The organism is Ruania rhizosphaerae (assembly GCF_009805705.1).
Classification (GTDB): domain Bacteria; phylum Actinomycetota; class Actinomycetes; order Actinomycetales; family Beutenbergiaceae; genus Ruania; species Ruania rhizosphaerae.
Genome location: NZ_VSMB01000016.1, coordinates 1 through 57,454, shown reverse-complemented (window position 1 = coordinate 57,454; position 57,454 = coordinate 1). Strand labels below are relative to the sequence as shown.

The window sequence follows — 57,454 nt, the reverse complement described above, 5'->3', positions numbered from 1 at the left end:
CTGGTCCATCCAGTCGGTCGTCGACGCCCCGTCGTGGGTCTCACCGATCTTGTAGTTGACCCCGGTGTAGAACAGGATCCGCTCGGTGGTGGTGGTCTTGCCGGCATCGATGTGCGCCATGATGCCGATGTTGCGGACCTTCTTCAGGTCGGTCAGCACGTCCTGTGCCACAGTTGCTCTCTTCTCGTCGGTGCGAGCGTGGTCAGTAGGTCAGTCTCAGGCGGCGTACGACCCGTGCCGTACGCCGCGAGACTCACCAGCGGTAGTGCGCGAACGCCTTGTTGGACTCGGCCATCTTGTGCGTGTCCTCACGACGCTTCACAGCGGCGCCGAGACCGTTGGACGCGTCCAGGATCTCGTTCATGAGGCGCTCGGTCATCGTCTTCTCGCGGCGGCCGCGTGCGTAGTCGACGAGCCAGCGCAGCGCGAGAGTCGTCTGCCGGGAGGTACGCACCTCGACCGGAACCTGGTACGTGGCACCACCCACGCGGCGAGACCGCACCTCGAGGGTGGGACGAATGTTGTCCAGCGCGCGCTTGAGCACCACGGTGGGCTCGGTCTGCGTCTTCTCGCGCACGCCCTCGAGCGCACCGTAGACGATGCGCTCCGCAGTGGACTTCTTGCCGTCCAGGAGCACGCGGTTGACGAGCTGGGTCACGGTGGACGACCCGTAGACCGGGTCGACGACGAGCGGCCGCTTCGGGGCCGGGCCCTTACGAGGCATTACTTCTTCTCCTTCTTCGCGCCGTAACGGCTCCGGGCCTGCTGACGACCACGCACACCCTGGGTGTCGAGGGCGCCGCGGACGATCTTGTACCGGACGCCGGGCAGGTCCTTCACACGACCGCCGCGAACCAGCACGATGGAGTGCTCCTGCAGGTTGTGGCCCACGCCCGGGATGTAGGCGGTGACCTCGATCCCGCTGGAGAGCTTCACACGCGCCACCTTGCGCAGCGCCGAGTTCGGCTTCTTCGGGGTGGTGGTGTACACGCGGGTGCACACACCACGACGCTGCGGGCTTCCCTTGAGCGCCGGCGTGGCGTTCTTGCCAGCCTTTGCGCTGCGGCCCTTGCGGACCAGCTGCTGAATGGTGGGCACTACATCTCCGTCTCGAACGTTTGCTGACTGCTCTGGTGATCGCCGGTGCGATCCTGGCCGGCCGGGGCCGGATGAACCACCCCGGGAGGACCCCCGCGCTCGGGCGTGTCGCTCCCTTCCGGTTCACAGCACGACCCGGTGCATAACGCTGAGGATCGTGCTCGCGCCCACGGAAGGTGGTCCACCGCACTCCCGACGTCCGGCAGCACCCTCTCGGGTTCTGCGGGTCCGCCAGAGCGCGCACGCGAGGGCCCGCCAGAGCGGGCACTGCCGACCAGACTACTCCGAGCCCGGCAACAGCGTCAAAGCCTCAGGGGTGTGATGTGGTACGGAACACTACTGGTGGCTACCGAAATGCCATCGGCGACCGCTGACGGCACCCCGGGAGTCGTCCAAACGGCGGGCCCCGGGCTCCTCACTGTTCGATTGCGTGGGCGACACCCGAGGTCGCACCGGCACGCCTGACCTCCAGGCCTGGAGGGCCTCGGCACGGGTACAGGTGCGCGATCTGACGACCGGCGCCCCCGATACCGAGGACGTGGTGCTCCGGCTGCACACCCCGGGGGCTGAGGCGACCGCACACAGCACGCAGTGCCGGAGCAAGACCTCACCGGGGCACGACGGCGGCCCGGCACCCTATCGGGTACCGGGCCGCCGATCAGAACTGATCGCTCAGTGTGGCTGCCTTCAGCGGAAGTCCGCCTCGAAACCACGCCCGAGGTCGAGCTCCTCCAACGCGATCGCCTCGCCGCCGTCGGAGACGGGACCGTAGTCGATCTCGTCATAGCCGAAGCTCGGGTAGATCTCCGCCTTCGCTTCCTCGGTGGGCTCGACCCGGATGTTGCGGTAGCGGGGAAGGCCCGTACCGGCCGGGATGAGCTTACCGAGAATCACGTTCTCCTTCAGACCCAGCAGGGAGTCGGAGCGACCGCTCATCGCGGCCTCAGTGAGCACCTTGGTGGTCTCCTGGAACGACGCCGCGGACAGCCACGACTCGGTAGCCAGGGAGGCCTTGGTGATTCCCATGAGCTCCGGACGCCCCGAGGCCGGCTGACCGCCCTCGGAGACCACGCGACGGTTCTCGTCCTCGAATCGGCCACGCTCGGAGAGTTCGCCCGGAAGCAGGTGGGAGTCACCAGAGTCCAGCACGGTCACGCGGCGCAGCATCTGCCGCACGATGACCTCGATGTGCTTGTCGTGGATGTCCACACCCTGGCTCCGGTAGGTCTCCTGCACCTCGTCCACCAGGTGCTTCTGCACAGCCCGAGGACCGAGAATACGCAGCACCTTCTTCGGGTCCACCGCACCGGCGACCAGCTGCTGACCCACACTCACCCGGTCGCCGTCGTGCGCCAGGAGGCGGGCGCGCTTGGTGACCTGGTAGGTGAAGTCCTCGCTGCCGTCGTCGGGGGTGACGACGATCTTGCGCGAGCGCTCGGTGTCCTCGATGGCCACCCGGCCCGCGACCTCGGAGATCGGAGCCTCCCCCTTGGGGGTGCGGGCTTCGAACAGCTCGGCCACACGGGGAAGACCCTGGGTGATGTCCTCGGCGCTGGCCACACCACCGGTGTGGAAGGTCCGCATCGTCAGCTGGGTTCCCGGCTCACCGATGGACTGTGCCGCGATGATGCCGACAGCCTCACCGATGTCCACGAGCTTGCCCGTGGCCAGGGAGCGGCCGTAGCACTTGGCGCAGGTACCCACCCGGGACTCGCAGGTGAGCACCGAGCGCACCTTGAGCTGCTCGACACCCGCGTTCAGCAGGGTCTCGATCAGGACGTCGCCGACATCATCACCGCCTTGGCCGAGCACTGTGCCGTCCGGCCCCTCGACCGGGCCAGCCAAGGTACGTCCGTAGACGCTGGTCTCCACCGTGTCCGCCCGCTGCACGTTCCCAGCCGGGTTCTTCTCGGCGATCGGGAGCGTGAGACCACGTTCGGTGCCGCAGTCCTCCTCACGGATGATGACGTCCTGGGAGACGTCCACCAGACGCCGGGTGAGGTAGCCGGAGTCGGCGGTACGCAGGGCCGTGTCCGCCAGACCCTTACGGGCACCGTGGGAGGCGATGAAGTACTCCAGCACCGACAAGCCCTCACGGTAGTTGGACTTGATCGGACGCGGGATGATCTCACCCTTCGGGTTCGCCACCAGACCACGCATACCGGCGATCTGACGCACCTGCATCCAGTTACCGCGGGCTCCGGAGGTCACCATGCGGTTCACCGTGTTCGAGGCCGAGAAGTTCTCCCGCATCGCCGTGGCGACCTCATCGGTGGCCTGGTTCCAGATCTCGACGAGCTCCTGACGACGTTCGTCATCGGTGAGCAGACCACGGTCGAACTGCCCCTGGACCTTGGCAGCCTTCTCCTCGTGCCGGGCGAGGATCTCCGCCTTCACCTCGGGCGCTTCGACGTCAGAGATCGCGATCGTCAGCCCGGAGCGGGTGGCCCAGTAGTACCCGGCGTCCTTCAGAGCGTCGAGGCTCGCGGCCACGACAGACTTCGGATAGCGCTCGGCAAGGTCGTTCACGATCGCCGAGATCGACTTCTTGTCGGCCACCTCGTTGAAGAACGGGTAGTCGACCGGCAGTGCCTCGTTGAACAGCACCCGGCCGAGCGTGGTGCTCAGCAGTGCTGTCTGACCCTGCTCCCATCCCTCCGGCGCTTCCCAGCCGGGCGGCGGGACGACAGCCTCCAGACGGATGGTGATCTCCGCGTTCAGATCGAGGTCACCCGCGTCGAAGGCCATCATCGCCTCGGCCACCGTGGTGAACGCCCTGCCGGTACCGACCGGCTCCCCCTCTTTGTCGGAGGTCAGGTGGAACAGACCGATGATCATGTCCTGGGAGGGCATGGTCACCGGACGTCCATCAGAGGGCTTGAGGATGTTGTTCGAGGAGAGCATCAGGATGCGCGCCTCAGCCTGGGCCTCCGCCGACAGCGGCAGGTGCACGGCCATCTGGTCACCATCGAAGTCGGCGTTGAACGCGCCACACACGAGCGGGTGCAGGTGGACGGCCTTACCTTCGACCAGCTGGGGCTCGAAGGCCTGGATGCCCAGACGGTGCAGCGTCGGCGCGCGGTTGAGCAGCACCGGGTGCTCGGTGATGACCTCTTCGAGGACATCCCACACCACGGAACGGGCACGCTCGACCATGCGCTTGGCCGACTTGATGTTCTGCGCGTGGTTGAGATCCACGAGGCGCTTCATCACGAACGGCTTGAACAGCTCGAGAGCCATCTGCTTCGGCAGCCCGCACTGGTGCAACTTCAACTGCGGTCCGACAACGATGACGCTACGGCCGGAGTAGTCGACGCGCTTACCGAGCAGGTTCTGACGGAACCGGCCCTGCTTACCCTTGAGCATGTCGGAGATCGACTTCAGTGGCCGGTTTCCCGGACCGGTCACCGGACGGCCACGGCGACCGTTGTCGAACAGTGAGTCGACGGCCTCCTGCAGCATCCGCTTCTCGTTGCTGACGATGATCTCGGGTGCACCCAGGTCGAGCAGCCGCTTGAGGCGGTTGTTGCGGTTGATGACTCGTCGGTAGAGGTCGTTGAGGTCGCTGGTCGCGAACCGGCCACCGTCGAGCTGCACCATCGGACGCAGATCGGGCGGAATCACCGGGATGCAGTCGAGCACCATCCCCTGTGGGGAGTTCTTCGTCGTGAGGAAGGCGTTCACGACCTTCAACCGCTTGAGGGCACGAGTCTTGCGCTGGCCCTTACCGGAACGGATGGTCTCACGCAGCGACTCGGCCTCGGCCTGAAGATCGAAGTTCTCCAGACGCTTCTGGATCGCGCCGGCACCCATCGAACCCTCGAAGTAGTTGCCGTAGCGGTCCTGCAGCTGACGGTAGAGCATCTCGTCACCCTCGAGGTCGGAGACCTTGAGGTTCTTGAAGCGGTCCCAGACCCGCTCGAGGCGGTCCAGGTCGGCGTCGGCACGCTTGCGCAGCTGCGCCATCTCCCGCTCGGCAGAGTCCTTCACCTTGCGGCGGGCATCGGCCTTGGCCCCTTCGGCCTCGAGCTCTGCCAAGTCGGCCTCGAGGCGCTCGGCCCGCTGCGCGATGTCCAGATCGCGCTTCTTGGTGATCTCGTCCTTCTCGAGGTCGATCTCGTTCTGCAGACTCGGAAGGTCCTCGTGCCGGCCGTCCTGGTCCACCCACGTGATCATGTGCGCGGCGAAGTAGATGACCTTCTCGAGGTCCTTCGGCGCCAGGTCGAGCAGGTAGCCCAGCCGGGACGGCACACCCTTGAAGTACCAGATGTGCGTGACCGGGGCGGCCAGCTCGATGTGCCCCATCCGCTCACGACGGACCTTGGAACGGGTGACCTCCACACCGCACCGCTCGCAGATGATGCCCTTGAAGCGGACGCGCTTGTACTTCCCGCAGTAGCACTCCCAGTCCCGGGTGGGGCCGAAGATCTTCTCGCAGAAGAGGCCGTCCTTCTCGGGCTTGAGGGTGCGGTAGTTGATGGTCTCTGGCTTCTTCACCTCGCCGTGCGACCAGGCGCGGACCTCGTCCGCGGTCGCAAGACCGATTCGCAGCTCGTCGAAGACGTTGACGTCGAGCAATTTTCCTACTTCCTTCGGTGGATCACCGTGTGGAACCAATCAGGTCGAGGTCGCGTCCGGTGCGCCGGGCATGCCCTCACGCACCGGACGCGGCGCTCAGATCTCTTCGACGCTGCTCGCGTCGGGGCGACGGGAGAGGTCGATGCCGAGCTCTTCAGCAGCGCGGTAGACCTCCTCGTCGGTGTCACGCATCTCGATGGACGTACCGTCGGAGTTGAGCACCTCCACGTTCAGGCACAAGGACTGCATCTCCTTGATGAGCACCTTGAACGACTCGGGGATACCCGGCTCCGGGATGTTCTCACCCTTGACGATCGCTTCGTACACCTTGACGCGGCCGGGGACGTCGTCCGACTTGATGGTGAGCAACTCCTGGAGGGCGTACGCCGCTCCGTAGGCTTCGAGTGCCCACACCTCCATCTCGCCGAAACGCTGACCACCGAACTGCGCCTTACCACCGAGCGGCTGCTGGGTGATCATCGAGTACGGTCCGGTCGAGCGGGCGTGGATCTTGTCGTCGACCAGGTGGTGCAACTTCAGGATGTACATGTAGCCGACGGCGATCGGGGCCGGGAACGGCTCGCCGGAACGCCCGTCGAACAGGTGGGCCTTTCCGGTGGAGTCGATCAGGCGGTCCCCGTCGCGGGTCTCCCGGGTGCACTCCAGCAGGCCCTGGAGCTCGTCCTCGTGCAGACCGTCGAACACCGGGGAGGCGACCGGGGTGCCCGGCTCCCCCACGCGTGCGTCGTCCCGCAGGTGGCTCGCCCAGGCGGGCAACTGCCCGTTCTTCGCCTGCTCGATGCCGACGTCCCAGCCCTGCTTGGCGACCCACCCGAGGTGCGTCTCGAGCACCTGGCCGACATTCATGCGGCCCGGCACGCCGAGCGGGTTCAGGATGATGTCCACGGGCGTGCCGTCCTCGAGGAACGGCATGTCCTCGATGGGCAGGATCTTGGAGATGACGCCCTTGTTGCCGTGACGGCCGGCGAGCTTGTCGCCGTCGGTGATCTTGCGGCGCTGGGCGATGTAGACCCGCACCAGCTGGTTCACGCCCGGGGGCAGCTCGTCGCCGTCCTCACGGTTGAACTCCCGGACGGCGATGACCGTCCCGGACTCACCGTGGGGCACCTTGAGCGAGGTGTCGCGCACCTCACGCGCCTTCTCACCGAAGATCGCACGCAGGAGGCGCTCCTCCGGGGTCAGCTCGGTCTCACCCTTCGGAGTGACCTTGCCGACGAGCACGTCGCCGGCGCCGACCTCGGCACCGATCCGGATGATGCCGCGCTCATCCAGGTCGGCGAGCACGTCGTCGGAGACGTTCGGGATGTCTCGGGTGATCTCCTCAGGGCCCAGCTTGGTGTCGCGGGCGTCCACCTCGTGCTCCTCGATGTGGATGGAGGAGAGCACGTCGTCCTGGACGAGGCGCTGGGAGAGGATGATCGCGTCCTCGAAGTTGTGCCCTTCCCAGGACATGAACGCGACCAGCAGGTTACGGCCGAGCGCGAGCTCGCCCTCATCTGTGGCCGGGCCGTCCGCGAGCACCGAACCCTCGGAGATCTTCGCGCCTTCTTCCACCAGCACGCGCTGGTTGTAGCACGTGCCCTGGTTGGAGCGGCGGAACTTGGCGACGCGGTAGGTCATCGTCGTGCCGTCGTCGTTGGCCACGACCACGGCGTCGGCGGAGACCTCGGTCACGACACCGGGCTTGGAGGCCACAATCACGTCACCGGCGTCCACTGCGGCACGGCGCTCCATACCGGTTCCGACCAGCGGCGCCTCGGAGCGAACCAGCGGCACGGCCTGGCGCTGCATGTTCGCGCCCATGAGGGCGCGGTTGGCGTCGTCGTGCTCGAGGAAGGGGATCATGGCGGTCGCCACGGACACCATCTGACGCGCAGAGACGTCCATGTAGTCGATGTCGTCGACCGGCATGTCGATCGCCTCGCCGCCACGCAGCCGCACCAGGGCGGTCTCCTCGGCGAAGCGCCCGTCCTCGGCGATCGGCGCGTTGGCCTGCGCGATGACGTAGCGGTCCTCGTCGTCGGCGGTCAGGTAGTCGACCTGGTCGGTCACTTTGCCCTTGACGACCTTGCGGTACGGGGTCTCGACGAAGCCGAAGGGGTTGATGCGCGCGTAGGTGGCGAGCGATCCGATGAGACCGATGTTCGGCCCTTCCGGCGTCTCGATCGGGCACATCCGGCCGTAGTGGGACGGGTGGACGTCCCGGACCTCCATACCGGCGCGGTCACGGGAGAGACCACCCGGACCGAGTGCGGACAGACGCCGCTTGTGCGTCAGGCCGGCCAGTGGGTTGTTCTGGTCCATGAACTGCGAGAGCTGGCTGGTGCCGAAGAACTCCTTGATGGAGGCCACGACCGGACGGATGTTGATCAGGGTCTGCGGCGTGATCGCCTCGACGTCCTGCGTGGTCATCCGCTCACGCACCACGCGCTCCATCCGGGACAGCCCGGTGCGCACCTGGTTCTGGATCAGCTCACCGACCGCGCGAATGCGGCGGTTGCCGAAGTGGTCGATGTCGTCGGTCTCGACCCGGAGCTCGATCGGCTCGCCGTGGCGAACGCCGGGAAGCTCGGTCTGGCCCTTGTGCAGCGCCGCCAGGTACTTGATCGTGGCGGTGACGTCGGAGAGCGAGAGAACCGAGTTCTCCAGCGGGGCGTCCACGCCGAGCTTCTTGTCCAGCTTGTAGCGCCCCACCTTGGCGAGGTCGTATCGCTTGGAGTTGAAGTAGAAGTTGTCGAGCAGGGCGGTACCGGCCTCGACGGTCGGCGGCTCACCCGGACGGATCTTGCGGTAGATGTCCAGCAGCGCCTCGTCCTGGGTGTGCACCGAGTCCTTCTCGAGCGTCTCCAGCACGGTCGGGTAGTCGGCGAACTCCTCGCGGATCTCGGACTCGGTCATCCCCAGGGCCTTGAGGAAGACGGTGACCGACTGCTTGCGCTTGCGATCCACGCGCACGCCGACGGCGTCACGCTTGTCGATCTCGAACTCGAGCCACGCACCACGGGAGGGGATCACCTTCGCGGTGAAGATGTCCTTGTCGGAAGTCTTGTCCGGGGTCTGCTCGAAGTACACGCCCGGGGAACGCACCAGCTGGGACACGACGACCCGCTCGGTGCCGTTGATGATGAAGGTTCCGCGATCGGTCATGAGCGGGAACTCGCCCATGAACACGGTCTGCGACTTGATCTCACCGGTGGTGTAGTTCACGAACTCGGCCGTGACGAACAGCGGTGCGGAGTAGGTGAAGTCCTTCTCCTTGCACTCCTCGGCCGTGTACTTCGGCGGCTCGAACCGGTGGTCGCGGAACGAGAGCGACATCGTGGAACCGAAGTCCTCGATCGGGGAGATCTCGGTGAAGATCTCCTCAAGACCGGACGTCGTGGTGACGTCATTGTTCCCGGAGGTGACCGCAGCCTCGACCCGTGCCTGCCACTTCTCGTTCCCCAGCAGCCAGTCGAAACTGTCGGTCTGCAGACCGAGCAGGTCGGGCGCTTGGAGGGGCTCGTGGATCCTGGCGAAGGAGACACGACGAGAGGCAGTACGTTGGGCGATGGCGTCAGCGGTCGGAGCAGAAGGGGTGCGCGAGGCAGCCAAGAGGGGTCCTTCCCTACGAATTGTGTGCACACACGCTCACGCCCGCCCGCGCACACCGCTTTCAAACCCCTCGTTCGTTGCCTCGCCGGTAGTCCGGCACGGCAAAGCAGAGGTGCTGCAAGAGGTAGGCTGGGGCAGACGACAGCGCAAAGCGACAGCATACCCGCAGAACGGGTCGCTGTCCAGTATCGATCGATGGGGCTGAGCCCCGAGGCAGATCGCGCATGATGTGTGCGCGATCTGTTGGTGATCCGCGACCGACGAGCCTCGACTCGTTCGAGCCCAGACGACGAGGAGGCCCGCACCGACGAGCGGTGCGGGCCTCCTCGCCTGTGGCTGGTCAGCCGCGTTCTCCGGCGAGCGCTCCGGCTAGAGCCGGCCGCCCGCCCGGATCACTTGAGGGTGACGGTGGCGCCGGCGCCCTTGAGGGCCTCCTTGGCCTTGTCCGCGGCCTCCTTGTCGACACCCTCGAGCACCGGCTTCGGGGCGCCGTCGACGAGGTCCTTGGCCTCCTTCAGCCCAAGGCTGGTGAGACCACGCACCTCCTTGATGACCTGGATCTTCTTGTCGCCGACGCTCTCGAGGATGACGTCGAACTCGGTCTGCTCCTCCTCGGCGGCGGCCTCGCCACCGCCGGCGGGGGCGCCACCGGCAACGGCGACGGCGGCCGGAGCCGCAGCGGTGACCTCGAAGGTCTCCTCGAACTGCTTCACGAACTCGGAGAGCTCGATGAGGGTCAGTTCCTTGAAAGCGTCAATGAGCTCGTCGGTGCTGAGCTTCGCCATGATCGGCGTTCCTTCCTGTTGTGCCTGCTTGCGCGAGACGCGAGAAGCAGCTGGGGTGGGTGGTGAGACGAGGTGCTACCGGTCAGGCAGCGGCCTCGTTCGCCTGCTTCTCACGCAGGGCTTCGATGGTGCGAACCGCCTTGGAGGCAGGGGCGTTGAAGAGGTAGGCCGCCTGGTGCAGCTTGGCCTTCATCGCACCCGCGGCCTTGGCCAGGAGCACCTCGCGGGACTCGAGGTCCGCGAGCTTGGTGATGTCATCGGCGCTGAGTGCGCGCCCGTCGAGCACACCACCCTTGACGACGAGGTTCGGATTCGCCTTGGCGAAGCCACGCAACCCCTTCGCCGCCTCGACCGGATCACCCTCGACGAAGGCGATGGCCGTGGGTCCGGAGAACTGGCCGTCGAACGCGTCGACGCCGGCCTCCTTGGCGGCGATGTTGGTGAGCGTGTTCTTCACCACGGCATAGCTGGTGGTCGTGCCGAGCGTCGTCCGCAGCTCCTGGAGCTGAGCGACGGTGAGCCCGCGGTACTCGGTGAGCACTGCCGCCGAGGACTGGCGGAACTTCTCCGTCAGCTCGGCGACCGCTGCCGCCTTGTCAGGCCGTGCCATGAGCCCTCCCTTCCGTGATGGTCCGCTGTCGTCCGCCGCACATGACGAAGGCCCCGCGCAGGATGCACGGGGCCTGAACTCACACCGCGCCCGGGGACGCGGATCGGTCTGCAGAACACGTTCACCTGCGCTGGCTCCGCTTCTGCGGAATTACCCCCGTCTGGTGACGGGCGACCGGCGGTCTGAGGCAAAGGCCAGCATAGCCAGACTCGCGTCATCCGCCAAATCCGACGACCGTGACCTGCACCACGGCCGCGAACGCTGAGTTGTTCGGCTTCTGAGCACCGGACGCCGAGCAACTCAGCGTTCGCGGCACAAGGGAGTGCATGGTCGGTCGGGGCAACGCACGAACGGCCCGGCCTGCCGTGGCAGACCGGGCCGTTCGTGAGGCCGTCAGCGAGTACTGAGGGCCCACGAGCGCGGGACGCTCAGACCGAGGCCTCGGTGAGGTTGCGGGTCTTGGTGGCGTCGAGCGGGATGCCCGGGCCCATCGTGGTGCTCAGCACCGCCTTGGAGATGTAGCGCCCCTTCGAGGAGGACGGCTTGAGCCGCAGCACCTCGTCCAGCACCGCCGCGTAGTTCTCGACGAGGTGGGTGTCACTGAAGGAAGCCTTGCCCACGATGAACTGCAGGTTGGCGTGCTTGTCCACCCGGAAGTCGACCTTGCCGCCCTTGATGTCAGTGACAGCCTTGGTCACGTCCATCGTCACCGTTCCGGTCTTCGGGTTCGGCATCAGACCTCGCGGACCGAGCACGCGGCCGAGACGGCCGACCTTACCCATGAGGTCCGGAGTCGCGACCGCGGCGTCGAAGTCGGTGTAGCCACCGGCCACCTTCTCGATCAGTTCGTCGCCGCCGACCTCGTCTGCACCTGCAGCGATCGCCTGCTCGGCGCGGTCACCGGTGGCGAAGACGATCACGCGGGCGGTCTTACCGGTGCCGTGCGGCAGGTTGACTGTGCCGCGGACCATCTGGTCTGCCTTGCGCGGATCGACGCCGAGGCGGAAGACCACCTCGACCGTCTCGTCGAACTTCGAGTTCGCGGTCTTCTTGGCGAGCTGCACCGCCTCCAGGGGCGGGTACACCTCGGAGCGGTCGATCAGCTCCGAGGCCTTGCGGTAGTTCTTGCTGCGCGTTGCCATCTGCTTCTCCTTGTTCTCGAGCAGTCGTGGTGCGGGCCCGCGCGGACCCTTCCACTGTGTTCCGAGGACGGTCGTCCCCGGTCGTTGAGGGATGGGCGAGGGTCAGTCCGAGACCGTGATACCCATCGAGCGAGCGGTACCGGCGATGATCTTCGACGCGGCGTCGATATCGCGGGCGTTGAGGTCGGCCATCTTCGTCTCGGCGATCTCGCGGACCTGAGCCTGCGTCAGCGCACCCACCTTGGCGGTGTGCGGAGTCGAGGAGCCCTTGGCCACTCCGGCGGCCTTCTTGATCAGCTCGGCGGCCGGCGGCGTCTTGGTGATGAAGGTGAAGGAGCGGTCCTCGTAGACCGTGATCTCCACGGGGATCACGTTCCCACGCTGGGACTCGGTGGCCGCGTTGTAGGCCTTGCAGAACTCCATGATGTTCACGCCGTGCTGACCGAGCGCGGGGCCGATCGGCGGAGCGGGGTTGGCCGCACCGGCCTGGATCTGGAGCTTGATGAGGCCGGCGACCTTCTTCTTGGGAGGCATGCGATTTCTCCTTCTGGTGATGGGCCGACGCCGCGGGCGATGACCCGGTTGCAAACCCGAAGCTTGCTTCGGGTTCCGAGGGCGAAGCCCTCGGAAGTCTCTGATCCTTGCTTCTTTCTAGGGGGAACACGGGGGCGAAGCCCCTGTGCGTCTGTGTTCTTTCGGGGGAACACGGGGGCGGAGCCCCTGTGCGTGGGGGTACACGGGGGGCGAAGCCCCCTGTGCGTGTGTGTTCTTGGGGGGTACACGGGGGGCGAAGCCCCCCGTGCGTGGGCGAAGCCCTCGTGCGTTTCAGATCTTGGCGACCTGGTTGAACGACAGCTCGACCGGAGTCTCGCGACCGAAGATCGAGACGAGTACCTTGAGTTTCTGGCTCTCGGCGTTGATCTCGGAGATCGTGGCGGGCAGCGTGTCGAACGGCCCGTCGGTGACCGTGACGGACTCGCCGACCGTGAAGTCGACCTGCACAGCTGGTGCGGCGGACTTCCCACCAGCCGGCTGGGCCGCCGGGGCCTTCGCCTCGATGGTGCTCGCGAGCATGGACATGACCTCGTCCAGGGTCAGGGGAACCGGGGAGTGGGTGTGACCGACGAATCCGGTGACGCCGGGGGTGTGGCGGACGGCACCCCAGGACTCGTCAGTGAGATCCATGCGGACGAGGACGTAGCTCGGGACCCGGACCCGGCGTACGACCTTGCGCACCGAGTTCTTGATCTCGACGACCTCTTCCATCGGCACCTCGACCTGGAAGATGAAGTCCTCCATGTTGAGGGACTGGATCCGGGACTCCAGGTTCGCCTTCACGCGGTTCTCGTAGCCGGCGTAGGAGTGGATGACGTACCAGTCGCCCGGCAACGAGCGCAGCTCGGAGCGGAACGCGGCAACCGGGTCCTCCACCACCTCGGCGGCCTCCCCCGCGGTGTCGGTGGTCGCATCCTCGGCTCCCCCGTCACCGGTCGCGGCGTCGTCGCCGTCGGTGAGTTCGACCGAGGTCTCCTCGGTCACGTCACCGGTGGGTTGAGTCTCTTCAGACACGTCCTGACCTGCTTCCATGGTTCGTTGATCGTTCACCGCTGTCTCGGGCCCACGCCGGGCCAGGCGACCCTCAGCCGCCGAATGCCCAGAGAACCAGCCGGCCGAAGCCGAAGTCCAGCACTCCCACGTAGATCATCATCACCACGAGGAAGACGATGACGACACCGATGTAGGTGAACAACTCGTTCCGGGTCGGGGTGACGACCTTGCGTAGCTCCTGGACGACCTGGCGGACGAATCGAGCGATCCTGGCGAAGACGTTGGGCTCGGCCTGACGAGCAGCCTCGGCCTCCTTGCGGGACGCTGTCGGACGCCCCTTCGCCTGCCCCTGAGCTCGCACGGAACGCGCAGCAGCGGGTCGTGCGTCCGCGCTCGCAGCCTTGGAATCGCTCGCGTCAGGCTTGGAGTCGCTCTCACCGTCGCCGGGCTCATCGCCGGCTCCCGCGTCAGCGGAGCCTTGAGTGTCGTCGACGGCGTCGGACTCACTCTCGGGCGCGTCGAGCTCGTCCCGAGGGTCGTCGCCACGACCGACGTCGTCGGGCTCGCCCGAATCGGCGTTGGGAGGAGTGCTCACGAGGATGTCCTTGGATCGACCGGTCGTTCAGGTGCCCGGGACGGGCGAGGAAGCAGGGCAGGAGGGACTCGAACCCACAACCGCCGGTTTTGGAGACCGGTGCGCTACCAATTGCGCCACTGCCCTTCGCAGATCGGCCCACCCTACTAGTACCCGCCGAGGCGCGAACCAGCGTGGCGGACGTCAACCACCGAAGCGAGTGTACCCGGCCGAGGGCACCTGGTCGAACCGCCCTCACCATGATCCCGGACACTCGCTGGCGCGCAGAACGCGTGACTTCCTGCCAGGCACGACCTGGCAGGAATCGGGGTGCACGGCTATGACGCGGCTATGAGCGGTGCATGGCGAGCGTGGATACTAGCCGCGTGCCCCGTCGACGCCCCCGCCTCCGGATGAGTGTGCGCACGCGGGTGCTCGCGGCACTCACGCTCCTGTCGGCGATGGCGTTGGCCGCGGCCGGGATCAGCGCCTATTCACTGGAGCGCGACCGCAGCGTGCTCCGGCTGGACGACTCGCTCGCGCGATCGGGCGCAGAGATCGAGACGCTGGCCGAGATCGGAGTCGACCCCCAGACCGGAGAGCCGTTCGCGTCGGTCTCCTCGGTACTGCGCACCGTGCTCAGCCGGGTGGCCCCCGCGACGCACGAAGCGCTCGCCGGCTTCGTCGACGGGGAGATCACGCATGTGCCGGAGGTCGCCACGTCATTCCGGATCGAGGAGGACCCGGAACTGGTGGCCGCCCTGGCACCCGCGAGCGGATGGGAGGATCCCGACCTCTTCACGATCGAGACGTCGCAGCGCACCTACCGCGTGCTTGCCCTCCCTATTCGCACCGACCCGCCCAGCGAGCAGGGCGCGATGGTCCTCGCCTTCGACCTCGACGCCGAGTACGAGAATTTGAACGCGACGTTCCGGACGTACGCGCTGGTGGCCGTCGCCTCGCTCGCCTGGATCACGCTCATCGCCTGGTTCGTCGTCGGCCAGCTCCTGGCACCGATCAAAGTGCTGCGCGCCACAGCGGACGAGGTGAGTTCCTCGGACGACCTCAGCCGCCGCATACCCGTGGCGGGGAACGACGACCTCGCCCTGCTGACGGAGACGTTCAACCGGATGTTCGCGCGGCTCGAGCAGGCCTTCGCCTCGCAGCGGCAGCTGCTCGACGACGCCGGGCACGAGCTCCGGACGCCGCTGACGATCGTGCGCGGCCACCTGGAACTGATGGACCCCGGCGACACCGCGGAGGTCGCGAGCACGCGGACGCTTGCCCTCGACGAACTCGACCGGATGAACATGCTGGTGGACGACCTCATGACGCTCGCCCGGTCTCGCCGTCCCGACTTCGTGACCCGTACCGACGTCGACCTCGCGCTGCTCACCGACGACGTGCTCGTGAAGGCGACGTCGCTGGGCGACCGGCGCTGGGTGCTGGACGAGCTCGCTGACGTGCAGATCCACGCGGACCCCCGGCGACTGACGCAGGCCCTGCTCCAGCTCGCCTCGAATGCGGTGAAGTTCTCCGAGGAGGGTTCCACCGTCGCGATCGGCTCGACCGCTGACGCCAGCGAGATCCGCCTCTGGGTCCGAGACGTTGGCGCCGGGATCGGCGAGGCGGATCAGCAGCGCATCTTCGACAGGTTCGAGCGGCTCGACCCGACGGTGGACGGCAGCGGTCTCGGCCTGCCCATCGTCACCTCGATCGCCCAGGCCCACGGTGGCCGGGTGAGTCTCATCTCGGCACCGGGGCACGGTTCCACGTTCACCATCCACATCCCCCACCCGGCCGCCGAGGCCGAGGAAGGCAGGTAGAGCACCCGTGAGCCAGATCCTGATCGCTGAGGACGAGGAACGGATCGCCTCGTTCGTCGCCAAGGGCCTCCGCTCGGCCGGCTACGTCCCGACGACGGTCGCCACCGGTGAGCAGGCGATCGACCTGGCGAGCACCGGCGAGTTCGACCTGCTGGTGCTCGACCTCGGCCTCCCCGACCGCGACGGTTTCGACGTCCTGAGCACGGTGCGCTCCCTGGGCGTGACCATCCCCGTCATCATCCTCACGGCCCGATCATCGGTCACCGACACGGTCGCCGGTCTGGAAGGAGGTGCCGATGACTACATGGCCAAGCCGTTCCGCTTCGAGGAGCTGCTGGCCCGGGTCCGGCTACGGCTACGGTCTGAGAACGGTGGCTCCGAGTCCACCGTTCTCAGCCACGCTGGCCTCTCGTTGGACCTACGCACCCGCAAGGCGCACGTCGACGGCCGGGATGTGGAACTCTCGGCACGGGAGTTCACCTTGGCCGAGACCTTCCTCCGCAGCCCGGGACAGGTCCTCAGCCGGGAGCAACTGCTCTCGCGGGTCTGGGGGTACGACTTCGATCCCGGGTCGAACGTCGTCGATGTCTACGTGCGGTACCTACGCAAGAAGCTCGGTGCCGAACGGTTCGAAACGGTGCGTGGGATGGGGTATCGCCTGGGCTGAGACGGCCCGGACACCTCGGACGGACAAGCCCACCTCGGATGGAGCAGACACCCAGCGGGCAGCCACCGGCACGGCCGACAGCGATGTGCCGAGTCCCCCAGATGGGGCGGAACTCGGCACATCGCTGCGTTTGCCAGTCAGACTGCCAGCCGGTCAAACTGCCAGCCGGTCAGACAGCCTGCCGGTCAGTCACCCGACTCAGCCGACGGCGCGCTCTGTGCCGACTCTGCCGACTCTGCGCTCTCGGCCGAGGCCGGGCTGGCGGGCGACGGCGGGGACACCGGACTGGCCGGTGAAGGAGCCGAGGCCGGGCTCGGTGCGGAGACCGGGCTGGCAGGAGTCTGTGCACTCGCGGGACTCGCTGGCGATGGCGCACTCACCGGGCTGCTTGCCGGGGACTGCGCACTCGCAGGACTCGCCGGGGACTGTGCACTCACAGGGCTGGCAGGGGACTGCGCACTCGCCGGGCTCGCGGGCGTCTGAGCGCTGGCGGCGGTCGGTGCCGAGGCCGCCGTCACCGACGTGACAGCGCTCGAGGATGCCACCACTGCCGGATCGGCGGTCACTTCCTGACCGATCACGCGCGGCAGCGAGGCAGCCTGGGCACCGTCGACCTCGATCGCCGAACCCTCATAATCGTCTCCGGGATCAGCCATCGCACTCACGGCGCCTCCGGCGACTGCCACCACACCGAGCGCTCCCGTCACGACCCATGCATTACGCGTCTTCATTCGATGTCTCCTTCTGGTCAGGTCCCCGTCGCGGGACTCTCGTCCTGATATGTCTGAGACTTCCGTGCTCCCATGAGAGGCGTGGGAGGGGGCGATGAGAGCCTTCTCATCAGTCGTCACCGCTGTCGGCCGAGGGCGGGCTGTCCGGGGAGTCAGGGCTCACCGGTGATGCGAGCGGGACTCGCTCGGGAGATGACGACCCCGAGGAGCCCGTGCTGACCGAGCTCGAATCGCTCGAGCTCGCTGTACCCGCCGAACTGGACGAACCCGAACCCGACGAACCCGAGGTGGACGTCTCAGTTGTCTGCGCCGGCTCCTCAGGCGTCACCGCGGTCACCGCCGTCACCGCCGTCGCCGGCTCAGCGGTTGCCGGGTCCGGAGACTTCTCCGGCGGCGCCGACGAACCCTCACTCGGCACCGCGATGATGACCGCACCGCTCGGATGCTCAACCGGTGCGGCCGGGCTCGCTGCCGAGACCGCGGCTACCACCCCGAGGGCTCCGAGTGCTCCTGTCACCATCCATGGACCGCTACGACTCATCGCTTCCTCCCCATCTCCTGGTGTGCGCCCAACTCCAGGTGTGCGCCCAACTCCTCGTGTGCGCGACGCAGCCACCTCTGCGCCTGGACCAGACGCGCCTCCCGCTGGTCCGGCGACGCACCGGCAATCAACGAGACGACCACCGCGGCGGCACGAGCCGCGAGTCCTGCGGCATCGACCCGGCCGGCGAAGGAGATAAACCACTCCTCGGTCAACTCCGGGACGTGCCCGTACAGCGCTGGCGCGAGGGCCGGGAGCACGCTGAGGTGGCCCAGCATCGTGGCCAGGTCGTCCTCCCGGGCGCCCGGGCCGAGGGAGTCGAGGTCGATAGCACCACGGACTCGGCCGTCGGCGACGAACACGTTCGCCTCGTAGAAGTCCCCGTGTGTCGGAACGACCGGCCCGGAGGGGCTCGCGGCGAGCACGTCGCCGATACCGTCCTCCAGTGTCGTGATCTCCTCCGCATTGCCCGGCAGGGCCGCGCGTGCGGCCGTGGCGTGGAAGTCGATCCGGTCGACCCACGAGGGACGCCGTGGCAGATCGAGCACCTCCGGAGGCAACGTGTCCAGCCACGCGGCCAGCTGCTCCGGTGCAGGCACTGCCCCCGGCCGGCGACGGGCGTCTGCGATCACCGTCGCCAGGGGAAGCCCGGACATCGCCGAGAGGGCGACGATCCCGTCCTTCGTCGTGCCGAGCACGCGCGGTGCCTCCACCCCGGCACGGGCGAGCAGCTCGTGCCTGGCCACGAGCCGGTGAGCCCGGCGGGCAGGGAGCACCTTGAGGTAGGCGACGTCGTCACCGCACCTCGTGCGCAGCACCGCCCGCCTTGTCGGCCGGTATCCGAGCACGCTCACGTGCGCCTGTCCGCCGTCGCCGAGGCCGGCCAGGTCGTGCAGCCATGCACCCATCACGACGGCGTCAGTCGCCGTCCGTAGGCCCGGCAGCGCCGGATCGTCGTTGCGCCGCCAGACCCGCACGTGGTGCTCGCCGTCCTGCAGCGTCGCGACGCCCTCGAGGTGAGGAACCTCGGCAGTGCTCGCCACCAGTTGTTCACGGACCGTGGCACCCGCGTGCCGGTACCCCACGCGGTAGACCGCACTCACCCCGAAACCGGGGCGATGGTGCACCGCCTCCACCTCGACCGTCAGCTCCTCGACCTCGACGGGTCCCAGCGCTGCGCGCACGAGGTCGCGGGAGTCCGGCCCTGACAACAGGGCCAGGTCCTCGGGCACACAGGTGGTCATGATCGACGATCCGACCGCGACCGGATAAGGCGAACGTGAGATCACGATGAGAAAGTTCTCATAGAGTGACGATGTGGCTCGCGATCTGCGCAGGTTGCCGAAAGCGCACCTGCATCTGCACTTCACCGGGTCGATGCGCCCGGGAACGCTGGTCGAGCTGGCCGACGAGGCCGGTATGCGGATCCCGGAGACGCTACGAGAGACGGTCGCGGCACCCGATGCGCTACGCCTACCTGCCAACGAGCGCGGCTGGTTCCGCTTCCAGCGCATGTACGACGCCGCGCGCGCGGTCGTCCGGTCGGAGACGGCCATGCGCCGGCTCATCCACGAGGCGGTCGAGGACGATGCAGCGGAAGGCTCCCGTCGCCTGGAGATCCAGGTCGACCCGACCTCCTACGCACCGCACGTCGGAGGCATCACGCCGGCGCTGGAGATCGTCATGGACGCCGCACGTGAGGCGAGCGCGGCAGCCGGGGTGGAGGTCGCCGTCATCGTGGCCGCTTCCCGGACCCGGCACCCGCTGGACGCACGCACGCTGGCGCGCCTCGCCGTGCGCCATGCCGGGGACGGACCGGGTGAGGTGATCGGGTTCGGCCTGAGCAACGACGAGCGCCGAGGCGCCACCACCGACTTCGGTGCGGCGTTCCAGATTGCCTCCCGGGCGGGGCTGCTGCTGGCGCCGCACGGCGGCGAACTGCTCGGACCGGACCACATCTCAGAAGTAGTCGCGCACCTGCGCCCCGACCGGCTGGGACACGGGATCCGGGCGGCCGAGGATCCAGCGCTGCTGGATCGGATCGTGGCCGACGGGATCGCGCTCGAGATCTGCCCGGCCTCGAACGTCTCACTCGGCGTCTTCGCTCATGCCGAGCAGGTGCCGCTGCGCACACTGCTCGCCGCCGGTGCCGATATTGCGCTCGGAGCGGACGACCCGCTCCTGTTCGGCTCCCGGTTGCTGGACCAGTACGAGACCGCCCGACATGTCCACGGGCTCAGCGATGCCGAGATCGCCGAGCTCGCACGCGGTTCGATTCGCGCCAGCCGCGCTTCGGCGAGATCGCGTGCCACGATGCTCGCCGAGATCGACGCCTGGCTGAGGACCCCGGACCCCGAGACGCACCCGTGACCCGGGAGCGCGGTACCCGACGGCGGATGTCACGACGGGTGATGCGCTACCAGGACGCACGCATCCGGGTCCGCGAGCTCACCGGCACCGGCGGGCCGACGTTCGTGCTCGTGCACGGTATCGGGGTCTCCTCACGCTACTTCGAGCCACTGGCATTCGCGTTGCACCATGCGGGGGACGTCCTGCTGCTCGACCTGCCCGGCTTCGGGGGTCTGCCACATCCCCGCAGGCCGCTGAGCATCGCCGGGTTCGCCGAGACAGTGCGGGCAGCACTGGCCGCCGAGGAGATCACAGACGCTGTTCTCATCGGTCACTCGATGGGGGCGCAGGTCGTGGTCGAGATGCTCAGCCGGGACGACAGCTACCGGTCGGCCGTGCTCATCGGACCACCGGTGAACCCGGCGGAACCGGCGGTGTGGCAGCAGGCCGGACGGCTGCTGCAGTCGGCCTCGCACGAGTCTCGCCGGATGCGGATGGTGGCGTCCAGCTCCTACCTGCGGTGCGGTCCCGCCTGGTTCACGCAGGTGCTTCCGTCCATGATGCGCTACCCGATCGCCGCGCGGCTGCCGCTCATTCGCACCAGGACGTTGCTGCTGCACGGAGAGCACGACACGGTCGTCCCACCCACGTGGGTCGAGACGATGGCCACCCTCCTCCCCCACGCCTGCCACGTCCAGCTGTCCGGCGCAGCACACGGAGTCGTCTACGAGCACTCGGATCAGGTCGCAGAGCTGACCCTGGAGCACCTCGCTCACACCTGAACTCCTGGCGGAACGTCTTTAGAAGCGGTCCCCGCACAGCACCGGCTCAGGCACCAGGTCGATGCCGAAGTCGGCCCGGACGCCGTCTCGCACCTCACGAGCGAGCGCGAGCAGGTCCGCAGCACGCGCCTCGCCCCGGTTGGTCAGGGCGAGCACATGCTTGGTGGACAGGGCCGCCGGGCCGGGCAGCCCGTGGCCCTTGGCGAAGCCGGAACGAGCGATCAACCACGCGGCACTGGTCTTCACCCCATCCTCCTCCGGGAACCGGGGCGCATCGGCGGGAAGCCGCGCCGCCTGCTCGGCCGCCAGGATCGGGTTGGTGAAGAACGAACCGGCGCTCCACGTGTCGTGGTCAGCCGGGTCGAGCACCATGCCCTTGCTGCGGCGCAGCTCCAGGACGGCGTCGCGCACCTCGGCTGACGCCGCTCGTTCCCCCAGCGCCACACCGAGCGTCGTGGCGAGCTCCGGGTAGGCGATCGGAGCGCTGGTGTCAGCGAGCACGAACTGGAAATGCACCTCGAGTACCACGTACCGGGGGCTCGGAAGCCACGCGCGGCCGGTACCGTCATCGGTGAAGGAATCCTTGAGCAGCGAGGAGCGGTACCCGAAGCCGAGCTCCGAACGTGCCAGTGTCCGGATCCGGCCGGCCGCCCGGTCCCAGGTACGCACCGAGGAGATCACCTCGGCCACCTCCTGACCGTAGGCCCCCACGTTCTGCACCGGCGTGGCACCCGTGGAGCCGGGGATGCCGGCGAGCGCCTCGATTCCGCGCCACCCCTCGGTCACCGCCCGCAGCACGACGTCCTCCCACGGCTGCCCGGCCGGTACGCGGATGGCGGCACCACCACACGCGTCCTGGCTCTCGACGGCGATCCCCCGGCGCCCGTCACGGACGACGACACCGGGAAAACCGTCGTCGGCGGCGAGCACATTGGATCCCCCACCGAGCACGAGGACCGGTTCGCCGGCAGCGTCGGCATCGGCGACCGTCGCCACGATCTCGTCCTCGGTGCTCGCCTCCACGAATCGGTGCACCGGCCCACCCACGCGGAACGTGGTCAGGTCCGCGAGCCGAACGGTGCTCGGAGCAGACAGGGGGGTCATGGGCGACCACTCTACGGCGCTGCTCACTCCCAGGTCGGATGAACGGCTCACGACTGTGCCTCCTGACCGGCACCGGAACCTTCGACCGGCGATTCGACCTGTTCGCCGGAGGTCCTACGCTCGCCGGCCGCAGGAATCGCGAACAGCCCGGCAACGAGCGGGACCATGATCACCAGCAACGCGTGCCGGGTGCCGACCACCTCACCGAGCAGACCGAGAACGCCCGGACCGACGAGGAATGCCGAGTACCCGATGGTGGAGACCACCGCCAGCCGCGCAGCCGCCTTCGCCGGGTCATCGGAGGCGGCGCTCATCCCGACCGGGAACCCCAACGCGGCACCCATCCCCCACAGTGCTCCCCCGGCCATCGCCACCGGCAGCACCGGCACCAACGTGAAGATCGCCAACCCGGCGATCGCCATCGCGGTGCACAGCCGGAGCACGGCCACGCGGCCGAAGCGGTTCAGCAGGAAGGTGCCCAGGAACCGCATCACGGTCATGCCCACGAGGAAGATCGTCAGGCCGACTGCTCCCACCTCGTTCGGGGTGCCGAAACCATCCACGACGGCGAGGGCGAGCCAGTCGTTAGCTGCCCCCTCGGTGAGGGCAGCCGCGAGCACGACCAGGCCCACGAGCAGGGTGCGGCGCTCGAACCACACCCGCAGAAAGGAGGGGCCAGGACCACGGTGAGGGTCGCCGTCGTGGGCCTGAGGCTCTGGTTCGGCGGGGAGGAATCCGCGCGTGCACAGCACCACCAACGCGAAGACCACGGCGACCACCGTGAGCACGTGCAATGGCACACCGATGCCGGCGCGGATGACGAGCGCCCCAGCGCCGGCCCCCAGCACCGTGCCGATCGAGAAGCCACCGTGGAACCACGGCATGATCGCCCGGTCCAGCGCCTGTTCGGCGACAGTCCCGGCATAGTTCATCGCGACGTCCCAGCCACCGACACCGATCATCGCCAGGAACAGTCCGGCGATCAGCAGCCACACGGCCCCGATGCCCACCCCGGCGGCGACGACGCCTAGCCCGGCCGAGGCGAAGGTCGCCGCGAGCACGACGGTGGTGCGGGCCCCGAATCGGTGGATCATCCGCCCGGTGACGGGCATCGAGAACAGCGACCCGAGCGAGCCGATGAGGATGATCATCCCGAGCTGCCCCTCGCTCAACCGCAACTCGTCGCGAACCGTGGGGATCCGGGAGAGCCAGTTCGCCAGCGTGAAGCCGTTGAGCGTGAAGGTCGCCATGACCAGGGCTGCGCCTCGGCGCGCTCGCTCAGGGGAGACAGTGGGTGACATCGAGATCTTTCGGCAGTGGACTCCGCGGAACGGTCAGCTGGGCGGTGTCCACCGGAAGAACGGCGGGTGCGGCGCGCCTAGGCTATGGTGCGGCCGACCATGAGCGCCGGTCAAACCTCGAGGAGCACAGAACGAGCAGATGAGCAGACGCGCCACCCTCACTGATGTCGCCCGCACGGCGGGCGTCTCCCTCTCGACGGCGTCCCTCGCCTTCTCCGGCGCCGGCCCGATCGCAGAGGCCACCAAGCAGCGGGTGCTGCGGGCCGCCTCCGAGCTCGGCTACGCCGGGCCCAATCCGGTGGCCGCCTCGTTGCGCCGCGGACGCAGCAGGGTGGTGGGGGTGCTCGTGGGACGTGACGTGCGGACCAACTTCCGCGACCCCGTCGCCGTGCAGACTCTCGGCGGCGTGGCCAGCGCACTCGGCGACGCCGCCCGCGGCATGCTGCTGATCCCCGCCGGGGAAGACGATCCCGCCGGCCAGCACCTGATCCGGCACGGGTCGATGGACTCCGTCGTCGTCCTGCACGCCCTCGGGCGCGACGCCGGCCGGGTGCTACGCGAGCGGGAGGTGCCGATGGTGTGGGTGGACCGTACCGGCCCTGGTGCGGTCTCGGTCCGGGTACAGGACCGGGCCGGGATGGCAGCCCTGGGTGAGCACCTCGTCGGACTCGGCCACCGCCGGGTGGCGCTCGCGACGATGCCATGGACGAGCGAGCGGGCGGCGGGACCCGTTGACGTCATCGGCACGCGACCGCAGGGGCGCTACATCGCGGATCGGGTGGCCGGACTGCTCGACGCCGGTATCGAACCGGTCGCCGCGGAGTCGACCCAGCGGTCGCTGGTGGAGGAGGGTATCCGTGCGGGGCACGCGCTGCTGGACCGCTCCCCGCGGCCCACGGCCCTGGTGGGCTTCAGCGATCTCATCGCCGCCGGGCTGCTGCTGGCGGCGACCGAACGGGGACTGCGAGTTCCCGAGGACGTCTCCGTGGCCGGCTTCGACGGGGTCGACCTGCCCTGGTTGGGTGAGCACCGGCTCACATCCGTGGTCCAACCCGCGCGCGAGAAAGGTGAGAGCGCTGCCCGCGCCGCCATCATGCTCGCCGACGGGGAACGTCCCCAGCCGGTGTCGCTGGCGTGTCAGCTGCGGGTAGGGACGACCACCGGGCCGGTCCCTGACTGATCCGGCGCCCCTGCCGAGCGCTGAATTGCTCGGCGAATCTGCCACCGAACGCCGAACACCTCAGCGTTCGGCTGGGACTGGGGGCCCGGTCAGTGCAGGCGCACGTGGGCCTGGCTCTTACCCAGAACGCTCGTACCCTCGAGCGTGACTGCCAGGTCGATCCTCGCCGTGCCCGCCTCCGGGTCCACAGTCCCGACGACGGCACGCACCTCGAGCGCCACCTCACCCGGGTCCGGGACCGGGACCGGCCGGGTGAAGCGGACCCCGTAGGAGATCAGATCGGCCGGATCGTCCAGCCAATCGGTGAGGGTGGCGCAGGCCAGGCCCATGGTGAGCATCCCGTGGGCGATCACACCCGGCAGACCGACCTCGGTGGCGAAGCGGTCGTTGTAGTGGATCGGATTGAAGTCCCCGCTGGCTCCGGCGTAGCGGACCAACCGATCACGGGTCACGGTCCGCGTGAGGAGGTAGAGCTCAGTGCCCTTCTCGACGGCGGTGGTGAGCGTCGTCATGAATCCTCCCCACGCACGGCCAGCGTCGAGGTGACCTCGCAGACCAGCTCACCTGCGCCGTCGGAGATGACGCTACGGGTGGTGACCATCGCGATCCCGGCGCGCTCGGTGATCGAGTCCACGTGCACAGCCGTGTGCAACTGGTCCCCCGCCACGATCGGGCGGTGGTGGGTGAACACCTCGTTCGCGTGCACCACCCGGGAGAAGTCGATCGCGGCGGCCGGGTCCTGGATGTACTCAGCCTCAGCACGCTGGGCGATCACGACGGCGAAAGTCCCGGGAGCCACCACATCGGCATACCCGAGCGCCTGCGCTGCAGCCGGATCCACGTGCACGGCCGCCTCGGCGCCGACCGCTGCCGCGAACTCGGCGATCTTGGCCCGGGACGCGACGTAGGGCGGGGTTCCGGTGAACACCCGCCCTACGAAGTCAGCGTTGACTGCACTCATCGAGGCGTCGGTCAGCGCGTCTCGCGGTGGTTGGTCTTGGCGTTGCAGCGCGGGCAGTACTTCGCCAGCTCGAGCCGGTCGGGGTTGTTCCGCCGGTTCTTCTTGGTGATGTAGTTGCGCTCCTTGCACGCCTCGCAGGCAAGGGTGATCTTCGGGCGGACATCCGCGGACTTGGTAGCCATTGCTCTTCCTCACGATCTGCTGCCCGGGCCCGGGCAGCTTTGCGGCGCTTATTGTGTAGCGGGAGCGGGGATCGAACCCGCGACCTCACGATTATGAGTCGTGCGCTCTGACCGTCTGAGCTACCCCGCCGCGTCCTGCCGGCTCCCGCGACATGGGTCGCGGGACCGGACACGACCAGAGCCCCGAAAGGGAATCGAACCCTTGACCTTCTCCTTACCATGGAGATGCTCTGCCGACTGAGCTATCGGGGCAGCGGGAACGAGAGTACATGCTCTGGAGCCTCCGGGGGAAATCCGGGGCCGAGATGTGGCGGGCGCCACGTCGGGCACACGCTGCCGGCAACTCAGGCGGCCGGCGCCGCGCTCCATCGCACCTGCCGGGCGCGCGGCGTGGTGCGGGATCGAAGCGTGCAGACCCGCCCTACCGACGACAAAGGGCGCCTCCGCGCTGGAGACGCCCTGTCGATGGTGGCGGGTGCAGGATTCGAACCTGCGAAGCATTCCGCGGCTGATTTACAGTCAGCTCCCTTTGGCCGCTCGGGCAACCCGCCGTATGGTCGGTGGACCGGGTGAAACAATACCAACTCCGGCAGCATCTCGTGACCATCGGCCACCCAGGGTGGCCAGTCCCACACGTAAGGAGCAACAGTGGCGAGCGACTCCTCGTTCGACGTCGTGAGCAAGGTCGACCGGCAGGAGGTGGACAACGCGCTCAATCAGGCCGCGAAGGAGATCTCCCAGCGGTACGACTTCAAGAACGTCGGTGCGTCGATCGCCTGGAGCGGTGAGGCGATCGTGATGACCGCGAACACCGCCGAGCGGGTACTGGCGATCCTCGACGTCTTCCAGTCCAAGCTCATCCGCCGGGGAGTCTCCCTCAAGGCCATCGACACCGGTGAGGACGAGCCGCAGCCTTCGGGCAAGGAGTACCGGCTCGCGGGCACCCTCAAGGAGGGGCTGTCCAGCGAGAACGCGAAGAAGATCACCAAGTTGATCCGCGACGATGGCCCCAAGGGCGTGAAGACGCAGATCAGCGGTGACGAGGTACGCGTGAGCTCGAAGAAGCGGGACGACCTGCAGCAGGTCATCGCGATGCTCAAGGACGCCGATATCGACGCCGCGCTGCAGTTCGTGAACTACCGCTGAGCCTGTCTCAGCGCTCCCAGCCGCCGCGGGCCATCTCCTCCAACCGGGAGATGCGCTCCGCCATCGGCGGGTGAGTGGCGAACAGGCGGGAGACCGCGCCGGCCTTGAACGGGTTGGCGATCATCAGGTGCGAGACGTCGGCCAGGTCGCCGTCAGGGCGTAACGGCCGCGCTGCCGTCCCCGTCTCCAGTTTCCGCAGCGCGGAGGCCAGAGCGAGTGGATCACCGGACAGGTTCGCACCCTCGGCGTCCGCATCGAACTCACGGGTGCGAGAGATGGCCATCTGGATCAGCATCGCCGCGAACGGCGCCAGCAGCGCCATCGCGAGCATGCCGATCATCCCCAGCGGCCCCGAATCCCGGTCGCGCCCTCCCCCACCGAAGAACAGCAGGAACTGGGCAACCGAGGTGATCACACCGGCCATCGCCGCAGCCACGGAGGATGTGAGGATGTCCCGGTTGTAGACGTGGGAGAGCTCGTGGGCGAGGACCCCGCGCAGTTCGCGTTCGTCCAGCAGCCGCAGGATGCCGATAGTGCAGCACACGGCGGCGTTTCGCGGATTACGGCCGGTCGCGAAAGCGTTCGGCGCCTCGGTCGGGGAGATGTACAGCCGCGGCATCGGCTGACGCGCCTCGGTGGCGAGCTCGCGCACGATGGCATACATCGCCGGTGCCTCCGCCTCGCTCACCGGGCGCGCCCGCATCGCCCGGATGGCGATGGTGTCCGAACGCCAGTAGGAGACGAAGGTGGACACCACGCCCACACCGGCGAACACCCAGATCCAGATCGAGTTGCCGGTCCCGTTCGTGACCAGCGCCCCGAGGCCGAGGACTACGGCCCAGAGCACGCCGAACAGTGCCGCCGTCTTCAGGCCGTTCGCCCAGCTGCGCGTCACTATCGAACCCTTCTGCTCGGATGCAGAGCGGGAGGGCGATCACGCGATCACGCGCGAGCGGTGACTCCGCGTGAGATCTCGGTCATCTCCTCCCGCGGGACCACCTTGACGCGTTCCCGTCCTTGCTCTTCACCGAGGGAACGCTCGTACGTGTCCAGGAGTTCCCAACCCTCCCACGTGGTGTACGGCACACCCTGGTTCTCGAGGCGTTCGATGATCGCGTTCGGGTCGCGCTCGGGCGCCGGGGTGAGCGTGCCGTCCTCGAAGCCGCTGGTGACGTCCTCGACGAGGTGGCGGATCGTCTCGGCCGCATCGGACTTCGTGTGGCCGATCAGACCGACCGGCCCGCGCTTGATCCATCCGGTGGTGTACAGACCCGGGATGTGTTCCCCATCAGCACCGAGCACGCGGCCGCCGTCGTTCGGGATGACTCCGGCGCCGTCGTCGAAGGGAACATCCGGAAGCGGGGAGCCGAAGTAGCCCACGGCCCGGTAGACGGCCTGGACCTCGAAGTCCTCGAACTGCTCGGTACCGCGGACGTTCCCGTCGCCGGTGAGCTCTGTCCGCTCGGTGCGCAGCCCGACGACCTTGCCATCGGCACCCAGCACCTCGTGCGGCTTGTGCAGGAAGTGCAGGTGGATCCGGCGCGATGCGGTCAACTCGCTCGGGTCTCGCAACGTCCAGTCGGTGAGCGTCTTGACGACCTGCTTGGCCTGGTTGGAGGACCGGATCGCCTCCTCCGACCCCTCGTCGAAATCGAAGTCCTCCGGATAGACGACGATGTCGACGTCGGGGACGTGCCCGAGCTCGCGAAGCTCCAGCGGAGTGAACTTCACCTGCGCCGGCCCGCGCCGTCCGAACACGTGCACGTCGGTGACCGGGCTCTTCGCCAGCCCCTCGGCGACGTTCGCCGGAATCTCTGTGGGCATCAGATCCTCGACATGCTTGGCCAGGATGCGGGCGACGTCCAGGGCGACGTTCCCCACCCCGAGGACGGCAACGTGCTGAGCCTCCAGCGGCCAGGTACGCGGAACGTCCGGGTGACCGTCGAACCAGGAGACGAAGTCGGCGGCCCCGTAGCTGCCGTCCAGGTCGATCCCGGGGATGTTCAGGTCCGCGTCGCGGATGGCGCCGGTGGAGAAGATGACGGCGTCGTAGTACTGACGCATATCCTCCAGCGTGAGGTCGGTGCCGAAGTCGACGTTGCCGATGAGCCGGATGTCGCCCCGCTGTAGCACCTTGTACAGTGCGGTGACGATCCCCTTGATCCGCGGATGGTCCGGGGCGACGCCGTACCGCACCAGCCCATAGGGCGCCGGTAGCCGCTCGAACAGGTCGACCTCGACTTCGAGATCGGACTTGGACAGGATGTCGGCAGCGTAGATGCCGGCGGGGCCGGCCCCAACGATGGCAACGCGGATCTGGGTGGTAGGCACGGGGTCGGATGCCTCTTTCGATGTGGTCGGAGGGCACGTCAGTGCCGCGGTCAGATGGCGATCTGGGTCCCAGTCTAAGGGTTGCCTCACCGATGCGACCTGAGCGGCCGTTCGTCTCACTCTGCGATCAGAGTTGTCCCGAACTGGAGGAGATCGGCGGGCAGCAGACGGTTCCCGCACGGGTAGGTGCCACCCGCCGTCGTCATCGACACCTCCATGCGACGACATGTGGCACCTACCGGTGGGTGAACGTCGCTGAATCCGTGGGCCGCACGGGCGGTACGTTGAGCCAGTGCCGACACCAGAGCGATCCCCGCAGCCCGGGCTCGATCCGCGCGGGCTGGCTGCCGGGATCGCCGGGTACGCATGGTGGGGTCTGCTACCGCTGTACTTCCCGCTCCTGGCGCCCGCCGGCCCACTGGAGATCACCGCCCACCGCATCGTCTGGTCGCTCCTGGCGTGCGTGGGCTTGCTGGCCGTCCTGGGTCGCCTGCACCAGCTGACAGCGCTGCTCCGTGACCGGCAGGTGACGGCGCGGCTCGCCCTGGCGGCGACGCTGCTGTGTGCCAACTGGGTGGTGTTCGTCCTGGCCGTCGTCACCGGCCACGTGGTCGACGGCGCACTGGGGTACTACATCAACCCCCTGATCACGGTGGTCCTGGCCGTCGTCGTGCTCGGTGAGAGGTTGCGTCGGGCGCAGTGGATCGCCGTCACCTTCGGAGCTGCAGGTGTACTCGTGATCGCCATCGGCTATGGCGCGTTCCCGTGGATCTCACTCATCCTCGCCCTGAGCTTCGGTGGGTACGGCCTGGTGAAGAAGCAGGTGGGTGCCCGGGTGCCGGCGCTGCCGGGACTCGCTGTGGAGACCATGGTGCTCGCACCCGCCGCTGCGCTCTTCCTCGTGGTGCTCGCCGTCACGGGCCACGGATCGTTCGGCCAGCCAGGTGCCGCTGACATGCCGGCCACCGGACTGGCCCTCCTGCTCATCGCGGCAGGGATTGTCACCTCAGTCCCGCTGGTGCTGTTCGCCTCAGCGGCCCGGCGACTGCCGTTGGCGATGGTGGGACTGCTGCAGTACCTCACTCCGACGATGCAGTTCCTCACGGGTGTGCTGATCTACCGGGAACAGATGGACGCCGGCCGCTGGGCGGGCTTCGCCCTGGTCTGGATGGCCCTGGTGGCCCTCACCTGGGATGGGCTGCGCATGGGTCACCGGCGGCGCCGCGGGTGACCCATCATCGTCGCCTGCTCCCCTCCCCCGGACCCTAGACTCAACCGCAGGACCATTCCAAAGCAGGAGATGCCATGCCCAGTGTGCTGTTCGTATGCGTGAAGAACGGCGGAAAGTCACAGATGGCTGCCGCCCTGATGCGCGCCCGCGCCGGTGAGAGCATCACGGTGCACTCCGCCGGCACGAAACCTGGGACGAGCCTGAACGGCGAGTCCGTTGCCTCACTCACCGAGGTCGGCGCCTCGGTCGAGGGCGAGCAGCCCAAGCCCATCGATCCGCGGCTCCTGGACGAGGTGGACCGCGTGGTGCTCCTCGGCTCGGAGGTTCAGCTGGAGCCGGGGTCTGCCCCGGTGGAGCGGTGGGAGACCGACGAACCCTCCGAACGAGGCATCACCGGGATGAAGCGGATGCGCCTCGTCCGGGACGACATCGCCGCTCGTGTGGATCGCCTCGTCGCCGAGCTCGGCGCCGGCTGAGCATGGACTGCGCGACGGTGGCCTGAGTGTCGATTCTCCGCGCAGGAACGACACTCACGCCGCCCTCGTGGAGGCCGAGCCAACGAGGCTGAGTCCTCCTCACGCCATCCGGTCCACGAGCAGCCCGGCGAACACCTCGAGCGCCTCACGCTCGGCCGACTCCGGCAGTGCCGCCAGCTCGTCGGACGCGTCCTCGGACCACCGGCGTGCCATCTGCCGCGCCTCCTCGAGCACGTCGTGCTCCCGCAGCCGTTGCAGCACATCGGCGAGGGTCTCATCAGCGCCCAGGTCGGAGTCCAGGTCGGCCAGGAGCTGTTGCCCCGCGGCGTCCAGCGTCCCGGCGGTGGCCCTGGCCCGCAGGAGGAGCACCGGCATCGTGGCCACCCCTTCCCGCAGATCGGTCCCCGGCGTCTTGCCCGTCGTGTCGGAGTCGGAGGTCAGGTCGATCACATCGTCGGCGAGTTGGAACGCCACACCGACCTTCTCCCCATACCGGACCAGTGCGTCCTGGATCTGAGGGTCGGCACCGGAGAGCATCGTCCCGTAGCAGGCCGCGGCGGCGATGAGCGATCCGGTCTTGTCCGCCAGCACCTGCAGGTAGTGCTCGATCGGATCCTCATCCTCGGACGGTCCGAGAGTCTCGTGCAGCTGCCCCATCACCAGCCGTTCGAACGCATCGGCCTGTACTCGCACCGCACGCGGTCCCAGCTCCGAGACCAGCTGCGAGGCCCGGGCGAACAGCAGGTCACCGGTGAGGATCGCCACCGAGTTCCCCCACACCTCGTGCGCACTGGGTGCGCCACGCCGCAGCGGGGCCGAATCCATGACGTCGTCGTGATAGAGCGTCGCCAGATGAGTCAGCTCAGTGGCGACCGCGGCCTGGCGAACCTGCTCGTTCACACCGCCCCCGAACTGGCTCGTGAGCAACACCAGAACCGGCCGGATCCGCTTCCCACCGGCGGCGAGCAGGTGCCGAGACGTCTCGTCCACGATGCGCTCGGCGTGACTAGCCGCCGCGCGCAGGCGCCGCTCGATCTCGTCTAGCTCATGGCCCAGGCGCGACTCCAGCTCGGAGTCACCCATGGCGGGTACGGATGTGGTCACAGCATGAACTTAGTCGCTTCGGAGGTGAGGGACAGAATCGGAGTCGGAACCACACCCAGCACGACCGTTGCGACGGCGCACACAGCAACCGCGATCGCCGTTGTGCCCTCGGTGCGCACCACTGTCGATCCGGCGTCCTGGTCAGGATCGGTGAAGAACATCAGCACGATCATGCGCACGTAGAAGAACGCGGCGGCCGCACTGGCCAGTACCGCAATCACCACCAACGGCCACGCACCACCCTCGACCGCCGCGGCGAACACCGTGAACTTGCCGACGAAGCCGGCCGTCAGGGGGATTCCGGCGAAGGAGAGCAGGAACAGGGTGAAGCACACGGCGAGCACCGGGTGCCGCCGGCCGAGCCCGGCCCACTGCTCCACCCGGGTCGCCTCTCCTGTGACGTTGCCCTCGGCGTCACGTTCGCGCACGAGCGTCACCAGGCCGAAGGCCCCGACCGTGGCCACCCCGTAGACGAGGAGGTAGAACATCACCGAGCTGATCCCGGAGGAGGTCAGAGCGATCACCCCGAGCAGGACGAAGCCCGCGTGGGCGACCGAGGAGTAGGCGAGCATCCGCTTGATGTCGGTCTGCACGATCGCCAGCACCGTCCCGACGATCATCGTCAAGATCGCGATTGTCCACAACAACGGGCTCAGGTCCCACGTCAGGCCAGGCACGACCGCATAGAGGAAGCGCACCAAGGCCGCGAAAGCCGCGATCTTGGTACAGGCGGCCATGAAGCCGGTGATCGAAGTGGGTGATCCCTGGTAGACGTCCGGGACCCACGAGTGGAAGGGCACGGCCCCGACCTTGAACAGCAGCCCCACCAGCACCAGGACGACACCGGCGAGCAGCACGACATCCATACCCACCATCGCGGGGACGGCGGCTGCAAGGTCGGCGAAACGCACCGAACCGGAGTAGCCGTACAGCAGGGCCAGGCCCATGAGGAAGAAGGCCGAGGAGAACGCCCCGAGCAGGAAGTACTTGAGCGAGGCCTCCTGGGAGAGGAGGCGTCGCCGTCGGGCGAGGCCCGCGAGCAGGTAGAGGGGCAGCGAGAGCACCTCGAGGGCGATGAAGAGCGTCAGCAGGTCGGAGGCGGCCGGGAAGACGAGCATGCCGCCCACCGAGAACAGCACCAGCGGATACACCTCGGTCTGGACGAGGCCCAGACGCCTGGCCTGCGCCTCGTAGGTGGAACCTGGAGCGCCTGCGGCGACGGGGGTGAACCCGTCCTCACCACCGACGCGGTCGGCGATCACCAGCATGCCCAGGAATGCGCAGATCAGCACGACGCCCTGAGCCATCAGCGCAGGCGTGTCCTCGACGATCGCTCCGCCGACCAGCTCGGCCGGCCCCTGTGCCTGCACCACTGTCCAGCGCCACGCGACGGTCACGAGGGCGGCGCCGAGCGCAACCACGGCGAGGATCACCTGCACCATCCGGCGCACGGCGTCCTTCACGAAGGCCTCGATGAGCACGCCGACCACGGCGGCGCCGAGCACGATGACGATCGGGGCCAGCGCGGCCCAGTCGATCGACGGCGGGACGAAGGTCATGAGGCGCTCCCGAGGATCGCGGCGAACTGGTCAGCGGCTGGCGTGAGCACGTCGAGCACGGGTGCGGGGAAGAATCCGAGCACGAGCATGGCGAGGACGAGCGGCACCATGGTCCAGCGTTCCCGCCCCCCGAGGTCCGGGAGGTCCGACCGGTCCGGATCGACCGGGCCGGTGAACACGCGCTGGTAGGCGAGGAGGATGTACAGGGCGGAGAGCACCACCCCGATGACGGCGAAGACACCCGCAGCCGGCGAGGCCTCGAAGCTCCCGAGCAGCACCAGGTACTCCGGCACGAAACCGCTCAGCCCGGGCAGCGCGAGAGTCGCGAGACCGGAGATCAGGAAGACACCCGCGAGTACCGGGACCACACGTTGCATTCCGGAGTAGGAGGACATCTGTGCCGAGCCGCCGCGCTGGGTGAGGAAGCCGGCGACGAGGAACAGCGCTGCGGTCGAGACGCCGTGGGCGACCATGTAGATCATCGAGCCGACCATCGCCGTCTGCGTGCCGATGAAGATGCCCAGCACGATCAGGCCGAAGTGCGAGACCGACGTGAAGGCGATCAGACGCATCACGTCCTTCTGCCCGATGGCCAGGATCCCGCCGTAGATGATGGAGATGATCGCCAGCACCACGAGGTACGGCGCCACGTTCGCGACCGCCTCCGGGAACAACGGCAGGCAGATGGCGATCATCCCGAAGGTGCCGACCTTGTCCAGCACTCCAACCAGGAGAGCGGACGTACCAGGCGGCGCCTCGGCCGCGGCATCCGGGAGCCAGGTGTGCACCGGGACCATCGGGGCCTTGATGGCGAATGCGATCAGGAAGCTGAGGAAGACCCACAGCTGCGCGGTGTAGTTGCCCTCCAGCGCACCCGCCAGGTTGTCGAGCAGCAGCGCCTGCTCGCCACCACCGGTCTGCACGAGGAGATAGATCACACCCGAGAGCATGACCAGTCCCCCGGCGAGGGAGTAGAGCAGGAACTTCAGTGCCGCCGGGCGCCGGTTCGGGCCGCCGAACACACCGATCATGAAGTAGACCGGGACGAGCATCGCCTCGAAGACCACATAGAACGAGAACAGATCACGCACGGCGAAGATGGCGACCATCATCGCCTCCAGCGCCAGCACCAGGGCCACATAGCCCGCCCGACGGCGGTCGAGGGCCTTCGTGTCCGGCTCGCCACTGCCCGTCTCACCTGAGCCCGCCGCCTCCGGCAGGCGCACCTCGTTCCAGGCGGCTGCGATCACGATCGGGACGAGCGCGACGGCCAGGAGGATCATCACCAGCCCCAGGCCGTTGATCCCCACCGCCCACGAGGCTCCGATCGCCGGAATCCACGAGTAGGTCTCAGTGAACTGGTAGCCGCCGCCTGCGTCGAAGCCCGGCACCATCGCGATGGCTCCGGCGAGGACGAGCAGGCTCACCGCCAGGCCCAGCGGACGGGCGAGCTTCTGCAGGCCCGGCACCAGCCAGATCACGACGGCCGCAAGCAGCGGCACCGCCACGAGCAGGGAGAGCCAGGGCAGATCAACAAGGATGGAAGTCATGGATCCTCCGACTCAGACTCGCGTGGCGAGGACGACGACAACGGCCAGCACGACCCCGACGACCATGATCGAGGCGTAGCTGCGGACGAAGCCCGTCTGCAACCTGCCCCACCACGTGCCCAGACCGACGGCACCGGACCCCAGGCCCCGGGCTGCGCCGTCGACCACCGTGGTGTCGGCCTCGGTGAGCACCTCGGTGACTCGGGCGCCGGGGGTGGCGAACACGGCTTCGTTCACCGCGTCCTGGTACAGGTCCACGCGGGCGGCCCGGGTGAGCACGGAGCCCTCGGGCGGCGTGACCGGCACGGCACTCGCCGCATACTGGCGCCAGGCGATGAACGCACCGGCCAGCACGATCGCGATCGTCGCACCGATCAGGACCGGGATCGCGATCACCGGGTCATGGTGCTCCACGTGCCCGGTCACCGGCTCCAGCCAGTGGGTGAAGGTGTCGCCGATCGCGAGCAGGCCACCCAGAGCGACCGACCCGACGGCGAGGACGATCATCGGCACAGTCATCAGCAGCGGCGACTCGTGCGGGTGCTGCACGGGAAGATCCTTGTCGCTCTCGTTCGCTGAGTCCTCGCTTTCCTTCCAGCGGGCCTTGCCGTGGAAGGTCATGAAGAACAGGCGGGACATGTAGAAGGCGGTGATGCCGGCACCGAGCAGGGCGATCGGTCCGAAGACCCAGGGCTGCCAGCCCTCGCCGACGAACGCCGCTTCGATGATCTTGTCCTTGGACCAGAACCCGGAGAACGGCGGGATGCCGAGGATGGCGAGCCACCCGGCACCGAAGGTGATCCAGGTGATCTGCATGGAACGGCGCAGTGCGCCGAACCGGCGCATGTTCACCTCATCGCCCATACCGTGCATGACCGAACCCGCACCCAGGAACATGCCGGCCTTGAAGAAGCCGTGCGTGACCAGGTGGAAGATCGCGAAGGCGTAACCGATCGGGCCGAGCCCAGCGGCGAGCACCATGTATCCGATCTGGCTCATGGTCGAGGCGGCCAGAGTCTTCTTGATGTCGTCCTTCGCGCACCCGACGATCGCACCGAACAGCAGCGTGATCGCACCGATGATCGCAGCGACGAGCTGCGCCGTCGGGGCCCCCTCGAAGACCGGCGCCGAGCGGACGATTAGGTACACACCGGCGGTGACCATGGTGGCGGCGTGGATCAGGGCCGAGACCGGGGTGGGGCCTGCCATCGCGTCCCCGAGCCAGGCCTGCAGCGGGAACTGAGCCGACTTACCGCAGGCTGCGAGCACCAGCATCAGACCGGTCGCGGTGAGGATTCCCTCGTTCGTTCCCTCGGCCGCAGCGAAGACGGTCTCGAAGTCCACCGCCCCGATGGAGGCGAACATCAGCATCATCGCGATGAGCATGCCCATGTCGCCCACGCGGTTCATCACGAAGGCCTTCTTCGCGGCCACGGCGTACTCGGTGCGCTGGTTCCAGAACCCGATCAACAGGTAGGAGGCCAGGCCCACACCTTCCCAGCCGACGAACAACAGGGCGTAGGAGTCGGCCAGCACGAGCACCAGCATCGCGGCCACGAACAGGTTCAGGTAGGCGAAGAACCGGCGACGGTTCTCGTCATGCTCCATGTACGCCACGGAGTACACGTGGATCAGCGCGCCGACGAAGGTGATCAGCAGCACGAACGTCATCGAGAGCGGATCCACCAGCAGCCCGGCGTCCACGCTCAGGTCTCCAGCAGGAATCCAGGAGAAGAGGTGAAGGTCGTGGATGCGCTCGGCCTCCGGCAGACCGAGCATCTCGATGAGGATCCCGATACCCAGCAGCGCAGCGGCCGCAGCGGCCACCACGCCGAGCCAATGCCCCCACGCGTTCGTGCGCCTGCCACCGACGAGGAGCACGGCAGCACTGGCCAGCGGAATGGCGATCAGCAGCCAGGCAAGGTTCGTCAAGGGTGTGTCCTGCATGTCCCCTCAGTTCTTCAGCAGGTTGGCGTCGTCCAGCGACGCGGACCCGCGGGTTCGGTGGATGGAGACGATGATCGCCAGGCCGATCACGACTTCCGCTGCGGCAACCACCATCACGAAGAAGGCGATCACCTGCCCGTGCAGGTCACCGTGCATCCGGGCGAAGGTGACCAGCATGAGATTCGCAGCGTTCAGCATGAGTTCCACGCCCATGAAAGCCACCAGGGCGTTGCGCCGGACCAGCACGGTCACGGCGCCGATCGAGAACAGGATCCCGGACAGCACCAGGTAGTGCACCAGCGTCATCGCTCATCCCCCTCGTCGGTCTCCGGCGAGGAATCGCCGGCGTCGTCCCGGTCCGCATGGTCGCTCCCGGCCGGATCGGCCCCCTCGGCCCCCTCGGCCCCTTCGGACTCCGTGGCCGTGGCTTCGATCTCGGAGGTCTCGTCCTCGAGCTGTGCCTCGTCGGTGGTATCGAACACGGGGGCACCTGACGCGATCATCGCCACCCGGCCCGTCTGCGCGGCGGCCTCCTCGTCCCGCAGCACCTGCCCGCGGACTCGCAGCACGGTGGTCACGGACGCGTCGAGCGTCTCCCCCGAGGCCGCCAGAGCCGGCATGTCCGCCGAGTTCGTGCGCGCGTAAACGCCGGGCCCGGGCGCGGAGACCACCGCCGTCGCCGAACCACTCTCGGCGAAGGTGGCGAGCTTCTTCTCCACGGTCTCCCGCTGGCCACGCTTGGGGCCGAGCCGGCGGCGGTGGCTGAGTACGAGTGCACCCAGTGCGGCAGTGATGAGCAGCGCCGCGGTGAGCTCGAACGGGAAGACATAGTCGCCGAAGATCAGCCGGGCCACACCCACCGGGTTCGTATCCGCGTTCGCAGCCTCCAGACCGACCGGGCTTGCGAACGTCGCCCTCGTGACGATCGCGATCGTCAACGCCACGAGTCCGAGGCCGCCGACAATCGCGATCCAGCGCTGCCCGGCGAGAGTCTCGGTGAGGGACTCCGTGGAGTCGACACCCACGAGCATGATGACGAACAGGAACAGCATCATGACCGCGCCGGTGTAGACCACAACCTGCGCCACGCCCAGGAACGGCGCCTCGAGCGCGATGTAGAGGACGGCGAGAGCGACCATGACGCCGGCAATACTCACGGCGATGTGCACGGGACGTCGCGCGAACAGCAGAGCAAGGGCGCCCAGCACCATCAGCGGAGCCAGCACCCAGAACAGGACTGCCTCACCTGTGGAGAGCACGAGCTGCTCGGTCATCGCTTTCCTCCCTGCGCCCGGCCCGGATCGGCCGCGGACTCCAGGCTCGGGTCCTCCGGCCGGTGCTCGCGGACCCAGTCGACCTGCTCGGCAGTGGGTCCGGTGACCGCACCGCGGTAGTAGTCGCCGTCGGTCGTCCCCTCGACCATCGGGTGGGGAGCCGAGAGCATGCCCGACCGCAGCGGCGCGAGCAGCTGATCCTTCTCGAAGATCATCTTCTCGCGAGTGGTGTCGGCCAGCTCGTAGTCGTTGGTCATCGTCAGTGCGCGGGTGGGGCAGGCCTCGATGCAGAGCCCGCAGAAAATACAGCGCAGATAGTTGATCTGGTAGACCTTGCCGTACCGCTCACCCGGGGCGTACTGGGCGTCCGGAGTGTTGTTGCCCGCCTCGACGTAGATCGCGTCCGCCGGGCATGCCCAGGCGCACAGCTCGCACCCGATGCACTTCTCCAGCCCGTCCGGATGACGGTTGAGCTGGTGCCGGCCGTGGTACCGCGGTGCCGTGGGCTTCTTCTCGAACGGGTACTGCTCGGTGACCACCGGCCGGAAGAGGGAGGCCATCGTGACCCCGAAACCGGCGACCGGAGCGAAGAACTCCTCGAGTGCGCTCTTGTCCTCGTCGCTGTCGACATCGAAGTTCTGGACGTCGTGGGTCGCTCCCATCGCCGTCTTGGTCGTGCGTGGCTCGGGACTGCGCCCGCGCCCCTTGCCCGTGGAGTCAGCCATCGGTGTTCTCCTTGTCGGTGGCGGGTCCGGCGTCAGCCGGCGCGGTCACCTTCGCCCGGCGGGGCGAGGGAGGAAGGCTCTGGCCCGGTAGCGGCGGCACCGGGTAGCCGCCGGCGAACGCGTCGAACGCCTCCGCCTTCGCGTCCGCAGGCGTGCCCGAGCCCGGGGTTCCGGATCCACCGGCCGTACCAGCGGCGCCGTCGGCTGCCGGCTTCTTCTCCGGGATCAGCAACAGGACCACGGCAAACAGCACCAATGCCCCGGCCAATGCGAACAGCAACGTCTGGAGGCTGATGTCGGTGAACTGACGCACCCCCTGGATCACAGCGACGCCGACCACCCAGGCGAGCGCGACGGGGATCAGGACCTTCCAGCCCAGGTTCATGAACTGGTCATAGCGGAACCGCAGCAGTGTTGCGCGCAGCCACACGAAGAAGAACATGAAGCCCCAGAGCTTGATGAGGAACCACAGCAGTGGCCACCAGCCCTCGTTGAACATGCCGTCGTTGATCGCCGAGAGCGGCCACGGAGCGCGCCATCCGCCCATGAACAGCGTGGTCGCGATCGCCGAGACATTCAGCATGTTGATGTACTCGGCGAGGAAGAACCAGGCGAACTTCATCGACGAGTACTCGGTGGTGTACCCGGCAACCAACTCCCCCTCGGCTTCGGGCAGGTCGAACGGGAGCCGGTTGACCTCACCGGTCATCGAGATGAGATAGATCACGAAGGCCGGCGCGAGCGCGACCGACCACCACAGCTGGGTCTGCGAGTTCACGATTTCGGAGGTGGACATCGACCCGGCCACGATCAGCACACTGACCAGGGACAGGCTCATCGCCAGCTCGTAGGAGATGACCTGGGCGGTGGAACGTACGGAGCCCAGCAGCGGGTAGGTGGACCCCGAGGACCAACCACCGAGCACGATGCCGTACACGCCGAGCCCGGCGATGCCGAGGAAGTACAGCACCGACACCGGCAGATCCGTCAGCTGCAGCGGGGTGACGATGTCGGTGAACGGGATCTGCACGGCGGGCCCGAACGGGATGATCGCGAAGATCATGAACGCGCAGAACACCGAGATCATCGGGGCGATCCGGTAGATCACCTTGTCCGCGCCCTTGACGGTGATGTCCTCCTTGAGCAGGAGTTTCAGGGCGTCCGGGATCGACTGCACGAGACCGAACGGGCCGCGCACGTTCGGGCCGAGCCGCTGCTGGAATCGGCCGATGATGCGACGTTCGAACCACAGCGCGAACAGCACCGAGAGCAGCAGGAACACCAGGATGGCCGCGGCCTTGATGAACACCAGACCGATGGAGTCGGCCGAGAAGTCCGCACCCGCCGAGGCGAGCACGGGAACAGTCGGCGGGGTCATCGCTGCACCTCCGAGGTGGGGACGGACAGGTCCACGACGCCCGGCGCGGCCGTACCGAGCATGCGGTGCACCGAGGATCCTGGTGAGTGCTGCGGCAGCCAGACCACCCGGTCGGGCATCGCCACGATCGAGGCCGGCAGATCGATCGAACCGGCCGGTCCGCCCACGCGCAGGGTCTGCCCCTCGGCCACACCGACCTCAGCCGCGGTCGCGGCGGACAGGTGCGCCACCGGGCGGCGCTGAGTACCGGCCAGGTGCGGTTCGCCGTCCTGACCCCGGGCGGAGTCGAGCTGCAGCCGCCACGTCGCGAGCACAGCCGTACCCGGAGCCATGCTCCCGGGCTCGTGGCCCGATCCGGGCGACACCTGCGGGGCGCCGGCGCGTTCACCGTCCCAGCCGCTGAACTCGGCCAGCTCGGCGTAGAGGCCGTCAAGGCTCCGGGCGCCGAGATCGACGTCTGCGGCACGGGCGATCATGTCGAGCACCCGCCCATCGCTGAGCGAGGCGTCGTCGAAGACCGCGGCGAACGCCCGCGGCCGGCCCTCCCAGGTCAGGAAGGTACCCGCCTTGTGCGTGGGCGGTGCCACCGGCAGCACCACGTCGGCATGCTCGGTGACGGCGGAGCGTCGCACCTCGAGCTGGACCACCGTGCCGACGGCGGCCAGGGCCGCCTCCGCCAGGGCCGGGTCCGGGAGATCGTCGAGATGAACGCCACCGACGAGCAGAGCGCCGAGGTCACCGTCGCGCGCAGCTTCGAGCATCGCCGTCAGATCGCGGCCGGGGGTGTCCGGCAACGACTCGACGCCCCAAGCGGCGGCGACGTCCACGCGGGCCTGCGCATCGGAGACAGGGCGTGCGCCCGGCAGCAGCCCGGGCAGCAGGCCGACCTCGACCGCGCCGCGGTCACCGGCCCGTCGCGGTACCCACGCCACGCGAGCACCGGAGGCCTCGGCCAGTCGTTGCAGAGCGGTGAAGCCTCCCGGTACGGTCGCGAGCCGCTCTCCGGCGAGGATCACTCCGCCTCGCAGTCGCTCGGCGAGGTCGCCCAGTTCGACGCCGCCTGCCTCGGTGGCCCCCTCGGCCAAGCCCGTCAGCACGACCGCTTCGGCGCCCGGAACGGTGTGGAGCACGTCCGCCCGCATTTTCGACGCCCCGCGGGTGGTCAGCGGGGCGATGGAGCTGACGTGCACGCCCCCGGCCAGCACACCCTTGCGCAGTCGCAGGAAAATCGTGCCCGCTTCTTCCTCCGGTTCGAGGCCGACGAGCAACACCTCGCCCGCGCGCTCCAGGTCGCCGAAGGTGACGTCCATCGTCGAGCCGGCCACGCGGTGGGCGAGGAAATCGGCCTCCTCGGCCGAGTGCGCACGGGCACGGAAGTCGATGTCGTTGGTGCCCAGCACCACGCGGGCGAACTTGGACCACGCGTAGGCATCCTCGACCGTGAGCCGCCCACCGGGCAGAACACCGACACGCCCGTGGGCGCCGGTCAGTGCCTGTGCCGCCAGGTGCACCGCCTCGGACCAGCTCGTGGGGACCAGCTCGCCGGACTCCTCGTCCCGGACCAGCGGGCTGGTGAGACGGTCCGGAGCACTCTGCCACGGGTGCGCGAAGCGGTCCTTGTCGGTGATCCACTCCTCGTTCACGGCCGGGTCGTCTCCGGCCAGGCGGCGCAGCACCACATCGCGGCGGTGGTCGATACGGATCGCGCTTCCGCACGCGTCGTGCTCGGCGATCGAGGGCGAGGAGACCAGGTCGAACGGACGGGAACGGAACCGGTAGGCCGCCGACGTCAGCGCTCCGACCGGGCAGATCTGGATCGTGTTGCCGGAGAAGTAGGACGCGAAGGGGCGCCCGGAGGCATCCAGTGCCGCTTCCCCGAGGGTCGGGGTGCTCTCACCGGTCCCTGCTGCCAGGGAGGGCTCACCGCCCGGACCCACGGTGTCGCCGTCGGGGGCCTGCTCACCTCCGGCGAACCCGAGGATCGCCTCGTCGAATCGGCCGATCTGCTGGGCAGGGAGCCCGTGCTCGTCGCTGCCCGGCGTGCCGCCGCCGCGACCCTGCAGGTCGATGAACGGGTCCCCGGCGATCTCGTCGGAGAATCGGGTGCACCGCTGGCAGAGGATGCACCGGTCGCGGTCGAGCAGAACCTGGGTGGAGATCTTGATCGGCTTCGGGAACGTGCGCTTGATCCCGGTGAACCGGGAGGTTCCGCTGCCGTTGGACAATGCCTGGTTCTGCAGCGGGCACTCACCGCCCTTGTCGCAGACGGGGCAGTCGAGCGGGTGGTTGATGAGCAGGAACTCGATCTGTCCACGCTGTGCCTTCTCCGCCACCTCCGAGGAGTGCTGGGTGCTCACCTGCATCCCCGGCATCACCTCGAGGGTGCAGGAGGCCTGCGGCTTCGGCATCGGGCGCACGTTGCCCTCGCGGTCCGGTGCGGCGACCTCCACCAGGCACTGCCGGCAGGCGCCGGCAGGCTTGAGCAGCGGGTGGTCGCAGAACCGCGGGATCTGCACACCGATCTGCTCAGCCGCGCGAATCACCAGCGTGCCCTTGGGCACGGACACCTCGACGCCGTCGATGGTGAGGGTGACTTCCTCCGGCTTCGTCACGGTGTCGCTGGCGGTGCTCGTGGTGGCGGTCATGAGGAGACTCCCGTGAACGCGGCGTTGGCTTCGTAGGGGAAGAGCTCCCAGGCGGGGGTGTGCAGACCCTGCTCGAACTCGTCCCGGAAATACTTGATGGCGCTCTTGACAGGCGTCGCCGCAGCATCGCCCAGCGCGCAGAACGAGCGCCCTTCGATGTTGCCCGCGACGTCCAGCAGCAGATCGATATCGGACTCGCTGCCCTCACCGGCCTCGAGCCGCTGCAGGATCTGCTTCAGCCAGAAGGTGCCCTCCCGGCAGGGGGTGCACTTGCCACAGGACTCGTGCTGGTAGAAGTCGATCCACCGGCTCACGCAGCGCACCACCGAGGTGGTCTCGTCGAAGACCTGCAGTGCGCGTGTGGCGAGCATGGAACCGGCCGCTCCCACGGATTCGTAGTCGAGAACGACGTCGAGGTGCTCGGCGGTGAGGATCGGCGTGGACGAGCCACCCGGCGTCCAGAACTTCAGCTCGTGCCCGTCCCGGACTCCCCCGGCCATGTCGAGCAGCTCACGGAAGGTGATCCCCAGCGGCGCCTCGTACTGACCCGGCCGGGCCACGTGCCCGGAGAGGGAGAACAGCCCGTGCCCCTTGGACTTCTCGGTCCCCATCGAGGCGAACCAGTCGGCGCCGCGGCTCACGATCCCGGGGACCGAGGCGATGCTCTCGACGTTGTTCACCACCGTGGGGCGGGCGTAGAGCCCGGCGACCGCGGGGAACGGCGGCTTGAGGCGCGGTTGCCCGCGCCGGCCCTCGAGGGAGTCCAGCAGCGCCGTCTCCTCACCGCAGATGTAGGCACCGGCGCCCGCGTGCACGGTCACCTCCAGGTCGTAGCCCGTGCCAAGGACGTCGGAACCCAGGTAACCGGCTTCCTTCGCCTCCCGTACCGCCGCGAGCAGGCGCCGGTAGACGTGCACGACCTCACCGCGCAGGTAGATGAAGGCGTGGTGGCAGCCGATCGCCACCGAGGTGATCGCAACCCCTTCGATCAGCGAGTGCGGGTTGGCCATCATCAGCGGGATGTCTTTGCAGGTTCCCGGCTCGGACTCGTCGGCATTGACCACCAGGTAACGCGGTCCGCCGTCCGGCTTGGGCAGGAAAGACCACTTCAACCCGGTCGGGAAGCCGGCGCCTCCTCGTCCGCGCAGACCGGAGTCCTTGACCATCGTGATCAGCTCAGCCGGATCGGTCTCCATGGCCTTGCGCAGGCCGTCGTAGCCGTTCCGGGAGACGTAGGTGTCCAGCTTCCACGACTGCGGGGCATCCCACAGGTCGCTCAGGACGGGTGCCAGGGTGCTCACGAGTCCGTGCCCTCCTCGTCGGTGCTCTTCACCGGGTCAGCGTCGGCATCTCCAGGGGTTCGCGGCTCCCGCTCGGCACTGGAGCCCTCATCACCGACCGGGTCCGTACCGCTCGCAGCGGCATCTGCCGCCACCTGCGGACCCGCCGCCTCCCCGGCCTCCTCCTCGCCGGGGATTCGCCACCCGTTCTTACGGGCAAGTTCGAGGCCGACAAGACTCGCGTGACCGGCCCCGGGGCCCTCGTCGGCGTGACCGTCCTCGAAGCCGGCCAGCACGCGGGAGACCTCCTTGAAGGTCGAAACCCGGTCGGCGCCACGTGAGGGTGCCACTGGCTCGCCGGCGAGGAGCTTGTCCACTGTCTCCGCCGCCGTCGTCGGCGTCTGGTTGTCGAAGAACTCCCAGTTGATCACCATCACCGGTGCGTAGTCGCACGCCGCATTGCACTCCACCCGCTCCAGGGTGATGGTGCCGTCCTCGGTGGTCTCGTCGTGTCCGATCCCCAGCTTCGCCGCGAGGTGGTCGAAGATGGCGTCACCGCCCATGACGGCGCACAGGGTGTTCGTGCACACGCCCACGGTGTAGGTGCCATTGGGGTGGCGCTTGTACTGGCTGTAGAAGGTGGCCACCGCGGAGACGGAGGCCCGGGAGAGGTCCAGCACGTCGGCGCAGAACCCGATCCCGGCCGGGCTGACGTAGCCGTCCTCCGACTGGACCAGATGCAGCAATGGAAGCAGTGCCGACCGGGGTTCCGGGTAGCGCGCAAGGATCTGCTGCGCATCCTGCGCCAGGCGCTCGGCGACGTCGTCGGGATAGCTGGTCATGGATGTGGCCATCAGCGGTCCACCCCTCCCATCACCGGGTCGATCGAGGCGACGGCGACGACCACGTCGGCGATCGTGCCGCCCTCGCACATCATCCCGAGAGTCTGCAGGTTGTTGAACGACGGGTCACGGAAATGCGCGCGGTAGGGGCGAGTTCCGCCGTCGGAGACAAGATGTACCCCGAGCACGCCCTTGGGGTGCTCGATCTGCTGGTAGACCTGCCCGGCCGGAACGCGGAAGCCCTCGGTCACCAGCTTGAAATGGTGGATGAGCGCCTCCATCGAGGACCCCATGATCTGCCGGATGTGGTCCAGCGAGTTGCCCTGACCGTCACTACCGACCGAGAGCTGGGCGGGCCAGGCGATGCGCTTGTCGGCGACCATCACCGGATGCTTGCCCTTGCGGTCCTGCGCCTCCAACCGGTCGAGGACCTGCTGGACGATCTTCAACGACTCCCGCATCTCCTTGAAGCGGAGCACGACGCGAGCGTAGGAATCGGCGTCAGTGTGAGTGGGAACCTCGAAGTCGTAGGTCTCGTAGCCGCAGTACGGCTGCGACTTGCGCAGGTCGAAGGGAAGTCCGGCCGAACGCAGGATCGGTCCGGCGGCGCCGAGCGCCATGGCACCGGCGAGAGGCAGGTATCCCACACCCTGGAGCCGTCCGAGGAAGATCGGGTTCTTCAGCGAGAGCTTCTCCAGCTGACCGATCCGGTCGCGGATCTGCGGGATGTACTCGCGCACCATCTGGGTGGCACCAGGCGGCAGATCGACCGCCACCCCGCCAGGGCGGATGTAGGCGTGGTTCATCCGCAGCCCGGTGATCGACTCGAAGATCTTCAGGATGTCCTCACGCGCGGTGAACGCGATCGTCATCATGGTGGTGGCACCGAGCTCGTTCCCGCCGGTCCCGAGGGCGATCAGGTGGGAGGCCACCCGGTTGAGCTCCATCATCATGACCCGGATGAGCGTGGCTCGCTCCGGGACGTCATCGGTGATGTCGAGCAGCTTCTCCACGGCCAGGCAGTACCCGACCTCCTGGAACAGCGGGGCCACGTAGTCCATGCGGGTGCAGTACGTCACGCCCTGGGTCCAGGTGCGGTACTCCATGTTCTTCTCGATGCCGGTGTGCAGGAAGCCGATCCCGCCGCGAGCCTCGGTGACCGTCTCGCCCTCGATCTCGAGCACGAGGCGCAGCACTCCGTGCGTGGACGGGTGCTGGGGGCCCATGTTGACGACGATGCGCTCATCCGGGTTCGCCATCGCATCGGCGCTGATCTCGTCCCAGTCGCCACCGGTCGCGGTGTACTCGCGTGCGCCGCCGGTGTCACCGGCAGGACCGGTGGCGGTGGGCCGGGACGTGGAGGATGGAGTGGACATCAGTTGTACGACCTCCGGTTGTCCGGGGAGGGCACCGTGGCGCCCTTGTACTCGACCGGGATCCCGCCCAGCGGGTAGTCCTTGCGCTGTGGGTGACCGGGCCAGTCGTCGGGCATCTGGATACGCGCCAGCGACGGGTGGCCGTCGAAGATGACGCCGAAGAAGTCCCACACCTCACGCTCGTGCCAGTCGTTGGCCGGGTAGGTGTCGATGATGGACGGAATGTGCGGGTCGGCGTCGGCTACAGCCACCTCGAGCCGGATCGCGCGGTTGTGCGTCACCGAGAACAGCGGGTACACCGCATGCAGCTCACGGCCCTCGTCCTCCGGGTAGTGCACACCGGAGACACCCAGGCACAACTCGAACCGGAGGTCCTGGTCATCGCGCAGCGATCGCGCGACCAGCGGCAGGTGCTCGCGGCGCACGAACAACGTGCACTCGTCCCGGAACACCACCACCTTCTCGACGGCGTCGTCGTAGTCCACGCCGGCCTCACCGAGCACCTCGGCGAGAATGTCGACCACCTCGTCGAAGTAGCCGCCGTAGGGGCGCTGGCTCGGTCCGGGCAGCGCCACGACACGGCGCAATCCGCCATAGCCCGAGGTGTCGCCGCTGCCACGGACGCCGAACATGCCCTCGCGGACCTCGACGACGTCCAACGGTGCCCGTCCGGTGCTCTCGGACACCTGCTCCAGGTGCTGTGAGCCCGCCTCCTGCGCCTCCTGCGAGGGCGAGGTGACGCGCTTGTCCTCGTCGTTCACGCTGCGTCCTCCTTGCATGAGCGCTGTGGTGCCTCGCTCCGGTGCAACTCGTTCCTCGCCGCCCCTATGCGGGGGCTCCTCCCGCTCACGCCAGCAACCCCTTCATCTGGTGCGTCGGTGTCGCCTCGAGCGCCGCGGCCTCGACCTTGGCACGCACCTCGGCGCGGTTGGCGCCCAGCGGCTCCTGCTTGACCACCTGCTCGTGCAGCTCCAGGATCGCGTTGATCAGCATCTCCGGCCGCGGCGGGCAGCCCGGCAGGTAGACGTCCACCGGGAGCACGTGGTCGACGCCCTGCACGATCGCGTAGTTGTTGAACATCCCACCCGAGGAGGCGCACACCCCCATCGAGATGACCCACTTCGGGTCCGACATCTGGTCATACACCGAGCGGATCACCGGCGCCATCTTGTGGCTGAGACGTCCCGAGACGATCATCAGGTCGGCCTGACGCGGCGAGGCGCGGAAGACCTCCATCCCGAACCGGGAGATGTCGAAGCGCGAGGTTCCCGTCGCCATCATCTCGATGGCGCAGCACGCCAGGCCCATCGTGACCGGCCACATCGACGACGACCGGACCCACCCGACCAGGTCCTCGACCTTGCCGAGCATGAATCCTGCCGGAAGCTTGTCCTCAAGTCCCATTGCTGCTCCTTCCTCAGTCCCAGTCCAGCCCGCCACGGCGCCACTCGTACACGAAAGGCACCGTGATGAGGAGGAGGAACGCGATCATCGCGATCAACCCGAACGTGGCCAGCTCGGTGAACGCCACCGCCCACGGGTAGAGGAACACCACCTCGATGTCGAAGATGATGAACGTCATCGCCACGATGTAGTACTTCACCGGGAACCGGCCCGAGGCGGCGTGCGGTGACGGCTGGATACCGCACTCGTACGCGTCCACCTTGATCTTGTTGTACCGCTTCGGGCCGATGACAGCGCTCGAGAGCAGACCGGCCAGGCCCATCACGAACGCGAGCAGGCCCATGACCAGCAGCGGAACGTACGGATTCGTCATGCGTCCATCCTTCTGGTGTCCGGCGTCGTTCGACGGACGTGGTCCTTCGAGCTATCTACCTGCGGCAGGATCAGACCGGGGCTCATGCTCTCGGCACCGCCTTCGTCAGCGACGTGATCACACGGTCGGTCACGTCCCCACCCTTGGTGTCGTAGCAGTCCGAGAGCAACTTGAGCACGATCTTCATCAGCATCGGCCGCGGCAGTCCGTACCGCGTGCACACCCGCATCACCTGCGGGTTCTCGATCAGCTTCACGAATGCCCGGCCCAGGGTGAAGTACCCACCGAGGTCGGCCCGCATCCGGTCAGGGTAGGTCGCCAACGTGCGCTCTCGCGCCGCATCGCTCGTCCGGGCTCGCGCCTGCGCGATCACGTCTGCCGCGATCCGTCCTGCCTGCAACCCGTAGGCGATGCCCTCGCCGTTGAAGGGCGAGATCATCCCTCCGGAGTCACCCACGAGCATCAGTCCGCGCGTATAGAGCGGTTGCCGGTTGAACGCCATCGGCAGTGCGGCACCCCGGACCGGCCCTTCCTGGTTCTCCGCCGTGAACTCCCACTCCGGCGGAGCGTTGCGCATCCAGGCGGCGAACAGTGACTTGTAGTCGAGCTGCGTCGCCTTGGCCGTCGAGCTGACCGACCCGAGCCCGACATTCGCGAGTCCGTTTCCGAGTGCGAAGATCCACCCGTACCCAGGCAGGAGCTGCGACTTCCCCGGTTCGCCGTCCCACAACTCGAGGTGGGATTCCATCCACTCGTCGTCGTGACGGGGAGTGCGGAAGTACGTCCGCACCGCCACCCCCATCGGCCGGTCGTCCTTCTTGGCCAGCCCCAGCGCCGTGGCCATGCGAGCGGAGACGCCGTCGGCTCCGATCACCACCGGAGCCCGGAACGTCAGTGGCTCGGCATCGACTCGCCGGCCGTTCTCGTCGACCTTGCGCGCCTGCACCCCGATGACGCGACCGGTGCGATCGTCAAGGATCGGGCCGCTGACGTTCACACCCTCCATCAGCTTGGCACCGCTGCTGCGCGCATGAAACGCCAGCGTGGAGTCGAGGTCAGTACGCGCCTTGGCCAGACCGTAACTGGGGTAGCGCTCGATCTCCGGCCACGGCAGGTGGATCGTGTGACCGCCGCCGATCACGCGCAGCCCGCGGTTGCGGATCCAGCCATCCTCGGCGTGCATGGGCACACCCATCCGGACCAACTCGGCAACCGCACGCGGAGTCAGACCGTCGCCACAGATCTTGTCTCGCGGGAATGTGGCCTTCTCGAGCAGGAGGACTTCGAGTCCAGCGGCCGCCAGGTAGTGCGCACTGGCGGCCCCGGCGGGTCCGGCGCCCACGACGATGACGTCGGCGTCGTCGGCTGCGCTCCGCACGGTCTCCCACCCTGTGTCGTCGTTGAATCGAAGTACCACCGAGCCCACTGAGCCTGCACGCGGCCACGGCTGAGTCCCGAACCTGCATCGGCGGGTCGGTTCTCGGTGCCTAGGCTACCCCGACCGGGGCGTGTGCGAGACCACGGCAGCACCCGGTTTGGCCCGAGTTTCCGCCGATTTTTTGTTACGGCCAAGTGCCGTAATTCGGGCCCTCACGGATCCAGGCGTTCTGGGCGGGAATCCCTCACCCGAACCCGGGCCTCATGGCCGATACACGGCGAACTCACGCACCAGATCGTGAGCGATGCCGGCGCCTCGTACTCGCGGGAGTCAGCGGCGACTCAGACCGGACGCGTCGCCCGGTGCAGCGCGACGATCCCGCCCGTGAGGTTGCGGTAGGCGACGCGGCGCCACCCGGCCTGGTGCAGCAACGCGGCCAGTGCGCGCTGGTCCGGCCAGTCCGCGATCGACTCCGAGAGATACGAGTAGGCGTCGGTGTTGGAGCTCACCATGGACGCCACCCGGGGCAGCACACGATCGCGATAGAGGCCGTACATCCCGCGCCACGCAGCGTTCGGCGGGGTGGAGAACTCGCAGATCACCAGCCGGCCACCCGGTCTGGTGACCCGGAACATCTCGGCGAGTGCCGCCGTCGTGTCCACGACGTTGCGCAACCCGAAGGAGATGGTGACGGCATCGAAGACCTCGTCCGCGAAGGGCAGCGCCGTGGCGTCCCCGACGACGAAGTCCAGGTCCGGGCGCCGCCGCTTGCCCACCGCAACCATCCCGGCCGAGAAGTCGCAGGGCACGACGTCGACTCCGGCGTCGGCGTAGGGCTCGCTCGAGGTGCCCGTCCCCGCAGCGAGGTCGAGCACCCGCTGGCCGGGCTCGGCACCCACGGCCTCACGGGTGCGGCGCCGCCATAACCGATCCATCCCCATCGACAGCACGTCGTTGGTGAGGTCGTACGCGGGGGCGACGCCGTCGAACATGCCCGCGACCTCGCGCGGATCCTTGGCCAGGCTGGCTCGTGACATACCTCCATCATCGCGCACCCGACCGCGTGACCAGCATCACCAGCCCTGGCGACGCTCACGCTGCCGGTGCGGAATAGGCTGACAAACGATGACAGACGCCGCCGTGGACCCGTGGCCACCGACCCTGCTCGCGCGCACCATCTCCGTACCCGCGCAGGCGATCGGCGACCTGTTCGACCTCCTCCCCTCCGCCGGCCCCGCCGACGCTCTCGCCTGGGTGCGCAAGGGTGAAGGGGTCGTGGGATGGGGTGAGGCGCTCCGGATCGAAACCTCCGGTGCGGACCGCTTCGCCGAGGCCGATCGCCGCTGGCGGGAACTCGCCGCACACATGGTCGTACGCGACGAGATCCGTCAGCCCGGGACCGGCCCGATCGCCTTCGGCTCCTTCGCTTTCGCCGCCGACTCCGCCGCCGGCGGCGCACTCGTCGTTCCACGGGTAGTGGCCGGGCGCCGCGGGTGCGATGCCTGGTTGACCACTATCACCTCGGCCTCCGAATTACAGCCTCCGCCCAACCCGACGGCGTTGCGCACGGCCCGGCAGGAGCGTCTCCCCCGGCCCGGGGTCACCTACGCCGATGGCGCACTCGGCGCGACCCGCTGGGGCGAGGCTGTCGGCGAGGTCGTCAGCCTGATCCGCTCCGGTGACGTCTCGAAGGTCGTGATGGCCCGGGACGTGACGGCGCAGCTCGACGGACCGTTGGACGTGCGCGACCTGCTGGCCACGCTCGCGGCCGACTATCCGATGTGCTGGACGTTCGCCGTCGACTCGCTCGTGGGTGCGACCCCGGAGCTGCTGGTGCGCCGTGAACGGGGACTGCTCTCCTCGCGCGTGCTGGCCGGGACGATCCAGCGCACCGGTGACGATGAGGCGGACCTCGCGCGGGCAGCATCCTTGGCGCGCTCCTCGAAGGACCTGGAAGAGCACGAGTTCGCTGTCGACTCGCTGACTCGCTCGCTGGAGCCGTACGCCGCGTCGACCAACGCCCCGGATGCGCCGTTCGTCCTGCATCTGCCGAACGTCATGCACCTGGCCACCGACGTCACGGCCGTGCTGGACGACGAGCACAGCGGCATGTCCTCCCTCCAGGTCGCAGCGGCACTGCATCCGACGGCAGCCGTGTGCGGTACACCCACCGAGACAGCGGCCGAGGTGATCGGCCGGCACGAGCGGATGGACCGGGCGCGTTACGCCGGGCCCGTGGGCTGGATCGGGGCCGACGGCGACGGCGAGTGGGGGATCGCGCTGCGCTCGGCGGAAGTCGCCCCCGACGGCCGGTCACTGCGGCTGTTCGCCGGATGCGGCATCGTGGCGGCCTCCGACCCGGAGGCGGAGATCGCCGAGTCGGAGGCCAAGCTGGAACCGATGCGGACCGCGCTCGGCGGCTGAGAGGCGTACCGAACTGACGGCCCCGGGAGACTCCGTGCCACATGAGGCACGGGATCGCCGTGAGCCGTCAGTTGTGCACCGGACGCGCGTCAGGAAGTGACGTCCTCACGCGCTGCCAAGGTCACGTCGACCGTCTGCGTCTGGCCGTCGCGAACCACAGTCAGCGCCACCGAGTCACCCGAGTCGTACGTGCGCACGTACCCGGTGAGCGAACTGGCCCCGCCGACGGCGTCGTCGTCGATCTGGACGATCACGTCACCTTGCTGCAGCCCGGCCTGTGCGGCCGGCGTCCCCTCGAGCACCTGTTCGATCGCGGCACCGGTGCGGGTGACCCCGCCGGAGGAGACTGTCTCGTCCGAAAGCGTCACGCCGAGGTAGGCGTGCTCGGCCGAACCGTCGGTGACCAGCTGATCGGCGATATCGGCAGCGAGGTCGACCGGGATGGCGAATCCGAGTCCGATGCTGCCGCTGGAGGCACCGTCGGTGGCGATCGAGGAGGTGATGCCGATGACGTGCCCGGCCGAGTCGAACAGCGGGCCCCCGGAGTTGCCGGGATTGATGGCGGCATCGATCTGGATCGCGTTGGTGACCACCATCTGACGCGAACTCTGGTCGGCGGTGCTCACCGGCCGGTCGAGCGCGGAGATGATGCCGGTGGTCACCGTGGAGTCGAGGCCGAGCGGGTTACCGACGGCCATGACGTCCTGACCGACGGCCAGCTCACCGGACGTTCCCAGTGTCGCCTCGACGAGGTCGTCCGGAGCCTCCTGCAGCTGCAGCACCGCCAGATCGGTGGCGGCGTCCGTACCGACGATCTCGGCGGCGTACATCCTGCCGTCGCTGAGGGTCACGGCAAGCTGCTGAGCTCCCTCGACCACATGGTTGTTCGTGAGCACGTATCCGGAACCGGCATCGATGATCACGCCTGAACCGGCACCTTGGCCCGCCTGCGACCGCGCCGAGATGGCGACCACGCTGGGCCGGACCGTCTCGGCGACGGCCTGCCAGTCGGCACTACCGTCCGAGGCCGGGGCAACCGTCGTTCCCGACGACGTCACCTGCGTCAGGCCCGCATCACCTTGGGTGTTCTGCAGGACGGCTGCCGTACCACCGCTGGCCAGCACCGCAGCGAGCGTCGCGGCGGTGCCGACCATCAACCACGGGCGCTGCCGCTTGCCTCGCGGCGCCTGGTTCAGCGCGGTTTCATCAGGCGAGGCTCCTCCGCCCTCGCCTGCACCCTGCGGGGCCTGGCGACCCGTGTCGGCCGCGTGGGTCGGGTGCTGCCAGGTGTAGGGGTTGGGGCTGGCGAAGAGCGGTTCGTGCGAGCGCCACGGATGCTGCGCAGCTTGCTGGGGATTCTGCGGATGGTTCGGCGCAGTCGGCTGCGGCGACTGCTGCGGCATGGCTGGATGCTGAGCGGCCGGGGGCTGAGCCGCTGGCTGCGAATAGGGGTTGGGCTGCGGGGTGTGGCCGGGCTGGTCACGGTCGTACTCGTTCATGGTTCCTCCCTTGCGGTGATGACTCCATGAGACGACGCGGACCTGTCGCCGCGCTGGAGGGAACCTGGGAACTTGCTGAGCGCCATGCCGGATGAAACTGACGGATGAAACTGACGGGAATAGTGCCACGTCGTGCCGTCAGCGACCTACGTGGCAGTATTCCCGTCACTTTCGTCCGCAGCGGCAGCCACTGCGGATCGGATGCTGTCGCTCAGCCGCTGGTTGCGCTCCCGGGCCGTGGCTCCGTCGAGGCGCACCTCCACCACGCTGCGACCACTGATCGGCGAGGCGAGAACTCCGGCGAGGTGCTCGGCGTCGACCACCTCGGTGTAGCGGACGCCGAAGCCGGTCGCCAATGACTCGAGGTCGAGTCCCTGCGGCGTCCGGAAGATGCGGTCGAAGGTCTCGGCACGTTCTCCGTGCTCCAGTGTCGCGAAGATGGACCCGCCGTCATCGTTGAGGACGATCACCTGCAGGTCCACCTCGGCCTCGAGCGGACCTCGGGCGAGTCCTCCCAGATCGTGCTGGAAGGTCAGGTCGCCGACCAGCACTCGCACCGGCCGGCCGGTGGCAAGCGCAAGGCCGGCACCGGTGGAGAGAGTTCCATCAATGCCCGCCAGGCCACGGTTGGCAAAGACCTGGATGGTCCGCACCTCATCGGCGCAGACCAGATCGGCATCGCGGACGGCCATCGACGCACCGAGCAGCACCGTGCCCCCCGCACGCAGCACAGCCGCGGCCACGGCAGGTCCGTCCAGCTCCCGTGGCCGGTCGAGCACTCGCGCGGCGGCAGCCGATGCGCGCAGCCACCGGGCCGTCCAGACCTGCTCCGCCTCACCCGCGTGCCCGGTCGGCGAGATCCCGTCGACCACCCGCTGCGCGGTGCCGGCCACATCGGTCCAGTCCGCTGATCCACTGGCCACCAGCACCTCGACTTCGGTGCGCGCGAGTAGCCGGCCCACCGGGCGGCTCAGCGTCGGTCTGCCCAGCACGACCACTCGCTCAACCCCAGCCCCTAACACCTCCACGGCGATACGGCCGGCGAGCACCGCCGTCGGGACGTGGCACAAGCCGGAGGACGGTTCGGCGATCACCGGCCACCCCCACCCGGCCACAGTCCCGGGATCGGCCACCCTCGCGGCCCCGTCACCGGCGACGACCACCGTGCGCGGCCCTCGCGGCAGCTCGACCGGCGCCCCGCCCGCCGAGGCGACCACCTGGAGCGGTCCGGGCACGGCACCGGGCGACCACTCGCCGTCGGGGACCAGCGGATCGCGGAAGGCGACATTCAGATGCGCCGGCCCCGGGGCGCGGGTCCGGGCGCCGGTGGCGGCCAGCACCGCGCGGGTGGTGACGGTGTCGATCCCACGGCCCGGGGCATCGTCATCGGCGGGCAGCTCGGCGAAGTACCGGACAGCGCTGCCGAAGAGCTTGACCTGGTCGGTGGTCTGGTTCGCACCGACCCCGCGCAGCTCGTGCGGCCGGTCGGCGGTGATCGCCAGCAACGGCAGTCCACTGTGAGCAGCCTCGAGCACCGCAGGATACAGATTGGCGACCGCGGTCCCGGAGGTCGTCACCACGGCCGCGGGACGATGCCGGGCGATCCCGAGCGCCACGAAGGCGGCCGAGCGTTCGTCGATGCGCACGTGCAGTTGGAGCCAGCCGGCGCGCTCGGCGGCATGCAGGGCATAGGCCAGCGGTGCGCTACGGGAGCCCGGCGCGAGCACGACGTCGCGCACACCACTGGCCACGAGGGCGCTCACGAGGACTCGTGCCCGGGCGGCAGAGGGACTCATGACGGCGATCCTGTCACGTCCGCCAACCGCCCCTGCCACCGTTGTGCCAGCTCCGCGGGAGCCGCGAGCGCGGCGAGACGATCCGGTGACGGCGCCACGCGGCGCACGTCCAGCTCGCCCGCCGTGGGCAGCAAGGGGGCGTCGGCGACGTCGTCATGGAACAAGTGCACCGTCGCGAGGCCGCACGCATGGGAGAGCTCGGGCAGAGCGGCGGCCAGCGCCACCCCGGCGGCGATCCCGACCGAGGTCTCCAGCGCAGAGGAGACCACGACCGGCAGCCCGATCTGCTCGGCAATGCGCAGCGCAGCACGCACCCCGCCGAGCGGCTGCACCTTGAGCACCACGACGTCAGCGGCCTCCCGACGGGCCACCTCGTAGGGATCCTCGGCGCGGCGGATCGACTCGTCGGCGGCGATCGGAACGTCCCCGCGGCGTCGCAGGGCCGCAAGATCGCCGACGGTCGCGCAGGGCTGCTCGGCGTATTCGAGGCCCTGTGCGGCCCGGTCCAGGATCGGCAGACGGTAGATCGCCTCGTCCAGATCCCACGCGCCGTTGGCATCGATCCGGATCTTCCCGTGAGGGCCGAGCGCGTCACGGACCGCTTCGAGGCGTGCCTGCTCGGCGGCGAGATCCTGACCGGGCTCAGCCACCTTGACCTTCGCGGTCCGGCATCCGCCACTGCCGATGACGATCGCGTGAGCGCGCTCGGGGGTGGTGGCCGGGACGGTGACGTTCACCGGGATGCTGGATCGGACCGGGTCGGGAAATGGTAGGTCTGCCGCTTCGCGGGCGGCAGCCCACCATGCGCGCGACTCCACGGCGTCGTACTCCCAGAACGGGGAGAACTCACCCCACCCTGCCTCACCTTCGATGAGCATCCCATCGCGCTGGCGCAGGCCACGGAACCGGGTCCGGAGCCCGATCGAGTACGTCGCTCGCCTCACCGGACCAGCCTATGCGGACTGCCGGCGCGCGCCGACACAGGCTCCAGGCACGGACTCCAGTTCCACGCTGTGTCCTTGCCGGGGACTGCGGCTGGCGCTCGGTCGGCCCGGAAAGCTCACTCCCGTGGCCGGCACACCGCCGCGAGCAGGTCACGAGCCAGCGCGGCGGGATCCCGGCCCTCACTGAGCGCACTGACGGCAGCTCCGTCGATGATCGCCACGGCGATCGCCGGATCCAGTCCAAGCGGTCCGACGATCCGGGCGATCGCTGCGTCCACCCGGGAGCGCCCGTCAGCGTAGGCAGCCGCGACCGCGGTGCTCCGGCCGGCTCCAGCGAGGTGCTCGTAGTGGCCACGGACCCGGTCGGCGGCGGGCAGCAGCGCTTCCACCGCGGCGGCGATGCGTTCCTGCCGGCCGGTGTGCTCATTCACCCTGGCTGCGACGGCCTCGGCCTGGTCCGCCCACCGGCCCACCACCTCGGTACCAGCCGCGGCTGCCAGGTCGGTCAGTGAGGCGAAGTAGTAGGTGGTGGCTGAGAGCGAGCATCCTGCCCGGGCGGCGACGGCGCGGTGCGTCAGGGCACCGGGCCCCTGCTCCAGCAGCAGGCCGACGGCAGCCTGCACCAGCTGACTATGACGCTGGCGCCCTTTGACCTGCATGGTCATTGCCTCTCGCTCTCAGTCCCGTTCGCTCTCAGCGCTCTCGACGACAGCCTGCGCGTCCGCCGGAGCGTTCTCCTGCCCGCCCGTGTGCCCTCCACCGGCGAGGTTGAGCCCAATCACGCCGGCGACGATCAGCACGAGCGAGACGATCTTGAGCACGCTCACCCCCTCCGCGAGCCAGATCATCCCGATGATCGCCGTCAGGCTGGCACCGATCCCCACCCAGACGGCGTAGGCCGTGCCGACCGGGAGGGTCCGCAGGGCGTAGGCCAGCCCGGCCATGCTCGCGGCGAGCGTGACGGCGAAGATCACCGTCGGCCACAGGCGCGTGAACCCCTCCGACGCCTTCAGGCTCGTCGCCCACGCCGTCTCCAACATGCCCGAGACGATCAACACGACCCATGCCATGGCTTCCTCCGAAGAATAGTACGTTAGTACCAGTTTCTCACAGGTCGAGCGCTGACTTGTTCGGCGTCTGCAGCGGCGGATTCATATGGTCAGTGCAACAGAAGTGACCGTGTGAGGGTGGGTGGTTG

At 68.3% G+C, this 57,454-nt stretch carries 52 protein-coding genes and 4 tRNA genes (1 of these 56 cut by a window edge); 9 read left to right on the top strand and 47 right to left on the bottom strand.

The window, feature by feature from the left end; translation table 11 throughout:
- From fusA to FV560_RS17695, 12 genes are all read right to left on the bottom strand, one after another.
- Positions 1-171, bottom strand: the 5' end (the start) of a protein-coding gene (fusA, locus tag FV560_RS17750; protein WP_159622910.1) for an elongation factor G. Its footprint begins 1,944 nt before the window's first position; 171 of the gene's 2,115 nt are visible here — the first part of the coding sequence; it begins with the start codon at positions 169-171; the stop codon falls past the left edge of the window.
- Positions 172-253: 82 nt separating this feature from the next.
- Entirely contained in the window at positions 254-724 is a 471-nt protein-coding gene (gene rpsG, locus FV560_RS17745; RefSeq protein WP_159622909.1) for a 30S ribosomal protein S7, read from the bottom strand.
- A complete protein-coding gene (gene rpsL, locus FV560_RS17740; RefSeq protein WP_159622908.1) occupies positions 724-1,098 on the bottom strand; it encodes a 30S ribosomal protein S12 in 375 nt (124 codons plus the stop codon). Before rpsL ends, rpsG begins: the two co-directional genes overlap by 1 nt.
- A 687-nt stretch (positions 1,099-1,785) precedes the next feature.
- Positions 1,786-5,676, bottom strand: coding sequence for a DNA-directed RNA polymerase subunit beta' (locus tag FV560_RS17735; protein WP_159622907.1), 3,891 nt, complete (start codon positions 5,674-5,676; stop codon positions 1,786-1,788).
- A 96-nt stretch (positions 5,677-5,772) separates the two neighbouring features.
- On the bottom strand, positions 5,773-9,291 hold the full coding sequence (gene rpoB, locus FV560_RS17730) for a DNA-directed RNA polymerase subunit beta (RefSeq protein ID WP_159622906.1): 3,519 nt from the start codon (positions 9,289-9,291) through the stop codon (positions 5,773-5,775).
- Between the two features lie 392 nt (positions 9,292-9,683).
- Positions 9,684-10,076, bottom strand: coding sequence for a 50S ribosomal protein L7/L12 (gene rplL, locus FV560_RS17725; RefSeq protein ID WP_159622905.1), 393 nt, complete (start codon positions 10,074-10,076; stop codon positions 9,684-9,686).
- A gap of 82 nt (positions 10,077-10,158) precedes the next feature.
- A complete protein-coding gene (gene rplJ, locus FV560_RS17720) occupies positions 10,159-10,686 on the bottom strand; it encodes a 50S ribosomal protein L10 (protein WP_159622904.1) in 528 nt (175 codons plus the stop codon).
- A 428-nt stretch (positions 10,687-11,114) separates the two neighbouring features.
- Positions 11,115-11,828 (bottom strand): 50S ribosomal protein L1, encoded by a 714-nt coding sequence (gene rplA, locus FV560_RS17715; protein WP_159622903.1) that lies wholly within the window; start codon positions 11,826-11,828, stop codon positions 11,115-11,117.
- A 102-nt stretch (positions 11,829-11,930) separates the two neighbouring features.
- Positions 11,931-12,362, bottom strand: coding sequence for a 50S ribosomal protein L11 (gene rplK / locus FV560_RS17710; protein ID WP_159622902.1), 432 nt, complete (start codon positions 12,360-12,362; stop codon positions 11,931-11,933).
- A gap of 291 nt (positions 12,363-12,653) precedes the next feature.
- Positions 12,654-13,415, bottom strand: coding sequence for a transcription termination/antitermination protein NusG (nusG, locus tag FV560_RS17705; RefSeq protein WP_159622901.1), 762 nt, complete (start codon positions 13,413-13,415; stop codon positions 12,654-12,656).
- A gap of 52 nt (positions 13,416-13,467) precedes the next feature.
- Positions 13,468-13,971, bottom strand: coding sequence for a preprotein translocase subunit SecE (gene secE, locus FV560_RS20625; protein ID WP_338049714.1), 504 nt, complete (start codon positions 13,969-13,971; stop codon positions 13,468-13,470).
- Between the two features lie 53 nt (positions 13,972-14,024).
- A tRNA-Trp gene (locus FV560_RS17695) sits at positions 14,025-14,097 on the bottom strand.
- Between the two features lie 239 nt (positions 14,098-14,336).
- On the opposite strand from FV560_RS17695, the gene FV560_RS17690 reads away from it, so the two are divergent.
- Together FV560_RS17690 and FV560_RS17685 are read left to right on the top strand one after the other, a co-directional pair.
- A complete protein-coding gene (locus FV560_RS17690) occupies positions 14,337-15,776 on the top strand; it encodes a sensor histidine kinase (RefSeq protein ID WP_235020204.1) in 1,440 nt (479 codons plus the stop codon).
- A 7-nt stretch (positions 15,777-15,783) separates the two neighbouring features.
- Complete coding sequence (locus FV560_RS17685; RefSeq protein WP_159622900.1) at positions 15,784-16,443, top strand: response regulator transcription factor; 660 nt, start codon at positions 15,784-15,786, stop codon at positions 16,441-16,443.
- Between the two features lie 185 nt (positions 16,444-16,628).
- On the opposite strand, the gene FV560_RS17680 is transcribed toward FV560_RS17685, so the two are convergent.
- The 3 genes from FV560_RS17680 to FV560_RS17670 form a co-directional block, all read right to left on the bottom strand.
- Positions 16,629-17,174, bottom strand: coding sequence for a hypothetical protein (locus FV560_RS17680; protein ID WP_159622899.1), 546 nt, complete (start codon positions 17,172-17,174; stop codon positions 16,629-16,631).
- 109 nt (positions 17,175-17,283) lie between these two features.
- The gene (locus FV560_RS17675; protein ID WP_159622898.1) at positions 17,284-17,715 is read right to left on the bottom strand and encodes a hypothetical protein; all 432 of its coding nucleotides are present in this window, start codon (positions 17,713-17,715) and stop codon (positions 17,284-17,286) included.
- The gene (locus tag FV560_RS17670; RefSeq protein ID WP_159622897.1) at positions 17,712-18,959 is read right to left on the bottom strand and encodes a phosphotransferase; all 1,248 of its coding nucleotides are present in this window, start codon (positions 18,957-18,959) and stop codon (positions 17,712-17,714) included. The genes FV560_RS17675 and FV560_RS17670 overlap by 4 nt, the downstream gene beginning before the upstream one ends.
- 73 nt (positions 18,960-19,032) lie before the next feature.
- Between FV560_RS17670 and FV560_RS17665 the strand changes: the two genes are divergently transcribed.
- Both FV560_RS17665 and FV560_RS17660 read left to right on the top strand, forming a co-directional pair.
- Positions 19,033-20,085: an adenosine deaminase gene (locus FV560_RS17665; protein WP_159622896.1), complete on the top strand. Its 1,053-nt coding sequence runs from the start codon at positions 19,033-19,035 to the stop codon at positions 20,083-20,085.
- A gap of 26 nt (positions 20,086-20,111) precedes the next feature.
- The gene (locus FV560_RS17660; protein WP_159622895.1) at positions 20,112-20,846 is read left to right on the top strand and encodes an alpha/beta fold hydrolase; all 735 of its coding nucleotides are present in this window, start codon (positions 20,112-20,114) and stop codon (positions 20,844-20,846) included.
- An 18-nt stretch (positions 20,847-20,864) separates the two neighbouring features.
- On the opposite strand, the gene FV560_RS17655 is transcribed toward FV560_RS17660, so the two are convergent.
- Complete coding sequence (locus FV560_RS17655; RefSeq protein WP_159622894.1) at positions 20,865-21,950, bottom strand: UDP-N-acetylmuramate dehydrogenase; 1,086 nt, start codon at positions 21,948-21,950, stop codon at positions 20,865-20,867.
- Between the two features lie 47 nt (positions 21,951-21,997).
- Positions 21,998-23,251 carry an MFS transporter gene (locus FV560_RS17650; protein WP_159622893.1) on the bottom strand — a complete coding sequence of 418 codons (1,254 nt, stop codon included), beginning with the start codon at positions 23,249-23,251 and terminating at the stop codon, positions 21,998-22,000.
- Positions 23,252-23,390: 139 nt separating this feature from the next.
- Between FV560_RS17650 and FV560_RS17645 the strand changes: the two genes are divergently transcribed.
- On the top strand, positions 23,391-24,431 hold the full coding sequence (locus tag FV560_RS17645) for a LacI family DNA-binding transcriptional regulator (RefSeq protein ID WP_159622892.1): 1,041 nt from the start codon (positions 23,391-23,393) through the stop codon (positions 24,429-24,431).
- An 89-nt stretch (positions 24,432-24,520) separates the two neighbouring features.
- Here the strand turns inward: FV560_RS17645 and FV560_RS17640 are convergent, their stop codons facing one another.
- The 6 genes from FV560_RS17640 to FV560_RS17615 all read right to left on the bottom strand — a co-directional run bounded on the left by FV560_RS17640 (position 24,521) and on the right by FV560_RS17615 (position 26,125).
- Positions 24,521-24,943 carry a MaoC family dehydratase gene (locus tag FV560_RS17640; protein ID WP_159622891.1) on the bottom strand — a complete coding sequence of 141 codons (423 nt, stop codon included), beginning with the start codon at positions 24,941-24,943 and terminating at the stop codon, positions 24,521-24,523.
- On the bottom strand, positions 24,940-25,392 hold the full coding sequence (locus FV560_RS17635; RefSeq protein ID WP_159622890.1) for an FAS1-like dehydratase domain-containing protein: 453 nt from the start codon (positions 25,390-25,392) through the stop codon (positions 24,940-24,942). Before FV560_RS17635 ends, FV560_RS17640 begins: the two co-directional genes overlap by 4 nt.
- An 11-nt stretch (positions 25,393-25,403) precedes the next feature.
- On the bottom strand, positions 25,404-25,574 hold the full coding sequence (gene rpmG, locus FV560_RS17630) for a 50S ribosomal protein L33 (protein ID WP_159622889.1): 171 nt from the start codon (positions 25,572-25,574) through the stop codon (positions 25,404-25,406).
- 56 nt (positions 25,575-25,630) lie between these two features.
- Positions 25,631-25,704, bottom strand: a tRNA-Met gene (locus FV560_RS17625).
- 49 nt (positions 25,705-25,753) lie between these two features.
- Positions 25,754-25,826: transfer RNA gene (locus FV560_RS17620), tRNA-Thr, on the bottom strand.
- Between the two features lie 214 nt (positions 25,827-26,040).
- Positions 26,041-26,125, bottom strand: a tRNA-Tyr gene (locus FV560_RS17615).
- 97 nt (positions 26,126-26,222) lie between these two features.
- Between FV560_RS17615 and FV560_RS17610 the strand changes: the two genes are divergently transcribed.
- Positions 26,223-26,720, top strand: coding sequence for a YajQ family cyclic di-GMP-binding protein (locus FV560_RS17610; RefSeq protein ID WP_159622888.1), 498 nt, complete (start codon positions 26,223-26,225; stop codon positions 26,718-26,720).
- Between the two features lie 7 nt (positions 26,721-26,727).
- Here FV560_RS17610 and htpX read toward each other — a convergent pair whose 3' ends face one another.
- Together htpX and FV560_RS17600 are read right to left on the bottom strand one after the other, a co-directional pair.
- Positions 26,728-27,615 carry a zinc metalloprotease HtpX gene (htpX, locus tag FV560_RS17605; protein WP_159622887.1) on the bottom strand — a complete coding sequence of 296 codons (888 nt, stop codon included), beginning with the start codon at positions 27,613-27,615 and terminating at the stop codon, positions 26,728-26,730.
- 47 nt (positions 27,616-27,662) lie between these two features.
- Positions 27,663-29,051, bottom strand: a complete 1,389-nt coding sequence (locus FV560_RS17600; protein ID WP_235020203.1) for an FAD-dependent oxidoreductase — start codon at positions 29,049-29,051, stop codon at positions 27,663-27,665.
- Positions 29,052-29,343: 292 nt separating this feature from the next.
- Here FV560_RS17600 and rarD point away from each other — a divergent pair, with 292 nt between their 5' ends.
- On the top strand, positions 29,344-30,282 hold the full coding sequence (gene rarD, locus FV560_RS17595; RefSeq protein ID WP_159622885.1) for an EamA family transporter RarD: 939 nt from the start codon (positions 29,344-29,346) through the stop codon (positions 30,280-30,282).
- A gap of 74 nt (positions 30,283-30,356) precedes the next feature.
- Complete coding sequence (locus tag FV560_RS17590) at positions 30,357-30,758, top strand: arsenate-mycothiol transferase ArsC (protein ID WP_159622884.1); 402 nt, start codon at positions 30,357-30,359, stop codon at positions 30,756-30,758.
- A gap of 99 nt (positions 30,759-30,857) precedes the next feature.
- On the opposite strand, the gene FV560_RS17585 is transcribed toward FV560_RS17590, so the two are convergent.
- The 17 genes from FV560_RS17585 to FV560_RS17505 all read right to left on the bottom strand — a co-directional run bounded on the left by FV560_RS17585 (position 30,858) and on the right by FV560_RS17505 (position 50,630).
- Positions 30,858-31,862: a polyprenyl synthetase family protein gene (locus tag FV560_RS17585; protein WP_420853388.1), complete on the bottom strand. Its 1,005-nt coding sequence runs from the start codon at positions 31,860-31,862 to the stop codon at positions 30,858-30,860.
- Positions 31,859-33,421 carry an NADH-quinone oxidoreductase subunit NuoN gene (nuoN, locus tag FV560_RS17580; RefSeq protein WP_159622883.1) on the bottom strand — a complete coding sequence of 521 codons (1,563 nt, stop codon included), beginning with the start codon at positions 33,419-33,421 and terminating at the stop codon, positions 31,859-31,861. The genes FV560_RS17585 and nuoN overlap by 4 nt, the downstream gene beginning before the upstream one ends.
- A complete protein-coding gene (locus FV560_RS17575) occupies positions 33,418-34,971 on the bottom strand; it encodes an NADH-quinone oxidoreductase subunit M (protein WP_159622882.1) in 1,554 nt (517 codons plus the stop codon). The genes nuoN and FV560_RS17575 overlap by 4 nt, the downstream gene beginning before the upstream one ends.
- Before the next feature lie 12 nt (positions 34,972-34,983).
- The gene (nuoL, locus tag FV560_RS17570; RefSeq protein ID WP_159622881.1) at positions 34,984-36,918 is read right to left on the bottom strand and encodes an NADH-quinone oxidoreductase subunit L; all 1,935 of its coding nucleotides are present in this window, start codon (positions 36,916-36,918) and stop codon (positions 34,984-34,986) included.
- Positions 36,919-36,924: 6 nt separating this feature from the next.
- Positions 36,925-37,224: an NADH-quinone oxidoreductase subunit NuoK gene (gene nuoK, locus FV560_RS17565; protein ID WP_159622880.1), complete on the bottom strand. Its 300-nt coding sequence runs from the start codon at positions 37,222-37,224 to the stop codon at positions 36,925-36,927.
- A complete protein-coding gene (locus FV560_RS17560; RefSeq protein ID WP_159622879.1) occupies positions 37,221-38,192 on the bottom strand; it encodes an NADH-quinone oxidoreductase subunit J in 972 nt (323 codons plus the stop codon). The genes nuoK and FV560_RS17560 overlap by 4 nt, the downstream gene beginning before the upstream one ends.
- Positions 38,189-38,917 carry an NADH-quinone oxidoreductase subunit NuoI gene (gene nuoI, locus FV560_RS17555; protein ID WP_159622878.1) on the bottom strand — a complete coding sequence of 243 codons (729 nt, stop codon included), beginning with the start codon at positions 38,915-38,917 and terminating at the stop codon, positions 38,189-38,191. The genes FV560_RS17560 and nuoI overlap by 4 nt, the downstream gene beginning before the upstream one ends.
- The gene (nuoH, locus tag FV560_RS17550; protein WP_159622877.1) at positions 38,910-40,295 is read right to left on the bottom strand and encodes an NADH-quinone oxidoreductase subunit NuoH; all 1,386 of its coding nucleotides are present in this window, start codon (positions 40,293-40,295) and stop codon (positions 38,910-38,912) included. Before nuoH ends, nuoI begins: the two co-directional genes overlap by 8 nt.
- Complete coding sequence (locus tag FV560_RS17545) at positions 40,292-42,940, bottom strand: NADH-quinone oxidoreductase subunit G (RefSeq protein ID WP_159622876.1); 2,649 nt, start codon at positions 42,938-42,940, stop codon at positions 40,292-40,294. Before FV560_RS17545 ends, nuoH begins: the two co-directional genes overlap by 4 nt.
- Positions 42,937-44,241, bottom strand: coding sequence for an NADH-quinone oxidoreductase subunit NuoF (gene nuoF, locus FV560_RS17540; RefSeq protein WP_159622875.1), 1,305 nt, complete (start codon positions 44,239-44,241; stop codon positions 42,937-42,939). Before nuoF ends, FV560_RS17545 begins: the two co-directional genes overlap by 4 nt.
- Positions 44,238-45,074 (bottom strand): NADH-quinone oxidoreductase subunit NuoE, encoded by an 837-nt coding sequence (gene nuoE, locus FV560_RS17535; protein ID WP_159622874.1) that lies wholly within the window; start codon positions 45,072-45,074, stop codon positions 44,238-44,240. The genes nuoF and nuoE overlap by 4 nt, the downstream gene beginning before the upstream one ends.
- Positions 45,074-46,438: an NADH-quinone oxidoreductase subunit D gene (locus FV560_RS17530; protein ID WP_159622873.1), complete on the bottom strand. Its 1,365-nt coding sequence runs from the start codon at positions 46,436-46,438 to the stop codon at positions 45,074-45,076. The genes nuoE and FV560_RS17530 overlap by 1 nt, the downstream gene beginning before the upstream one ends.
- Entirely contained in the window at positions 46,438-47,217 is a 780-nt protein-coding gene (locus tag FV560_RS17525; RefSeq protein WP_159622872.1) for an NADH-quinone oxidoreductase subunit C, read from the bottom strand. The genes FV560_RS17530 and FV560_RS17525 overlap by 1 nt, the downstream gene beginning before the upstream one ends.
- A gap of 67 nt (positions 47,218-47,284) precedes the next feature.
- A complete protein-coding gene (locus FV560_RS17520) occupies positions 47,285-47,842 on the bottom strand; it encodes a NuoB/complex I 20 kDa subunit family protein (protein WP_159622871.1) in 558 nt (185 codons plus the stop codon).
- Positions 47,843-47,855: 13 nt separating this feature from the next.
- A complete protein-coding gene (locus tag FV560_RS17515; protein WP_159622870.1) occupies positions 47,856-48,215 on the bottom strand; it encodes an NADH-quinone oxidoreductase subunit A in 360 nt (119 codons plus the stop codon).
- 82 nt (positions 48,216-48,297) lie between these two features.
- Positions 48,298-49,593 carry a geranylgeranyl reductase family protein gene (locus tag FV560_RS17510; protein WP_159622869.1) on the bottom strand — a complete coding sequence of 432 codons (1,296 nt, stop codon included), beginning with the start codon at positions 49,591-49,593 and terminating at the stop codon, positions 48,298-48,300.
- A gap of 341 nt (positions 49,594-49,934) precedes the next feature.
- Positions 49,935-50,630, bottom strand: a complete 696-nt coding sequence (locus FV560_RS17505; RefSeq protein ID WP_159622868.1) for a demethylmenaquinone methyltransferase — start codon at positions 50,628-50,630, stop codon at positions 49,935-49,937.
- An 88-nt stretch (positions 50,631-50,718) separates the two neighbouring features.
- On the opposite strand from FV560_RS17505, the gene FV560_RS17500 reads away from it, so the two are divergent.
- Positions 50,719-52,017 carry an isochorismate synthase gene (locus FV560_RS17500; RefSeq protein WP_159622867.1) on the top strand — a complete coding sequence of 433 codons (1,299 nt, stop codon included), beginning with the start codon at positions 50,719-50,721 and terminating at the stop codon, positions 52,015-52,017.
- An 89-nt stretch (positions 52,018-52,106) separates the two neighbouring features.
- Here the strand turns inward: FV560_RS17500 and FV560_RS17495 are convergent, their stop codons facing one another.
- The 5 genes from FV560_RS17495 to FV560_RS17475 form a co-directional block, all read right to left on the bottom strand.
- Entirely contained in the window at positions 52,107-53,516 is a 1,410-nt protein-coding gene (locus FV560_RS17495) for a S1C family serine protease (RefSeq protein ID WP_159622866.1), read from the bottom strand.
- A gap of 146 nt (positions 53,517-53,662) precedes the next feature.
- Positions 53,663-55,312, bottom strand: coding sequence for a 2-succinyl-5-enolpyruvyl-6-hydroxy-3-cyclohexene-1-carboxylic-acid synthase (menD, locus tag FV560_RS17490; RefSeq protein WP_159622865.1), 1,650 nt, complete (start codon positions 55,310-55,312; stop codon positions 53,663-53,665).
- Entirely contained in the window at positions 55,309-56,256 is a 948-nt protein-coding gene (locus FV560_RS17485) for an o-succinylbenzoate synthase (RefSeq protein WP_159622864.1), read from the bottom strand. The genes menD and FV560_RS17485 overlap by 4 nt, the downstream gene beginning before the upstream one ends.
- Before the next feature lie 116 nt (positions 56,257-56,372).
- Complete coding sequence (locus FV560_RS17480) at positions 56,373-56,921, bottom strand: TetR/AcrR family transcriptional regulator (RefSeq protein ID WP_159622863.1); 549 nt, start codon at positions 56,919-56,921, stop codon at positions 56,373-56,375.
- 12 nt (positions 56,922-56,933) lie between these two features.
- Positions 56,934-57,326: an SMR family transporter gene (locus FV560_RS17475; RefSeq protein WP_159622862.1), complete on the bottom strand. Its 393-nt coding sequence runs from the start codon at positions 57,324-57,326 to the stop codon at positions 56,934-56,936.
- Positions 57,327-57,454 lie beyond the last annotated feature (128 nt).

Bases quoted from the DNA above. Each gene is read 5' to 3' on its own strand.
- rpsG (WP_159622909.1), bottom strand. From the start codon at position 724: ATGCCTCGTAAGGGCCCGGCCCCGAAGCGGCCGCTCGTCGTCGACCCG.
- rplL (WP_159622905.1), bottom strand. From the start codon at position 10,076: ATGGCGAAGCTCAGCACCGACGAGCTCATTGACGCTTTCAAGGAACTG.
- rplJ (WP_159622904.1), bottom strand. From the start codon at position 10,686: ATGGCACGGCCTGACAAGGCGGCAGCGGTCGCCGAGCTGACGGAGAAG.
- rplA (WP_159622903.1), bottom strand. From the start codon at position 11,828: ATGGCAACGCGCAGCAAGAACTACCGCAAGGCCTCGGAGCTGATCGAC.
- rplK (WP_159622902.1), bottom strand. From the start codon at position 12,362: ATGCCTCCCAAGAAGAAGGTCGCCGGCCTCATCAAGCTCCAGATCCAG.
- nusG (WP_159622901.1), bottom strand. From the start codon at position 13,415: ATGGAAGCAGGTCAGGACGTGTCTGAAGAGACTCAACCCACCGGTGAC.
- FV560_RS17680 (WP_159622899.1), bottom strand. From the start codon at position 17,174: ATGAAGACGCGTAATGCATGGGTCGTGACGGGAGCGCTCGGTGTGGTG.
- FV560_RS17675 (WP_159622898.1), bottom strand. From the start codon at position 17,715: ATGAGTCGTAGCGGTCCATGGATGGTGACAGGAGCACTCGGAGCCCTC.
- FV560_RS17670 (WP_159622897.1), bottom strand. From the start codon at position 18,959: ATGACCACCTGTGTGCCCGAGGACCTGGCCCTGTTGTCAGGGCCGGAC.
- FV560_RS17660 (WP_159622895.1), top strand. From the start codon at position 20,112: ATGTCACGACGGGTGATGCGCTACCAGGACGCACGCATCCGGGTCCGC.
- FV560_RS17655 (WP_159622894.1), bottom strand. From the start codon at position 21,950: ATGACCCCCCTGTCTGCTCCGAGCACCGTTCGGCTCGCGGACCTGACC.
- FV560_RS17650 (WP_159622893.1), bottom strand. From the start codon at position 23,251: ATGTCACCCACTGTCTCCCCTGAGCGAGCGCGCCGAGGCGCAGCCCTG.
- FV560_RS17645 (WP_159622892.1), top strand. From the start codon at position 23,391: ATGAGCAGACGCGCCACCCTCACTGATGTCGCCCGCACGGCGGGCGTC.
- FV560_RS17640 (WP_159622891.1), bottom strand. From the start codon at position 24,943: ATGACGACGCTCACCACCGCCGTCGAGAAGGGCACTGAGCTCTACCTC.
- FV560_RS17635 (WP_159622890.1), bottom strand. From the start codon at position 25,392: ATGAGTGCAGTCAACGCTGACTTCGTAGGGCGGGTGTTCACCGGAACC.
- rpmG (WP_159622889.1), bottom strand. From the start codon at position 25,574: ATGGCTACCAAGTCCGCGGATGTCCGCCCGAAGATCACCCTTGCCTGC.
- FV560_RS17590 (WP_159622884.1), top strand. From the start codon at position 30,357: ATGCCCAGTGTGCTGTTCGTATGCGTGAAGAACGGCGGAAAGTCACAG.
- nuoN (WP_159622883.1), bottom strand. From the start codon at position 33,421: ATGACCTTCGTCCCGCCGTCGATCGACTGGGCCGCGCTGGCCCCGATC.
- FV560_RS17575 (WP_159622882.1), bottom strand. From the start codon at position 34,971: ATGACTTCCATCCTTGTTGATCTGCCCTGGCTCTCCCTGCTCGTGGCG.
- nuoL (WP_159622881.1), bottom strand. From the start codon at position 36,918: ATGCAGGACACACCCTTGACGAACCTTGCCTGGCTGCTGATCGCCATT.
- nuoK (WP_159622880.1), bottom strand. From the start codon at position 37,224: ATGACGCTGGTGCACTACCTGGTGCTGTCCGGGATCCTGTTCTCGATC.
- FV560_RS17560 (WP_159622879.1), bottom strand. From the start codon at position 38,192: ATGACCGAGCAGCTCGTGCTCTCCACAGGTGAGGCAGTCCTGTTCTGG.
- nuoI (WP_159622878.1), bottom strand. From the start codon at position 38,917: ATGGCTGACTCCACGGGCAAGGGGCGCGGGCGCAGTCCCGAGCCACGC.
- nuoH (WP_159622877.1), bottom strand. From the start codon at position 40,295: ATGACCCCGCCGACTGTTCCCGTGCTCGCCTCGGCGGGTGCGGACTTC.
- FV560_RS17545 (WP_159622876.1), bottom strand. From the start codon at position 42,940: ATGACCGCCACCACGAGCACCGCCAGCGACACCGTGACGAAGCCGGAG.
- nuoE (WP_159622874.1), bottom strand. From the start codon at position 45,074: ATGGCCACATCCATGACCAGCTATCCCGACGACGTCGCCGAGCGCCTG.
- FV560_RS17530 (WP_159622873.1), bottom strand. From the start codon at position 46,438: ATGTCCACTCCATCCTCCACGTCCCGGCCCACCGCCACCGGTCCTGCC.
- FV560_RS17525 (WP_159622872.1), bottom strand. From the start codon at position 47,217: ATGCAAGGAGGACGCAGCGTGAACGACGAGGACAAGCGCGTCACCTCG.
- FV560_RS17520 (WP_159622871.1), bottom strand. From the start codon at position 47,842: ATGGGACTTGAGGACAAGCTTCCGGCAGGATTCATGCTCGGCAAGGTC.
- FV560_RS17515 (WP_159622870.1), bottom strand. From the start codon at position 48,215: ATGACGAATCCGTACGTTCCGCTGCTGGTCATGGGCCTGCTCGCGTTC.
- FV560_RS17505 (WP_159622868.1), bottom strand. From the start codon at position 50,630: ATGTCACGAGCCAGCCTGGCCAAGGATCCGCGCGAGGTCGCGGGCATG.
- FV560_RS17500 (WP_159622867.1), top strand. From the start codon at position 50,719: ATGACAGACGCCGCCGTGGACCCGTGGCCACCGACCCTGCTCGCGCGC.
- FV560_RS17495 (WP_159622866.1), bottom strand. From the start codon at position 53,516: ATGAACGAGTACGACCGTGACCAGCCCGGCCACACCCCGCAGCCCAAC.
- menD (WP_159622865.1), bottom strand. From the start codon at position 55,312: ATGAGTCCCTCTGCCGCCCGGGCACGAGTCCTCGTGAGCGCCCTCGTG.
- FV560_RS17480 (WP_159622863.1), bottom strand. From the start codon at position 56,921: ATGACCATGCAGGTCAAAGGGCGCCAGCGTCATAGTCAGCTGGTGCAG.
- FV560_RS17475 (WP_159622862.1), bottom strand. From the start codon at position 57,326: ATGGCATGGGTCGTGTTGATCGTCTCGGGCATGTTGGAGACGGCGTGG.